The 40,413-nt window shown below is 60.5% G+C and carries 32 protein-coding genes and 1 pseudogene; 20 read left to right on the forward strand and 13 right to left on the reverse strand.

Annotated features, from left to right (window positions below; all coding sequences use genetic code 11):
- Together PMI29_RS21955 and PMI29_RS21950 are read left to right on the forward strand one after the other, a co-directional pair.
- Nucleotides 1–890: TauD/TfdA family dioxygenase (locus PMI29_RS21955; protein ID WP_007995655.1), on the forward strand; the 890-nt coding region annotated here is incomplete at its 5' end.
- A gap of 386 nt (nt 891–1,276) precedes the next feature.
- A complete protein-coding gene (locus PMI29_RS21950) occupies nt 1,277–1,543 on the forward strand; it encodes a hypothetical protein (protein WP_007995656.1) in 267 nt (88 codons plus the stop codon).
- A gap of 112 nt (nt 1,544–1,655) precedes the next feature.
- Here the strand turns inward: PMI29_RS21950 and PMI29_RS21945 are convergent, their stop codons facing one another.
- Nucleotides 1,656–2,759, reverse strand: a complete 1,104-nt coding sequence (locus PMI29_RS21945; RefSeq protein WP_007975492.1) for a GlxA family transcriptional regulator — start codon at nt 2,757–2,759, stop codon at nt 1,656–1,658.
- A gap of 469 nt (nt 2,760–3,228) precedes the next feature.
- Nucleotides 3,229–4,605: an L-serine ammonia-lyase gene (locus tag PMI29_RS21940; RefSeq protein ID WP_007995657.1), complete on the reverse strand. Its 1,377-nt coding sequence runs from the start codon at nt 4,603–4,605 to the stop codon at nt 3,229–3,231.
- A gap of 435 nt (nt 4,606–5,040) precedes the next feature.
- Here PMI29_RS21940 and PMI29_RS21935 point away from each other — a divergent pair, with 435 nt between their 5' ends.
- The 3 genes from PMI29_RS21935 to choV all read left to right on the forward strand — a co-directional run bounded on the left by PMI29_RS21935 (nt 5,041) and on the right by choV (nt 8,075).
- Nucleotides 5,041–5,988, forward strand: coding sequence for a choline ABC transporter substrate-binding protein (locus tag PMI29_RS21935; RefSeq protein WP_007995658.1), 948 nt, complete (start codon nt 5,041–5,043; stop codon nt 5,986–5,988).
- A gap of 66 nt (nt 5,989–6,054) precedes the next feature.
- Nucleotides 6,055–6,900: a choline ABC transporter permease subunit gene (gene choW / locus PMI29_RS21930; protein ID WP_007995660.1), complete on the forward strand. Its 846-nt coding sequence runs from the start codon at nt 6,055–6,057 to the stop codon at nt 6,898–6,900.
- Nucleotides 6,897–8,075, forward strand: coding sequence for a choline ABC transporter ATP-binding protein (choV, locus tag PMI29_RS21925; RefSeq protein WP_007995661.1), 1,179 nt, complete (start codon nt 6,897–6,899; stop codon nt 8,073–8,075). Before choW ends, choV begins: the two co-directional genes overlap by 4 nt.
- Before the next feature lie 216 nt (nt 8,076–8,291).
- Here choV and PMI29_RS21920 read toward each other — a convergent pair whose 3' ends face one another.
- Nucleotides 8,292–10,232 carry a BCCT family transporter gene (locus PMI29_RS21920; protein WP_238541639.1) on the reverse strand — a complete coding sequence of 647 codons (1,941 nt, stop codon included), beginning with the start codon at nt 10,230–10,232 and terminating at the stop codon, nt 8,292–8,294.
- Between the two features lie 380 nt (nt 10,233–10,612).
- On the opposite strand from PMI29_RS21920, the gene betI reads away from it, so the two are divergent.
- The 9 genes from betI to yccS all read left to right on the forward strand — a co-directional run bounded on the left by betI (nt 10,613) and on the right by yccS (nt 24,380).
- Nucleotides 10,613–11,206, forward strand: a complete 594-nt coding sequence (gene betI, locus PMI29_RS21915; protein ID WP_007995664.1) for a transcriptional regulator BetI — start codon at nt 10,613–10,615, stop codon at nt 11,204–11,206.
- A gap of 62 nt (nt 11,207–11,268) precedes the next feature.
- Entirely contained in the window at nt 11,269–12,741 is a 1,473-nt protein-coding gene (betB, locus tag PMI29_RS21910; RefSeq protein WP_007995666.1) for a betaine-aldehyde dehydrogenase, read from the forward strand.
- 91 nt (nt 12,742–12,832) lie between these two features.
- Nucleotides 12,833–14,533 (forward strand): choline dehydrogenase, encoded by a 1,701-nt coding sequence (betA, locus tag PMI29_RS21905; RefSeq protein WP_007995668.1) that lies wholly within the window; start codon nt 12,833–12,835, stop codon nt 14,531–14,533.
- A 271-nt stretch (nt 14,534–14,804) separates the two neighbouring features.
- Nucleotides 14,805–16,247, forward strand: coding sequence for a TldD/PmbA family protein (locus tag PMI29_RS21900; protein ID WP_007995669.1), 1,443 nt, complete (start codon nt 14,805–14,807; stop codon nt 16,245–16,247).
- Nucleotides 16,247–17,584 (forward strand): TldD/PmbA family protein, encoded by a 1,338-nt coding sequence (locus PMI29_RS21895; RefSeq protein ID WP_007995670.1) that lies wholly within the window; start codon nt 16,247–16,249, stop codon nt 17,582–17,584. The genes PMI29_RS21900 and PMI29_RS21895 overlap by 1 nt, the downstream gene beginning before the upstream one ends.
- Before the next feature lie 189 nt (nt 17,585–17,773).
- Nucleotides 17,774–19,201 (forward strand): multidrug transporter subunit MdtD, encoded by a 1,428-nt coding sequence (gene mdtD / locus PMI29_RS21890; RefSeq protein ID WP_007995672.1) that lies wholly within the window; start codon nt 17,774–17,776, stop codon nt 19,199–19,201.
- Nucleotides 19,202–19,306: 105 nt separating this feature from the next.
- Nucleotides 19,307–20,644: an ATP-dependent RNA helicase DbpA gene (gene dbpA, locus PMI29_RS21885; protein ID WP_230853210.1), complete on the forward strand. Its 1,338-nt coding sequence runs from the start codon at nt 19,307–19,309 to the stop codon at nt 20,642–20,644.
- A gap of 153 nt (nt 20,645–20,797) precedes the next feature.
- Nucleotides 20,798–21,976 carry an NAD(P)/FAD-dependent oxidoreductase gene (locus PMI29_RS21880; protein WP_007995674.1) on the forward strand — a complete coding sequence of 393 codons (1,179 nt, stop codon included), beginning with the start codon at nt 20,798–20,800 and terminating at the stop codon, nt 21,974–21,976.
- Nucleotides 21,977–22,196: 220 nt separating this feature from the next.
- Nucleotides 22,197–24,380 carry a YccS family putative transporter gene (gene yccS, locus PMI29_RS21875; protein WP_007995677.1) on the forward strand — a complete coding sequence of 728 codons (2,184 nt, stop codon included), beginning with the start codon at nt 22,197–22,199 and terminating at the stop codon, nt 24,378–24,380.
- 157 nt (nt 24,381–24,537) lie between these two features.
- Here the strand turns inward: yccS and PMI29_RS21870 are convergent, their stop codons facing one another.
- Nucleotides 24,538–25,275 (reverse strand): substrate-binding periplasmic protein, encoded by a 738-nt coding sequence (locus PMI29_RS21870; RefSeq protein WP_007995678.1) that lies wholly within the window; start codon nt 25,273–25,275, stop codon nt 24,538–24,540.
- Nucleotides 25,276–25,532: 257 nt separating this feature from the next.
- Here PMI29_RS21870 and PMI29_RS21865 point away from each other — a divergent pair, with 257 nt between their 5' ends.
- Complete coding sequence (locus PMI29_RS21865; protein ID WP_007995681.1) at nt 25,533–25,985, forward strand: GNAT family N-acetyltransferase; 453 nt, start codon at nt 25,533–25,535, stop codon at nt 25,983–25,985.
- A 108-nt stretch (nt 25,986–26,093) separates the two neighbouring features.
- On the opposite strand, the gene PMI29_RS21860 is transcribed toward PMI29_RS21865, so the two are convergent.
- Genes PMI29_RS21860 through PMI29_RS21850 form a run of 3 tightly spaced genes read right to left on the reverse strand, consistent with a single transcriptional unit; the run spans nt 26,094 to nt 29,085 of the window.
- Entirely contained in the window at nt 26,094–26,390 is a 297-nt protein-coding gene (locus PMI29_RS21860; protein WP_007995682.1) for a winged helix-turn-helix domain-containing protein, read from the reverse strand.
- Between the two features lie 37 nt (nt 26,391–26,427).
- Nucleotides 26,428–26,916 carry a M48 metallopeptidase family protein gene (locus PMI29_RS21855; RefSeq protein WP_007995683.1) on the reverse strand — a complete coding sequence of 163 codons (489 nt, stop codon included), beginning with the start codon at nt 26,914–26,916 and terminating at the stop codon, nt 26,428–26,430.
- Nucleotides 26,917–26,961: 45 nt separating this feature from the next.
- Nucleotides 26,962–29,085, reverse strand: coding sequence for a putative bifunctional diguanylate cyclase/phosphodiesterase (locus tag PMI29_RS21850; protein ID WP_007995684.1), 2,124 nt, complete (start codon nt 29,083–29,085; stop codon nt 26,962–26,964).
- Nucleotides 29,086–29,397: 312 nt separating this feature from the next.
- Between PMI29_RS21850 and PMI29_RS21845 the strand changes: the two genes are divergently transcribed.
- Entirely contained in the window at nt 29,398–30,066 is a 669-nt protein-coding gene (locus PMI29_RS21845) for a polysaccharide lyase family 7 protein (RefSeq protein ID WP_007995685.1), read from the forward strand.
- Nucleotides 30,067–30,177: 111 nt separating this feature from the next.
- On the opposite strand, the gene fba is transcribed toward PMI29_RS21845, so the two are convergent.
- The 6 genes from fba to tkt form a co-directional block, all read right to left on the reverse strand.
- A complete protein-coding gene (gene fba, locus PMI29_RS21840; RefSeq protein ID WP_007981624.1) occupies nt 30,178–31,242 on the reverse strand; it encodes a class II fructose-bisphosphate aldolase in 1,065 nt (354 codons plus the stop codon).
- Between the two features lie 233 nt (nt 31,243–31,475).
- Nucleotides 31,476–31,805 carry an MliC family protein gene (locus tag PMI29_RS21835; RefSeq protein ID WP_007995686.1) on the reverse strand — a complete coding sequence of 110 codons (330 nt, stop codon included), beginning with the start codon at nt 31,803–31,805 and terminating at the stop codon, nt 31,476–31,478.
- 54 nt (nt 31,806–31,859) lie between these two features.
- The gene (locus PMI29_RS21830; RefSeq protein ID WP_007975465.1) at nt 31,860–32,081 is read right to left on the reverse strand and encodes a hypothetical protein; all 222 of its coding nucleotides are present in this window, start codon (nt 32,079–32,081) and stop codon (nt 31,860–31,862) included.
- A gap of 35 nt (nt 32,082–32,116) precedes the next feature.
- The gene (locus PMI29_RS21825; protein WP_007981629.1) at nt 32,117–33,280 is read right to left on the reverse strand and encodes a phosphoglycerate kinase; all 1,164 of its coding nucleotides are present in this window, start codon (nt 33,278–33,280) and stop codon (nt 32,117–32,119) included.
- Between the two features lie 26 nt (nt 33,281–33,306).
- Nucleotides 33,307–34,365 (reverse strand): erythrose-4-phosphate dehydrogenase, encoded by a 1,059-nt coding sequence (gene epd, locus PMI29_RS21820; RefSeq protein WP_033052154.1) that lies wholly within the window; start codon nt 34,363–34,365, stop codon nt 33,307–33,309.
- Between the two features lie 186 nt (nt 34,366–34,551).
- Nucleotides 34,552–36,549, reverse strand: coding sequence for a transketolase (tkt, locus tag PMI29_RS21815; RefSeq protein ID WP_007995689.1), 1,998 nt, complete (start codon nt 36,547–36,549; stop codon nt 34,552–34,554).
- 261 nt (nt 36,550–36,810) lie between these two features.
- On the opposite strand from tkt, the gene PMI29_RS21810 reads away from it, so the two are divergent.
- From PMI29_RS21810 to PMI29_RS21795, 4 genes and pseudogenes are all read left to right on the forward strand, one after another.
- A complete protein-coding gene (locus tag PMI29_RS21810) occupies nt 36,811–37,806 on the forward strand; it encodes an ArsR/SmtB family transcription factor (RefSeq protein ID WP_007995690.1) in 996 nt (331 codons plus the stop codon).
- Nucleotides 37,807–37,824: 18 nt separating this feature from the next.
- Nucleotides 37,825–39,015 carry a methionine adenosyltransferase gene (metK, locus tag PMI29_RS21805; RefSeq protein ID WP_007995691.1) on the forward strand — a complete coding sequence of 397 codons (1,191 nt, stop codon included), beginning with the start codon at nt 37,825–37,827 and terminating at the stop codon, nt 39,013–39,015.
- A 61-nt stretch (nt 39,016–39,076) separates the two neighbouring features.
- Nucleotides 39,077–39,838, forward strand: a pseudogene (locus tag PMI29_RS21800) (NAD-dependent DNA ligase LigB); the annotation flags it as partial.
- A gap of 96 nt (nt 39,839–39,934) precedes the next feature.
- The gene (locus tag PMI29_RS21795) at nt 39,935–40,330 is read left to right on the forward strand and encodes a DUF1090 domain-containing protein (RefSeq protein ID WP_007995693.1); all 396 of its coding nucleotides are present in this window, start codon (nt 39,935–39,937) and stop codon (nt 40,328–40,330) included.
- Nucleotides 40,331–40,413: the final 83 nt, after the last annotated feature.

Raw genomic sequence — 40,413 nt, forward strand, 5'->3', positions numbered from 1 at the left:
AGGACGGCCACTGCAGCCGCTTCGACCCTGGCTGGCTGCGCGCCCATGCCTACGACGACGAGTCACGCGCCGAACGTCTGGCAGGCAAACCGAAAGCCAGGCTCTGGCACAACGATTTGCAGTTGCCGGTGTTCGAGTATCAAGCACTGATGAACGACCCTGAGGCCTTGTTGCAATGGCTGTTGGCGGTGCGCGATGTCGGATTGACCCAGGTCCGTGGCGTGCCCACCGAACCCGGTTCCCTGAAGCTGATCGTGCAAAGGATTTCCTTCATCCGCGAGAGCAATTTCGGCGTGCTGTTCAACGTGCAATCCAGGGCTGACGCCGACAGCAACGCCTATACCGCCTTCAACCTGCCGCTGCACAGCGATTTGCCGACCCGGGAGTTGCAACCTGGGCTGCAATTTTTGCATTGCCTGGTCAATGACGCCGAGGGCGGCGAGAGCATTTTTGTCGACGGTTTTGCCATTGCCGACGCCCTGCGCCGGGAAGACCCCGAATCCTTCAGAAGCCTGTGCGAAATCCCCGTGGAGTTTCGCAACAAGGACCGCCATAGCGACTACCGCTGTCTCGCACCGATCATCGCCCTGAATGCGTTGGGCCAGGTGTCGGAAATCCGCATGGCAAACTTTCTGCGCGGGCCGTTCGATGCCTCAGTTGAGCAGATGCCCAAGCTCTATCAAGCCTATCGGCGCTTTATCGCGATGACCCGCGAGCCTCGGTTCAGGTTGATGCAGCGGCTCAATCCCGGTGAGCTGTGGTGCTTCGACAACCGTCGCACCCTCCATGCCCGCAACGCCTTCGACCCCGCCACCGGGGCGCGGCATTTCCAGGGCTGCTATGTCGACCGGGATGAGTTGTTGTCGCGGATTCTCGTGTTGCAACGCTAGACCGCGTCATCGTTCATCGCGAGCAAGCTCGCTCCCACATTCGACCGCATTCCCCTGATGGGACTCGGTCAACTGTGGGAGCGGGCTTGCTCGCGAAAGCGGTCTATTTATCGACACAAAACCCATTGATTCACAAACAAAAAAAAGCCCCGATCAAGCCGTGACAGGATCGAGGCAGAGGGTACTGTTGAGGAGCTGCCGTGCGAGGGTGACCAAACCTTCGTGAAGCGAGCTGAGCCCAGTGTGCCCACTCCTCTGCACGGCAAGTTAGCCGAAAACGACCTGTTCATAGGTATTGCGGCCATTGCGACAATTCGCCCTTGCCGCCACCTTGTGGCCCTACCAGAATCGAGCCACGACACCGTTCCCTGAAGAAGGATTGCGTCATGATGCACGCTGATTTGATAGACCAGGAAGACCTGTTGGGCCAGCTCAAGTCGTTGGGATTCGAAGTGCCCACCGGCGCCACTGCCGAGCAGGCCTGCGAGTGCGCGGTACGGGGATTGAATGATGTGCGGGCGATGACGCTGCGGACCATGGTCAAGCAGATGTACACCAGCAGCGCGACCATCCTGCCGGCGGTGCGCCAGGCGATCGACAAGCAGTTGTTGCCGGCGTTGGCGGAGTATCAACAGAGCCACACAGGCCGATAAAAGGCCTTCGCGGGCAAGCCCGCTCCCACAGGGTTTTGTGTCGAGCACAAAATGAATGCTCTGACACAAAACCCTGTGGGAGCGAGCTTGCTCGCGATGAAGGCGCCTCGGCTTAGAGCCTTACGCTGGCAAACGTCGACTCATTACGCGCCTGGCTCAGTGCCGACAACGGCCCGGACAACGGCGACAGCACCAGCGCTTGCGGCAGCGGCATCATCGCCACTTGCTGGGTAGTGTTGGAGCCTACGCGCTCGTCACGCGGCGGAATGCCGAAGTACTCGCGGTAGCACTTGGAGAAGTGCGGCGTGGATACGAAGCCACACACCGATGCCACTTCGATGATCGACATCGGCGTTTGCTTGAGCAGTTGCCGGGCGCGGATCAGGCGCAGCTTCAGGTAGTAACGCGACGGCGAGCAGTGCAGGTATTTCTGGAACAACCGCTCGAGCTGACGACGGGACACCGCGACATAAACCGCCAGTTCGTCGAGGTCGATCGGCTCTTCGAGGTTGGCTTCCATCAATGCAACGATTTCCTGCAACTTCGGCTGGTTGGTGCCGAGCATGTGCTTGAGCGGCACACGCTGGTGATCCTGCTCGTTGCGGATGCGCTCGTAGACGAACATTTCCGAGATCGCGGCCGACAGTTCACGACCATGATCGCGGCTGATCAGGTGCAGCATCATGTCCAACGGCGCGGTACCGCCGGAGCTGGTGAAACGGTTACGGTCGAGGGTGAACAGACGCGTGCTCATCGCTACACGCGGGAAAGCTTCCTGCATTGCTGCCAGACATTCCCAGTGCACGCTGCAATCGAAGCCGTCGAGCAGGCCGGCGCAGGCCAGGGCCCAGCTGCCGGTGCACACCGCGCCGAGGCGGCGGGACTGGCGGGCCTGGCTTTGCAGCCAGGACACGTGTTCGCGGGTAACAGTGCGCTGGATGCCGATACCGCCGCACACGATGACGGTGTCCATTGGCGGGGCTTTGTGCATGGAGGCGTCGGGGGTGATCTGCAGGCCGTCACTGGCCCAGACCTGACCGCCATCGACGGTGAGGGTGGTCCAGCGATATAGCTCGCGACCGGACAACTGGTTGGCCATGCGCAGGGGTTCTACTGCGGAGGCCAGAGAAATCAGCGTGAAATTGTCCAGCAGCAGAAAGCCGATGGATTGAGGCGCACGGTTCTGGGGTTGGGCCCCGGAGTTGAACGTCGTCATCGCGGTATCTCCTCACACAAAGCGGGTGATGGCCTCAGGCGGAGGCTCTTTTTATTGCCATCGTTCTCGCGTGGGAGACGGGCTTTGTAATGACAGAGCAATTGCCATGCCTAAATTTGAATGCGCGTTCAATAACTCCTAAAAACGACGTCGGAATGTGTCTATATATGTCTCGCAGGGCAAAGGGATTTAAATGGCCATCAGGGCTGGCAAGCACCCCGGCCCACGAGCTGTGAGCAATTCGGTAGCACTTGTGGGAACGGCGTTGCGCCGCGTCGGAAAGGAGTGTCACCGCAGGCACAGGTGACGAGCGGTCGAGGGCTGGTTGGCCCTCGATCAGTGGCAAGACAATTTATCTGTGAGCGACGCGCTAAAAGGAGGCGCGTTTTAATCCGGGTGTTCACTTAGCGCGCAGTTTTGACTGGTCTGGCGCTATCGCGAGCAAGCTCGCGATGGGGTCGACGCGGTTTCAACACTCCACCGCACTCACCGCCAACCCACCCCGCGATGTCTCCTTATATTTGTCATGCATGTCGGCACCGGTATCGCGCATGGTGCGGATCACCCTATCCAACGAAATAAAGTGCTGGCCATCGCCCCGCAATGCCATTTGCGCAGCATTGATCGCCTTCACCGCAGCAATTGCGTTGCGCTCGATGCACGGCACCTGGACCAGCCCACCCACCGGGTCGCAGGTCAGGCCGAGGTTGTGCTCCAGACCAATCTCCGCCGCGTTGCACAGTTGCTCTGGCGTGGCGCCGAGGATTTCCGCCAGCCCGGCCGCCGCCATGGCGCAGGCCGAACCGACTTCGCCCTGACAGCCGACTTCGGCCCCGGAGATCGAGGCGTTCTTCTTGCACAGGATCCCCACCGCCGCCGCACCGAGGAAGTAGTCGACGACATTGGCGTCGGTCACGGCCTCGCTGAATTTCATGAAGTAGTGCAGCACTGCCGGAATGATCCCCGCCGCGCCGTTGGTCGGTGCCGTGACCATACGCCCGCCGGCGGCATTTTCTTCGTTGACCGCCAGGGCGAACAGGTTGACCCATTCCATGGCGCTCAAGGTCGAGCCGATCACGTTGGGTTTGTTCAGTTCCTGCAAGCTGCGATGAAGCTTGGCCGCGCGGCGACGCACATTCAGCCCGCCCGGCAGGATGCCTTCGTGTTTCAGGCCTTGTTCGACGCAATCCTGCATGGCGCGCCAGAGCTTCATCAGGCCGCTGCGGATTTCCTCTTCGCTGCGCCAGACTTTCTCGTTGGCCATCATTAATTCAGCCACGCGCAGGTTGTGCTTCTTGCACAGCTGCAATAGCTCGGCGGCGCTGGAAAAGTCATAAGGAAGTACGGTGCGATCCAGATCCACGACACCGCTGGAGGCTTGCGCCTCATCGACGACAAAACCGCCGCCGACTGAATAGTAGGTGTCGCGATGCAATTCGCCGTCATCACCTTCGACAATCAGGGTCATGGCGTTGGGGTGGAACGGCAGGTTTTCGTCGATCAGGCGCATGTCCCGAGCCCAGACGAATGGCACCGACAGACGACCGTCGAGCAACAGCGTATGGGTTTCGCGCAGGGCCTGGATACGAATGCCGATTTGCGACGGATCGATCGCATCCGGCCACTCGCCCATCAGCCCCATGATCACGGCATTGTCGCTGCCGTGGCCGATACCGGTAGCCGACAACGAGCCGAACAGCTGGACTTCGACACGCCGCACCTGCTCCAGCAACCCGCGCTCACGCAAGCCCTGCACAAACAACGCCGCTGCCCGCATGGGCCCCACGGTGTGCGAACTGGAAGGGCCGATGCCGATTTTGAACAGGTCGAAAACACTGATAGCCATGACTGCCGAACTCCTGAATGGGCCCACTGCGCACGCAAAAGCGCACGATGACGGAGCTGCTACGCTCAAGCTGCAATCCGCCGAGATGACCGCATCATCAAGCTTTTATCGTGTTGTTCGACGTCTCTAACCGACGCACTCATGCCCACCAACGCCGCGTGTCTTTTACGCCGTGTTTTCGCCGTTTTTTTGCGGTTCAGAGGGGAAAAAAGGGCTGAAAAAATCTGTAAACGACGTCACCGACACTGGATGCGACCATCCCTGTACTGGATACGACGCACCCTGTAGGCGTCAGATTTTCACTGGTACATGATCATATCGACTCGATTGCAAGGCGCAGTGGTAGAGCTGTCTCCAGAACGCCATCCAACCGCAACCTATAAGTGCGGTGGTCCAGTCGGAACACTGCCAAAAAAAACACCAAGGAGTCCATCCATGAAAGGTTCCCCGTCGTTGTTGTTGGCCGCCATGCTTAGTCTGCCGGTTCTGGCGCAAGCCGCAGAGCCGGCGCAGTGCAGTACCGTAAACTTCTCCGATGTCGGCTGGACCGACATCACCGCGACAACTGCGACCACCAGCGTCGTGCTCGATGCCCTCGGCTACAAGACCAAGACCACCATGATTTCCGTGCCCGTGACCTACAAGTCCCTGGCCGACGGCAAGAACATGGACGTGTTCCTGGGTAACTGGATGCCGACCATGGAAAACGACATCAAGGCCTATCGTGACGCGGGCACCGTGGATGTCGTGCGCACCAACCTCAAGGGCGCAAAGTACACCCTCGCCGTTCCTCAGGCGCTGTACGACAAAGGGCTGCATGACTTCGCCGACATCGCCAAATTCAAGAAAGAACTCGACGGCAAGATCTACGGCATCGAGCCTGGCAACGACGGCAACCGCCTGATCCAGTCGATGATCGACAAGAACGCCTTCGGCCTCAAGGACGCAGGCTTCAAGGTCGTAGAGTCCAGCGAAGCCGGCATGCTGTCGCAGGTCGACCGCGCGCAGAAACGCGACACCGCCGTGGTGTTCCTCGGCTGGGCGCCGCATCCGATGAACAAGCGCTTCAAGATTCAATACCTGACCGGTGGTGATGACTTTTTCGGCCCGGATTTCGGTGCCGCCACCGTGGCGACCAACACCCGCAAGGGCTACACGCAGGAATGCAGCAACGTCGGCCAGTTGCTGAAGAACCTGGAGTTCACCGTCGACATGGAAAGCTCGCTGATGGGCAACATCCTGGACGACAAGATGAAGCCTGACGCGGCCGCCAAGGCCTGGCTGAAAAACAATCCACAGGTGCTCGATACCTGGCTCGCTGGCGTGACCACCATTGACGGTAAACCAGGCCTGGAGGCCGTGAAAGCCAAACTGGCCAAGTAATCGCTTATGCCGGACGGCCTCGGCCGTCCGGGCTGTTTATTTCCTTGCATGCGGACGTTCACTACCATGCTGATTGATCAGAAAATCCCCTTAGGCCAGTACATCGCGAGCTTCGTTGAATGGTTGACGCAACACGGCGCCAGCACCTTCGACGCAATCGCCGTGACACTGGAAACGATGATCCACGGCGTGACGTTTGCGCTGACCTGGTTCAACCCGCTGGTATTGATCGGCGTAATCGCACTACTGGCACACTTCATTCAACGCAAATGGGGCCTGACCGCGTTTGTCGTTGCCTCCTTTCTGCTGATCCTCAATCTGGGGTACTGGCAGGAAACCATGGAAACCCTCGCCCAGGTGATGTTCGCCACCCTGGTCTGCGTGGTCATTGGCGTGCCGCTGGGCATCGTCGCCGCGCACAAGCCGATGTTCTATACTTTAATGCGTCCGGTACTCGATCTGATGCAGACCGTACCGACGTTCGTGTACCTCATTCCTACCCTGACCCTCTTCGGGCTGGGTGTGGTCCCGGGCCTGATCTCCACGGTGGTGTTCGCGATTGCCGCGCCCATCCGCCTGACCTACCTGGGTATCCGCGATGTCCCGGAAGAATTGATGGACGCCGGCAAGGCCTTTGGCTGCTCGCGCCGTCAACTGCTCTCGCGAATTGAACTGCCTCATGCCATGCCAAGCATCGCGGCCGGTATCACCCAGTGCATCATGCTGTCGTTGTCGATGGTGGTGATCGCCGCACTGGTGGGCGCCGACGGCCTGGGTAAACCCGTGGTCAACGCACTGAATACCGCTGATATCGCCCTGGGCTTCGAAGCAGGCCTGGCGATCGTACTGCTGGCGATCATGCTCGACCGTATCTGCAAACAACCCGACGCCAAAGTAGGGGGTGACGCATGAGCATTATTCGCTTCGATAACGTCGACGTTATCTTCTCCAAGGATCCACGCGAGGCACTCAAGCTGCTGGATCAAGGCATGACCCGTAACGAGATCCTGAAAAAGACCGGGCAGATTGTCGGCGTTGAAAAAGCCAGCCTGGACATCGAAAAAGGTGAGATCTGCGTACTGATGGGCCTGTCCGGTTCAGGTAAATCCAGCCTGCTGCGTTGCATCAACGGCCTCAACACCGTCAGCCGCGGCAAGCTGTTCGTCGAGCACGAAGGCAAGCAGATCGACATTGCGTCCTGCACCCCGGCAGAACTGAAAATGATGCGCACCAAGCGCATCGCGATGGTGTTCCAGAAGTTCGCCCTGATGCCCTGGCTGACCGTTCGCGAGAACATCAGCTTCGGCCTGGAGATGCAAGGTCGTCCCGAGAAGGAACGGCGCAAGCTGGTGGACGACAAGCTTGAGCTGGTGGGCCTGACCCAGTGGCGCAACAAGAAACCCAACGAGCTGTCCGGTGGTATGCAACAACGCGTGGGCCTGGCCCGTGCGCTGGCAATGGACGCCGACATCCTGCTGATGGACGAACCGTTCTCGGCCCTCGACCCGCTGATCCGCCAGGGTCTGCAAGACGAACTGCTGGAACTGCAACGCAAGCTGCACAAGACCATCGTTTTCGTGAGCCACGACCTCGATGAAGCGCTGAAACTGGGCAGCCGTATCGCGATCATGAAAGACGGCCGGATCATCCAGTACAGCAAGCCGGAAGAAATCGTCCTCAACCCTGCGGACGACTATGTGCGGACCTTCGTGGCCCACACCAACCCGCTGAACGTACTGTGCGGTCGCAGCCTGATGCGTACCCTGGATAACTGCAAACGCATCAACGGCTCGGTGTGCCTGGATCCGGGCGGCGATTCGTGGCTGGACCTGGCTGAAGGCAACACCATCAAGGGCGCGCGCAAGAACGGTTCGTCAATGGACCTGCAGAACTGGATTCCGGGGCAAGCCGTCGAAGGCCTGGAACGCAAGCCGACGCTGGTGGACTCCAGTATCGGCATGCGCGATGCGCTGCAGATTCGGTATCAGACCGGCAACAAACTGGTGCTGCACGACAACAACCACGTAGTGGGGATTCTGGGCGACAGCGAGCTGTATCACGCACTGCTCGGCAAGAACCTGGGGTAAGACAGCAGAAACAAAAACGCCGCGATAAGATCGCGGCGTTTTTGTTTATGGGGTATCGGGTCAAACAGCTTTGCGGCTGATGGCCCCTTCGCGGGCAAGCCCGCTCCCACAGGTGACCGAGTTCTAACAGAGGAATGCGGTCGAATGTGGGAGCGGGCTTGCTCGCGAAGGACGCAACGCGGTGCTTCAGACAGAAACACCGCGCCCTATTGCTACTTAGCTGTAAACCCGGCCAAGGAGCTGCCGATGGCTTTCAAACTGATCGAGCACGTCACGGGTGATCTGATCCTGGGTGAAGCCCATCAAATCGTAGTCCTGGCTGCCGTTGTGCAGGTACACCTCGGCACGGTAGTAACGCTGACGCGCCTCATCGGACTGAGCCGATTCGGTCGGCGTGGCCAGGTAACCGTCCAGGCTCACTTCGTAGACAAACGGGTTGCCCTCTTCCATCTCGGTACGCAGGCCCATGCAGCGCTTGGACTTGCCCAGCAGCGTTTGCACATCCAGGCCTTGGGCGCGCATTTGCACGGCGGCATCTTCCAGCGCCGGGCTGACATGCTTGTCCATGAAGCGCTGAACGATCGACTGGCTCGGTTGCAGATCCAGTTGGGTCAAACGCTCGCTGAAACCACGGCGACCGCGTGCCGCCAGTTCCGCTTGCTCCTGTTCGATCTGCACGTCCTGGCGCATGGCCTTGTGCAAGCCGAACATGAAGAACACCAGCACCACCGAGAACGGCAGACCGGCCAGCACCACCATGGTTTGCATGGCTTCGAAGTTACCGGCGAACAGCAAGCCGATGGTCACCAGGGTGATCACCACCGACCAGAAGATCCGCAGCCAGTGCGGCGCGTCTTCATCGACGGTACCGCCCTTGCAAGACAGGTTGGCCATCATCACCGCGCCGGAATCCGCCGGGGTCAGGAACAGCACGAAACCGACAAAGATCGACACGCCGATGACAACTTTCGACGCCGGGTAATGCTCAAGCAACTGGTAGATCGCCATGGACGGCTGTTCCAGCGCGGTCTTCCCGAGCTCCACCGCCCCGTGATTCATCACCAGGTCCAAGGCCGAGTTACCGAAGATCGACAGCCAGGCCAGGGTGAAGCCCAGCGGAATCAGCAGCACGCCGGCCACCAGTTCGCGCACGGTGCGACCACGGGAAATACGTGCGATGAACATTCCCACGAATGGTGCCCAGGAAATCCACCAGGCCCAGTAGAACAGAGTCCACAGGCCCAGCCAGCGGTCGGACTTCTCACTGTCGCCTTCGTACACATAGAGGTCGAAAGTCTTCAGCACGACACCGTTCAGGTAGTCACCGACGTTCTGCACGAAGCCGTTGAGCAGGTGCAGGGTCGGCCCGAACAACAGGACGAAAATCAGCAGGCCGCTGAACAGCACGATGTTCAGGTTGGACAGACGACGGATGCCGTTTTCCACACCCGACACGGCAGCAATGGTCGCCACGGTGCTCATCACGATGATCACGATCAGCAGGTTGGTGTTGCTGTGCTCCATGCCGAACAGGTTTTCCAGCCCCGACGACACTTGCAGCGAACCAATCCCCAGGTTGGTCACCAGCCCCAGCAGGGTCACGAACATGCCGAAGCCGTCCACCGCGTGCCCGGCCGCGCCCTTGACCCAACGCTCGCCCACCAGCGGATACAACGCCGAACGCAACGCCAGCGGCTGGTTGTGCCGGTAGGCAAAGTACGCCACGGCCAACCCCACCAACGCGTAGATCGCCCAGCCATGCAGGCCCCAGTGCAGGAATGTCAGCTGCACGGCCTGGCGTGCCGCCAGGTTGCTGCCGGCCACGCCTTCCGGCGGGTTGAAGTAGTGATCCAGCGGCTCGGACGCACCGAAGTACAGCAACGAGATGCCGATACCCGAGGAGAACAGCATCCCCGCCCAGGCGCCGTAGCTGAAGTCCGGGGTGTCATCCTTGCTGCCCAGTTTCAGTTTGCCGTAGGACGAAAACGCCAGGCCGACAACGAAAATCAGGTAGGCGGCAATCACCACCATGTAATACCAGCCGAAGCTGCGGGACAACCAGGCTTGCGCCATACCCAGCATTCTGCCGGCCTCTTGCGGGGCGATGATCAGAATGGCGGTCAACAACAGAATCAACGCGGTAGAGGTGTAGAACACCCAACCGTTGACCGTCACCTTCTCGGGTGGGGTCTTTATTAGCGAGGCAGAACTCATGGCACAGATGCTCCGGGCAGTGCGAGAGAAGAACGCAAGACAAACGAGTTACCCGACCAATCGGTTAGTGGGCAGCCGACCAGCGGGTGATATAAAGACAGCCCGAAAAAAGCCCGAAGCCCTTGAGACGCCGTGGCGCACAGGCTTCGAGCCGTTTCGGATGTCGGTTTGCCGCCAATTACACGTAGGAAAATCTGTAAACAGCGACGATTTGTCGCAGATCTTATTCTTTGTTGATTGAACGTTCAATCAAAACAAAATAGACTGGCCCTCAACCCGGTAGCCGTTTGACGTCTGCCGGAAGGCCTAAGGAGATGTGCAAGATGCCCAAGGTCGGTATGCAACCCATCCGCCGCCAGCAATTGATCGAAGCCACTTTGCAGGCCGTCGATCAGGTCGGAATGGGGGACGCCAGCATTGCGCTGATCGCCCGTTTGGCCGGTGTCTCGAATGGCATCATCAGTCACTACTTTCAGGACAAGAACGGCCTGATTGCCGCCACCATGGGGTACCTGATGACCGTCCTGAGCGAGAACGTCACCCTGCGCCGACAGGCGCTGAAAGATGACAGCCCGAGGGCGCATCTGCAGGTGATCATCGAAGGCAACTTCGACGCCAGCCAGGTCAATGGCCCGGCAATGAAAACCTGGCTGGCCTTCTGGGCCACCAGCATGCACCAGCCGTCTTTGCACAGGTTGCAGCGGATCAACGATCACCGTCTGTATTCCAACCTGTGCTGCCAGTTCCGCCGCGTACTGCCGCTCAATGATGCGCGCAGCGCCGCCCGGGGCCTGGCAGCGTTAATCGACGGGTTGTGGTTGCGCGGCGCGCTGTCGGGAGATGCTTTCGACACCGAGCAGGCGCAACAGATCGCTTACGAATACATGGATACCCAACTGGCCAAGCGGGTGAGTTAGAGCACACATAAACGCTCAACCACCGAACCGCGCCAGCCACTTAATGCTCTTGCGAGGACTTTATGGCCCGTTTCGAACTGCAAAAACTCTACATCGATGGCGCGTACAGCGACGCCAGCAGCGACGCCACTTTCGAAGCCATCAACCCGGCTAACGGTGAAGTCCTCGCAAAAGTACAACGTGCGACCAAGGAAGACGTGGAGCGCGCCGTGGTCAGCGCCGAAAAGGGCCAGAAAATCTGGGCTGCGATGACCGCCATGGAGCGTTCGCGCATCCTGCGTCGTGCCGTGGAAATCCTGCGTGAGCGCAACGACGAACTGGCTGCCCTGGAAACCCTGGATACCGGCAAGGCCTACTCCGAAACCCGCTACGTCGACATCGTCACCGGCGCTGACGTGCTGGAGTACTACGCAGGCCTGGTACCGGCCATCGAAGGCGAGCAGATTCCGCTGCGCACCACTTCGTTCGTCTACACCCGTCGCGAGCCGCTGGGCGTCGTCGCCGGTATCGGCGCGTGGAACTACCCGATCCAGATCGCCCTGTGGAAATCCGCGCCTGCCCTGGCAGCCGGTAATGCGATGATCTTCAAGCCAAGTGAAGTCACCTCGCTGACCACCCTGAAACTGGCCGAGATCTACACCGAAGCCGGCGTGCCAAACGGCGTGTTCAACGTCCTGACCGGCAGCGGCCGTGAAGTCGGCACCTGGCTGACCGAGCACCCGCGCATCGAAAAAGTTTCCTTCACCGGCGGCACCGACACCGGCAAGAAAGTCATGGCCAGCGCTTCGAGCTCTTCGCTCAAGGACGTAACCATGGAACTGGGCGGCAAGTCCCCGCTGATCATCTGCGACGACGCCGACCTCGATCGCGCCGCCGACACCGCGATGATGGCCAACTTCTACAGCTCCGGCCAGGTTTGCACCAACGGTACCCGCGTGTTCGTACCGGCCCATCTGAAAGCCGCTTTCGAAGCCAAGATCGCCGAGCGCGTTGCACGCATCCGCGTCGGCAACCCGGAAGATGAAAACACCAACTTCGGCCCGCTGGTCAGCTTCGCCCACATGGAAAGCGTGCTGGGCTACATCGCCAAGGGCAAGGAAGAAGGTGCACGCCTGCTGTGCGGCGGCGAACGTCTGACCGACGGCGAATTCGCCAAAGGTGCGTTCGTGGCTCCGACCGTGTTCACCGACTGCACCGACGACATGACCATCGTCCGTGAAGAAATCTTTGGCCCGGTGATGGCGATCCTCGCCTACGAAACCGAAGAAGAAGTGATCCGTCGCGCCAACGACACCGACTTCGGCCTGGCCGCCGGTATCGTCACCCGCGACCTGAACCGCGCCCACCGCGTGATTCACCAACTGGAAGCCGGTATCTGCTGGATCAACGCCTGGGGCGAGTCCGACGCGAAGATGCCGGTTGGCGGCTACAAGCAGTCGGGTGTCGGCCGTGAGAACGGTATCAGCTCGCTGAACAACTTCACCCGCATCAAATCGGTACAGGTCGAGCTGGGCGATTACGTCTCGGTGTTCTAAAGCTCCGAGCCTTGTATTGCCCGCGAATCGAGTGCGAAGCACTCGCCCCGAGACACCCCGATCTGGACCACCATCAAAGAGGGTGCATTCAATGTCCCAAGAATTCGACTACATCATCATCGGTGCCGGCTCCGCCGGTAACACCCTGGCGACCCGTCTGACTGAAGACGCAGGCGTCACCGTTCTGCTGCTCGAGGCAGGCGGCCCGGACTACCGCCTCGACTTCCGCACACAGATGCCGGCCGCCCTGGCGTTCCCGCTGCAAGGCCGCCGCTACAACTGGGCCTACGAAACCGATCCAGAGCCACACATGGACGGTCGTCGCATGGAATGCGGTCGCGGCAAGGGCCTGGGCGGCTCTTCGCTGATCAACGGCATGTGCTACATCCGTGGTAACGCCATGGACTACGACGGCTGGGCAAAACTGCCAGGCCTGGAAGACTGGACCTACCTCGACTGCCTGCCGTATTTCCGCAAGGCCGAAACCCGCGACATCGGCCCGAACGACTACCACGGTGGCGACGGTCCGGTCAGCGTGACCACGCCGAAAGCCGGCAACAACCCGTTGTTCCACGCCATGGTTGAAGCCGGCGTGCAGGCTGGTTACCCGCGTACCGAAGACCTCAATGGTTACCAGCAGGAAGGCTTCGGTCCGATGGACCGCACCGTAACGCCGAAAGGCCGTCGTGCTTCCACCGCCCGCGGTTACCTGGACGTGGCCAAGAAGCGTTCGACCCTGACCATCGTCACCCACGCCCTGACCGACAAGATCCTGTTCGAAGGCAAGCGTGCGGTCGGCGTGCGTTACCTGGTCGGCGCTGCCGAAGAGCGCGTCGAAGTCAAAGCGCGCAAGGAAGTGCTGCTGTGCTCCGGCGCCATCGCTTCGCCGCAGATTCTGCAACGCTCCGGCGTCGGTCCGGCCGAGTTGCTGAACAAGCTCGACATTCCGGTGGTCCACGACCTGCCGGGCGTTGGTGAAAACCTGCAGGATCACCTTGAGCTGTACCTGCAATACGCTTGCACCCAACCGGTCTCGCTGTACCCGTCGCTGCTCTTGCACAACCAGCCGGCCATCGGTGCCGAGTGGCTGTTCAACGGCACCGGCATCGGCGCCAGCAACCAGTTCGAAGCCGGCGGTTTCATCCGCACCCGTCCGGAATTCGAATGGCCGAACATCCAGTACCACTTCCTGCCGGTAGCGATTAACTACAACGGCAGCAACGGTGTGAAAGAGCACGGCTTCCAGGCGCACATGGGCTCCATGCGCTCGCCAAGCCGTGGTCGCATCCAGGCCAAGTCCAAGGACCCGCGCCAGCACCCGAGCATCCTGTTCAACTACATGGCCACCGAACAGGACTGGCAGGAATTCCGCGACGGCATCCGCCTGACCCGTGAAATCATGCAACAGCCAGCGCTGGACGCCTTCCGCGGTCGCGAGATCAGCCCGGGCATCGAGGTGCAAACCGACGAGCAACTGGACAAGTTCATCCGCGAACACGCCGAAACCGCGTTCCACCCGTCCTGCTCGTGCAAGATGGGCACCGACGAAATGGCTGTAGTCGATGGCGAAGGTCGCGTGCATGGCATGCAAGGCCTGCGTGTCGTCGATGCCTCGATCATGCCGATCATCACCACCGGCAACCTCAACGCACCAACGATCATGATGGCCGAGAAAATCGCCGACAAGATCCGTGGTCGCAAGCCATTGCCGCGCAGCACAGCCACTTACTATGTGGCGGGTGAAGCGCCGGTGAAGGGCAAGCCGGTGCGGGAAGTGAGCCAGACGGCGTAAGGCGCTACACCGCGTCGAACCTATCGCGAGCAAGCTCGCTCCCACAGGTTTCGGGCTGGATTGCAGATTTGTGATTCAACCGGGACCACTGTGGGAGCGAGCTCGCTCGCGATGGCGCCCGAACAAACAACACACAGCTCCCAGTAATCCCCCTCCACAGATCCAAACTTGATCCTCCCCCCTCGCAAGCCTAATCTAGCGCCACGCAATCGTTTCACCCCTCCCCTCGCAGTACCGCTCTACCGCCACTCCACTCCAAGGAGGTTCACGAATGTTCGATTTCCATCCCCAGCTCAAGCAGCGCTTCGCTGCCTTGCGCACGGGGGCCGAATTCTTTTCCCTGCGTTACGTGCGCGAATCCGGGCAGTACCTGTCGGTGCGCAAGAACGTTGCCGAACCGCCAAGCCTGAGCCGTGACGAAGGGGCGATGCTGACCGTGCGGGTCAATGGCGTCGAGGCCTATGCGGCGACCAACGATTTGTCGCAACAGGGCCTGCAAGCCGCCCTCGAACGCGCCGAACTCCAGGCCCGTCGACTCAAACCGCACGCCTTGCTGGACCTGCGTAAACAGGCTGTTTCCAGCGACCGCGCCGATTACTTTTCACCCAGCCTCGACCAGGCCTTCCCATCCCTGAGCGACTGCTACCAACTACTCGGCGCCGAGTCGGCCGCCGTGCCCAGGGACGAGCGCCTGGTGAACTGGCAGGTCAGCCTCGGCATCACCAGCGTCGAACAGATCTACCTCAACAGCGCCGGTGCCGAACTGCGCCAGGCCCAACGCTTTGTCTACCCCGGCCTGGATGTCACGGCCTACGACGGCAACGACAGCCAGACCCGCAGCCTCGGTCGCGAGAACTTCGGCCAGCAAGGCGCGGCGGACGTCATCAGCCGCTGCGGCCTGATCGGTGCCGGCGCCCAGGTGGCCGATCAGGCCCTGCAATTGCTCCTGGCGCCGAACACCCCGCAAGGCAAGCGTGACCTGCTGCTTATGCCCGACCAGATGATGCTGCAAATCCACGAGTCCATCGGCCACCCGCTGGAGCTGGACCGCATCCTCGGTGACGAGCGCAACTACGCCGGCACCAGCTTCGTCAAAGCCAGTGATTTCGGCAGCCTGCAATATGGCTCCAGCCTGCTCAACGTGACCTTCGACCCGGACATCCCCGAGGAGCTTGCCAGTTACGGCCATGACGACGACGGCACGCCCGCCAGCAAACAGTTCCTGATCCGTGAAGGCCTGTTGCTGCGTCCGCTGGGCGGTGCGTTGTCGCAATTCCGTGCCGGTATGGACGGCGTCGCCAATAGTCGCGCCTGCGGCTGGAACCGCCCGCCCATCGACCGCATGGCCAACCTCAACATCGAACCGGGCGACCGGTCCATTGAACAACTGATCGGCGGTATCGAACACGGCGTGCTGATGTCGACCAACCGCTCATGGTCGATCGACGACGCACGCAACAAATTCCAGTTCGGCTGCGAGTGGGGCCAACTGATCGAAAACGGCGAACTCAAGGGCGTGGTGAAGAATCCCAATTACAGGGGCATCTCCGCGCAGTTCTGGAAAAGCCTCAGCGCCGTCGGCGATGCCAGTACCTTCAAGGTCCTCGGCACACCGAACTGCGGCAAGGGCGAACCGAACCAGGTGATCCGCGTCGGCCACGCGTCGCCGGCCTGCGTGTTCAGCAACGTTGATGTATTCGGAGGAGACGCCTGATGAATCCTTCAAAAAGCCAGGCCGAGTCGTTCAAGGCGCTGGTCAACAGCCTGCGTGCAGCGCTTCACGAGCCCGAGCAGTTCACCCTCAGCTACGCCGCCGAGTCGTCGGCCTTCGTGCGTTTCAACCACGCCAAGGTGCGTCAGGCCGGTCAGGTACAGCAGGCGAGTATCGGCCTGAAACTGATCAACGAAGGCCGGCATGCCGACCTGAACATCACCCTGGCCGGCGACCCCCAGGTTGATCTGCAACGTTTGACCGAAGGCCTGCAACAGCTGCGGGAAACCCTGCCGCTGCTGCCTCAGGATCCTTATTTGCTGCTCAACCACAATGGCTGGCAGAGCAACAATGTGCAGGTGCACCCGCTGCCGGACACCGAACAAGTGGTCGCTGAAATCACCCAGGCTGCCGAAGGCCTGGATCTGGTCGGTTTTTATGCTGCCGGGCCTATCAGTCGCGGCTTCGCCAGTTCTTCGGGCGCTTTCGGCTGGCATCAGGCCAACAGTTTCAACTTCGATTTCAGTCTGTTTCACGAGAACGGCCAAGCGGTGAAAGCCAGCTACGCCGGGCACGACTGGAGCAGCGAAGGCTTTGCCAAACGCTTCCAGCAAGCCCGCGAGCAGCTGGAGTTTCTGGGTCGGCCTTTGCGGACGCTGGCCCCCGGTCAATACCGCGCCTACCTGGCGCCAGCCGCACTGGAGGAAATCATGGGCATGTTGTGCTGGGGTGGTTTCTCGGCACAGTCGATTGCCAGCAAAAGCAGCCCGCTGCAAAAACTCTACGCAGGTGACAGCGCGTTCAGCCCGCTGGTCTCGCTGGATGAAAAAGTCAGCGGCTCACTGAGCCCGGCGTTTTCCGATGAGGGGTATCCGCGCAGCGACCTGGGGTTGATCGTCGACGGCAAGGCCGGGGCACAACTGGTCAGCTCGCGCAGCGCCGCGGAATACGGTTTGACCGCCAATGGCGCCAGCGGTGGCGAATCACCGAGCGCTCTGAACATGAAAGCCGGGGTATTGCCTGACGCCGACATCCTCAAGCAACTGGGCACGGGGTTGTACATCAGCAACCTGTGGTACCTGAACTTCTCGGATCAACCGGCCGCACGCCTGACCGGCATGACGCGGTTTGCCACGTTCTGGGTCGAGAACGGCGAGATTCAGGCACCGGTCAGCACCATGCGCTTTGATGACAGCGCCTTCAGCCTGCTCGGTTCGCAGCTGGAAGCACTGACCGAGGAGCGGGAGTTGTTGTTGTCGGCGAGCACCTACAGCCAGCGGGCGACGGCTTCGGCGTTGTTGCCGGGGGCACTGGTCAGCCGACTTACATTGACTCTGTAAACACAACACTCCAACACACCGAGAGTCCTGTGGCGAGGGGGCTTGCCCCCGTTCGGCGGCGAAGCCGTCGTAAATCCAGCGAATGCGTGTTTTCTGACGATACGCATTTGCTGAGCTGGGACTGCTTCGCAGTCCAACGGGGGCAAGCCCCCTCGCCACAATGGTCCTTTCTAGTCCAATAGAGGTCCCATGCCCAACCGCCCGCCGCTCGACGCTGTCACCGCCCGCTGGGTGCCATGGGTTGTCGCCATCGCGTTTTTCATGCAGTCCCTCGACGGGACGATTCTCAACACCGCCCTGCCGGCCATGGCCCGCGACCTGGCCGAGGACCCATTGCGCATGCAGGGGGTGATCATCGCGTACATGCTCACGGTCGCCTTGCTGATCCCGGCTTCGGGCTGGATCGCCGACCGTTTTGGCACCAAGAAGATCTTCTTCAGCGCAATCCTGCTGTTCAGTCTCGGCTCATTGCTCTGCGCATTATCGAGCAGCCTGAGCCTGCTGATCGGCGCCCGGGTGATCCAGGGCCTGGGCGGTGCGTTGATGTTGCCGGTCGGACGGCTGGTGGTGTTGCGCGCCTACCCGCGCTCGGAGCTGGTGCGAATCATGGGCTTCATCACCATTCCCGGGCTGCTCGGCCCCTTGATCGGCCCGACCATGGGCGGCTGGATGGTGCAATACCTGACCTGGCACTGGATCTTCCTGATCAATCTGCCGGTGGGCCTGGTCGGTTGCTACGCCGTGTGGAAATTCATCCCGGACCTGCGCGGCTCCGAACGCACCCGATTCGATAGTCTGGGCTTCGTGCTGTTCGGCGCGGCGATGATTCTGATCACCATCGCCATGGAAGGCCTGGGCGAATTGCACCTGCCGCACCTGCGGGTGATGTTGCTGCTGTTCGGCGGCATGGCTTGCCTGGCGGCGTACTGGCTGCGCGCCGGGCATGTCGAAAACCCGTTGTTCGCACCGTCACTGTTCAAGACCCGGACCTTTGCCGTCGGCATTCTCGGCAACCTGTTCGCCCGTCTTGGCAGCGGTGCCCTGCCCTTTCTGGTGCCGTTGCTGCTGCAAGTGGCGCTGGGCTATTCGCCATCCCAGGCCGGGATGAGCATGCTGCCGCTGGCCGCTGCGGCGATGATCGCCAAGTGGGTCGCGCGGCCGCTGATCGAGCGTTTGGGTTATCGCATCGTGCTGACCGGCAACACACTGGCACTGGGCATCATGCTGGCGAGCATGGGCCTGGTCAGCGAACAGACGCCGTACTGGCTGCTGCTGTGCCTGCTGGCGATCCTTGGCGCGATCAACTCTCTGCAGTTCACCGCGATGAATACCGTGACCCTGATCGACCTCGACGACGCCAGCGCCAGCAGCGGCAATAGCCTGCTGTCGGTGGTCGCGCAGTTGTCCCTGAGCCTGGGCGTTGCCTGTGCCGGTGCGTTGCTCGGCGGCTTTACGGCGGAAATTGGAAATGACGGCGTGGAGACGGTGCTGGGTGCATTCCAGCTGACCTTTGTGACCGTGGGAATCATGGCGATGCTGGCCGCGACCATCTTTTCCCAGCTCTCGAAGCAAGACGGACGGCGTGTCAAGCGTCCGGAAGAACACATAGAGCCTTAGGGCGAATGGCTATCGGGCTGGTACACTGCGCGACATTTTGTTTTGCAGGCCAGTCCCGTGACCACCATCGCCACCGAATTTAATACTTTGCCGCTGTCCGCCGCCATGCTGGCTAACCTCGACTCCCTCGGTTATGCCCAGATGACGCCGATCCAGGCGCAAAGCTTGCCGGTGATCCTCAAGGGGATGGACCTGATCGCCCAGGCCAAGACCGGCAGCGGCAAGACCGCGGCCTTCGGCATCGGCCTGCTGAACCCGATCAATCCGCGTTACTTCGGTTGCCAGGCACTGATCCTGTGCCCGACCCGCGAGCTGGCTGACCAGGTCGCCAAGGAAATCCGTCGCCTGGCCCGTGCCGAAGACAACATCAAGGTCCTGACCCTGTGCGGCGGCGTGTCCCTCGGCCCGCAGATCGCCTCGCTGGAACACGGCGCGCACATCATCGTCGGCACTCCGGGGCGCATCCAGCAGCACCTGCGCAAGGGTTCGCTGGTACTCCACGGCCTGAACACCCTGATCCTCGACGAAGCAGACCGCATGCTCGACATGGGTTTCTACGACTCCATCGAAGAAATCATCATGCAGGCCCCGGAGCGTCGCCAGACCCTGCTGTTCTCCGCCACCTACCCGGTAGGCATCAAGCAGTTGGCCTCGAAGTTCATGCGCAACCCGCAGCAGGTGAAGGCCGAGGCGTTCCACGACGACACCCAGATCGAGCAGCGCTTCTACGAGATTTCCCCGGATGACCGCATGAGTGCGGTGACCAAGGTGCTTGGCCACTTCCGCCCGGCCTCCTGCGTGGCCTTCTGCTTTACCAAGCAGCAGGTTCAGGAAACCGTCGACCACCTGACCGCCAAAGGCATCTCCGCCGTCGGCCTGCACGGCGATCTGGAACAGCGTGACCGCGACCAGGTGCTGGCGATGTTCGCCAACCGCAGTACTTCGGTGCTGGTGGCGACCGACGTCGCTGCGCGCGGCCTCGATATCGACTCGCTGGACATGGTGATCAACGTCGAATTGGCCCGTGATTCGGAAATCCACATTCACCGCGTCGGCCGTACCGGTCGCGCCGGTGAGAAAGGCCTCGCCATCAGCCTGGTGGCGCCGTCCGAAGCGCAGCGCGCCCAGGCCATCGAGCAACTGCAGAAGACACCATTGACTTGGGATCAGGTGGACAACCTCACCTCCAAGGGCGGCGGCCCGCTGCTGCCACAGATGAGCACCCTGTGCATCGCTGCCGGCCGCAAGGACAAGGTTCGCCCCGGCGACATTCTTGGCGCACTGACCGGTGACGCCGGCATCCCCGGTGCCCAGGTCGGCAAGATCGCGATTTTCGACTTCCAGGCCTATGTGGCCGTGGAACGCGGCGTCGCCAAACAGGCCTTGCAGCGTTTGAACGACGGCAAGATCAAGGGTCGTTCGTTGCGCGTTCGCATCCTGTAAAAACGCATCGCCCCCCTGTAGGAGCGAGCCTGCTCGCGATGGACGACAGAACACCGCTGGGTATCAGACACCCCGCGTAATCGTTGACGTCCATCGCGAGCAGGCTCGCTCCTACAGGTTTGTTTTGTGGTGAGTCATCAAGAGGACACCGTTTTGCGCTCTACCGAAGTCGTGATCATTGGCGCTGGCGCCGCAGGGTTGATGTGTGCGCTGACCGCCGCCGGGCGCGGGCGCAAGGTGTTGCTGCTCGACCATGCCAACAAGGCCGGCAAGAAAATCCTGATGTCGGGCGGTGGCCGCTGCAATTTCACCAACATGTACACAGAACCGGGCAATTTCCTCTCGCAGAACGCGCACTTCTGCAAATCCGCCCTGGCCCGTTACACCCAATGGGATTTCATCGGCATGGTGGCCAAGCACGGTGTGCCGTACCACGAGAAAAAACTCGGCCAGCTGTTTTGCGATAACAAATCCAGCGACATCCTCGAAATGCTGCTGAACGAGTGCGATCAGGTCGGCGTCAGCCTGCACCTGGACACGTCGATCCAGGCGATCGAGAAGCTTGAGCAGGGCTATTTGCTGGACACGACACTCGGCCAGTTGACGTGCGAATCCCTGGTGATCGCCACCGGCGGCCTGTCGATCCCGACCCTGGGCGCCACCGGTTTCGGTTACCAGGTGGCCAGGCAATTCGGTCACGAGCTGCTGCCGACCCGCGCCGGTCTGGTGCCGTTCACCATCACCGACCAGCTCAAGGCCTTGTGCACTGAATTGTCCGGCACCTCGGTGGATTGCCTGGTGAGCTGCAACGATCAGAGCTTCCGCGAGAACATTCTGTTCACCCACCGCGGACTCAGCGGCCCGGCGATTTTGCAGATCTCGTCGTTCTGGGAGTCCGGCGATACCGTCGAGATCAACCTGCTGCCCGATCACGACGTGCCGGGCTGGCTGCAACAGCAACAGGCCGAACGTCCCAACAGTGAGTTGAAAACCCTGCTCGGGGAAATTTTCACCAAGAAGATGGCCAACCTGCTGGCGGACAACTGGTTCGTCTCCAAACCGATGAAGCAGTACACCCACGCGGAGCTGGCCGATATCGCGGAAAAACTGGCGAGCTGGAAAGTCGTGCCGGCGGGCACCGAAGGCTATCGCACCGCCGAGGTGACCCTGGGCGGCGTCAACACCAATGAAGTGTCGTCCAAGACCATGGAGTCGTTGAAAAGCCCGGGCCTGTACTTCATCGGCGAAGTACTCGACGTGACCGGGCATCTGGGCGGCTTCAACTTCCAGTGGGCGTGGGCTTCGGGCTACGCGGCTGCGCAGTACGTCTGATTCAACACAATACCTGTAGGAGCGAGCCTGCTCGCGATAGCGGTCTGACGGTCGACATCAATGTTGAATGTACCGGCCTCATCGCGAGCAAGCTCGCTCCTACATTGAATACGTGCGGCATCAAGGAACAGATTTTGCTGTCTGATGTGATCGGCGCCATTGCGTCGGCGTCATTAGTGGCTCAATTTAGCGTCATTGCCTCGGAAGGCCTTCGCATTTCATGTCATCGACTTCATTCCGCCAGTCTCTGCGTCGCCTCTGGGCGCTGGATAAATTCAGCTACAGCGTGCGGGTATTCATTGCCCTGACCGGCACCATGGCGCTGTGTTGGTATCAGGACGAAATGGGCCTGTTGATCCCGTTGTTCCTGGGGATTATCGCCAGTGCCCTGGCCGAGACCGACGACAGCTGGCAAGGCCGTCTCAACGCGCTGGCCGTGACGTTGGTGTGCTTCGCCGTCGCCGCCCTGTCCGTCGAACTGCTTTTCCCCTACCCCTCGCTGTTTATCATCGCCTTCGCCCTGGCCGCGTTCTGCCTGACCATGCTCGGCGCCCTCGGCGAGCGCTATGGCGCGATTGCCTCGGCGACACTGATTCTGTCGGTCTACACCATGATTGGCGTGGACCAGCGTGGCGGTGCGGTCATCGATGTCTGGCACGAACCGGTGCTGCTGGTGGCCGGTGCCGCCTGGTACGGCCTGCTCTCGGTGTTGTGGCAGGCGCTGTTTTCCAATCAGCCGGTGCAACAGAGCCTGGCGCGATTGTTCCGCGAGCTGGGCTTTTACCTGAAGCTGAAATCCTCGCTGTTCGAACCGATCCGGCAGATGGACGTGGAGGCGCGGCGCCTGGAACTGGCCCAGCAGAACGGCCGGGTGGTGGCGGCACTGAATGCCGCCAAGGAGATCATCCTGCACCGGGTCGGCAACGGTCGCCCGGGGTCGAAAGTCAGCCGCTACCTCAAGCTGTACTTCCTCGCCCAGGACATCCACGAACGCGCCAGCTCTTCTCACTACCCTTACAACGCCCTGGCCGATGCGTTTTTCCACAGCGACGTGCTGTTCCGTTGCCAGCGCCTGTTGCGCCAGCAAGGCAAAGCCTGCCGAGCCCTGGCCGAATCGATCCAGATGCGCCAGCCGTTCACCTATGACGCCAGTTTCGCCGAGGCCCTGAGCGACCTGGATGCCTCTCTCGAACACCTGCGCATCCAGAGCAACCCGGCCTGGCGCGGCTTGCTGCGTTCACTGCGGGCACTGGCGGCCAACCTCGGCACCCTCGACCGCTTGCTCAGCGATGCCAGTAACCCCGACGCCCTGGCCGACGCCACCGACAGCAGCTTGCTTGATCGCTCGCCGCGCAATCTCAAGGACGTGTGGCTGCGCTTGCGCACGCAGCTGACGCCGACATCTCTGCTGTTCCGCCATGCCCTGCGATTGCCCCTGGCGTTGAGTATCGGCTATGCCATGGTGCATTTGATCCACCCGTCCCAAGGTTACTGGATCATCCTCACCACACTGTTTGTCTGCCAGCCGAACTACGGTGCCACCCGCCGCAAACTCGGTCAGCGAATCATTGGCACCGCCATCGGCCTGACCCTGGCCTGGGCGCTGTTCGACCTGTTCCCGAACCCGCTGATCCAGTCGTGTTTCGCCATTGCGGCCGGGGTGGTGTTCTTTACCAACCGCACCACCCGCTACACCCTGGCGACGGCGGCAATCACCTTGATGGTGCTGTTCTGCTTCAACCAGGTGGGTGACGGTTACGGGCTGTTCCTGCCACGGTTGTTCGATACCTTGCTCGGCAGCCTGATCGCCGGGCTGGCGGTGTTCCTGTTCCTGCCGGACTGGCAGGGACGGCGCCTGAACAAAGTGCTGGCCAATACCCTGGCCTGCAACAGCATTTACCTGCGCCAGATCATGCAGCAATACGCTGTGGGCAAAACTGACGACCTGGCTTATCGCCTGGCCCGCCGCAACGCGCACAACGCCGACGCGGCGCTGTCGACCACACTGGCCAACATGCTGATGGAGCCGGGACACTTTCGTAAGGAAGCGGATGTGGGCTTTCGCTTCCTGGTGCTGTCGCACACGCTGCTCAGTTACCTGTCGGGCCTTGGCGCACACCGGGAAACCCAACTGCCGGCGGACGTGCATGAACATTTGATCGACGGGGCCGGGGTGAAACTGGCCGCCAGCATCGACGAGATCGCCCAAGGGCTGGCGAGCAAGTCTTCGGTTGCGATTCAGAGTGATGAAGAAGAAGCACTGGCCAATGAACTGGAACAGATGCCCGATGAAATCGATGAAGGCCAGCGGCTGGTGCAGACGCAACTGGCGCTGATTTGTCGGCAGCTCGGGCCGTTGCGGACGTTGGCGGCGCATCTCATCAAGGATACGAGTGAGGATTGAGAACTCTGCTGTCTGATCGGGCCTCTTCGCGGGCAAGCCCGCTCCCACAGTAGATCTTCAGTCGACACAAGTTTTGTGAACACCAGTGAACCCCTGTGGGAGCGGGCTTGCCCGCGAAGAGGCCGGCAAAAACAACATGGATTCTGGATCAGCCTACTCACATCCCATGCTGCTTCATCAACTTGTCATAACTCCCGTCCGCCTTCATCGCCGCGATCTCGCGGTCGAAACCGGCGACGATCTGCCCATGCTGCGGATTCTTCAGGCTGACCAGAATATGCAGGCTGTTCTCGCTCAAGGGCTTGGGCAAGAATTCCACGGCATTACGTACCTTGGGTGACTCACGGGCCAGGTAGTAGCGAGCGACGTATTCATCCTCCAGTGTCAGTTTGACCCGGTCAACCGCGAGCATGCGCACCGCCATGGCGAAACTGTGCACGGGGATTTTCTGCAACGACTCGTCGTTGTCGAACGAGGGCGAATAAGCGTAACCACGCACGATGGCAATCGGATAAGTGTGCAATTGCTGCAGGCTATTGAATTCGATGGGCGCGTCTTTGCGCTTGAGAAAACGCACGCGATTGAGCAGGTACTCGCCAGAAAACTGGCCGAATCTTGTACGCTCGTCGTTGTACCAGGCGTTGACCAGCACGTCGTATCGGCCCTCGCCCACGCCCATCAAGGCCCGTGCCCAGGGCACCTGCTCAAACTCACTGGCATAGCCGGCCCTGGCGAGCGCGGTACTGACAATGTCCGTGGCCAGACCACCGTTGACAAGCGTGGCATCGGTAAAGGGGGGCCAGGCATCAGCGACCAACCGCAGTTTTTCTGCCGCCGCTCCCTGAACCAGCAACAGCAATCCAATCAAAGCAAAAGCTCGATGCAATCGCGGCATGCTAGAGAATCCTTAGCGGGCGGGTTGCCCGACGTGTTTTCAGCCAAAACCCCAAGGCCCCGTACCGGCATGACCCGGGTACTAAACATTAGCTCATCGAAGCCACAGCACAGCGCTTCGATCCAGATTACACAAAGAAGACATCCACGCGAGAAATGAATGATGGCATTTTGGCCTATGTCACAGATTCTTCCGCCATAAAGACTTCTGGCGTGAGTGCGCTTAGTATCGGAACGACGTTTTCAGGGAATAAAAACATGACCGTCGATTGGATCTGCAAACACCACAGCGACCTGGGCAAGGAGCAGCTGTACGCCATTTTGCAATTGCGCGCAGAAGTGTTCGTCGTCGAGCAGCAATGCGCTTATCAAGACGTGGATGGCCAAGACCTGGAAGGTGACACTTGCCACTTGATGGCCTGGGACAGCAATCAACTGGTGGCCTATCTGCGGCTGCTCGACCCGGAACTGCAAGGCGGGGACGTAGTGATCGGTCGGGTGATCATTGCCCCAAACGCACGAGGCGCCGGGCTTGGACATGCATTGATGGACCAGGCGTTGAAGCAGATTGAAGAACGCTGGCCGGAAACGCCGATCTACCTCTCAGCCCAGACACATTTGCAGGGGTATTACGGGCGGTACGGGTTTGTCGTGACGGGTGAGGAGTTTGTCGAGGATGGTATTCCGCACATTGGTATGCGTCGTTCTTGAAGTCCTTATCGCGAGCAAGCTCGCTCCCACACTGGATTGTGTTCACAACTCAAATCAACTGTGGGAGCGGGCTTGCCCGCGAAGGCATCGGCTCAGACGCTACAGATTTCAGGGGTACTCCAGCACCGCCTTGATCTGCCGCAGATTACGCTCGATCCACCCCCGATCAATCGCCCCCCACTCGCGAATCCGATAGCGCCCCGCATGGTTGCGCGCGCCCTTTTCCTGCTCGAACTCACAAACGATATCCAGATCCGCCAACGCCGCGATGGTGTCCTGCGCCGTGCGCCGGGGCATACCGGTCACTTCGGTGAGCGCCGGGACGCTGCTGGCCAGCCCGCTGTCGATCAGGTACGCCACGTACAACCGGCGATAGAAGCTGCTCTTGGTCTTGCTCACGTCCATCCAATGCTCCTTAAAAGATCGCAGCCTGCGGCAGCTCCTACAGATCCCGCCACGTCAGGTACACCCGCACATCGAACTCCACCTGGTGATACCCCGGCAGCATGTGCTCGCACAGTTTGTAGAAAGCCTTGTTGTGGTCCGATTCCTTGAAGTGCGCCAGCTCATGCACCACGATCATTTTCAGGAACTCGCCAGGCGCTTCCTTGAACAGCGAAGCGATGCGGATTTCCTTCTTGGCCTTGAGCTTGCCACCCTGCACCCGGGAAATCGTGGTGTGCAGGCCAAGGGCACGGTGAGTGAGGTCCAGGCGGTTGTCGAACAGCACCTTGTCGATGGCCGGAGCATTACGCAGGTATTCCTGCTTGAGGTCCAGGGCGTAGGTGTACAGCGCCTTGTCGCTCTGCACCCCGTGTTTTTCCGGGTAACGCTGGCTCAGGTAGTCGCCCAGCCGACCGTCGGCGATCAGCTGGCGCACCTGATCCTGCAAGGTAGCGGGATAGGCCTGAAGATATTTCAACACAGTCATCGGGGCGGCAATACACGTCACTGAAAGGTCGCCAGTGTAGCGAATTCAGCGGGGCAGCGCGCTCCAGTCAAACGGCTGGACAAAGACCCCGGTGTCTTCGGCCATCATCGGCCGGGCCACCAGAAAACCTTGCACATACTCACAGCCATTGGCTTGCAGCCATTCAAACTGCGCGACTGTTTCCACCCCTTCGGCAATCACCAGCATCCCGAACTGTTTGCATAGGTCGATCACACTGCGCACCAGCGCCGCATCCCGTACCGACTCCGGCAACCGGGCGATCAAATGCCGGTCGAGCTTGAGGGTGTCCAGCTCCAGGTCGCGTAAGTGCGACAGGGAGCAGGGTCCGGCCCCAAAGTCATCCAATGCCACTCGTACGCCCAGATTGTGCAGAAGGCGCAATTGCTTGCGGGTTTCTTCGGGGTTGTGCATCAAGGCCTCTTCCGTGACCTCGACCTCAAGTTGACGCGGTTGCAAGCCATGGCGCTCCAGCACCTGGCGCAACTCTGTTGCCAGGTTGGGCATGCCGAACTGTGTACTGCTCAAACTGACGCCCAGCACCAGATCCTCGGTAAACAGGGACTCCCAGGCTTTGCGTTGCCCGGCGCTGCGATGGTAGATCCAGCTGCCCAGATGGCTGATCAGCCGCGCCTCCTCCATCAATGGCAAAAACAGCCCCGGGGGGACATCGCCAACGCTCGGATGCTGCCAGCGCAACAAGGCCTCGAAGCCACGAATCCGCCCGTCGGCTATCGCCACCTGAGGCTGATACACCAGATTGAAATCGCGGTTCTCGATGGCCGTGCGCACACTTTCTTCCAGCATCAGCCGCGAGCGCGCCCGGCCGTTCATTTCGTGATCGTAGAAGCGATATTGCTGGCGACCGGCGCGCTTGGCTTCGTACATGGCGATGTCGGCCGCCCGCAGCATCCCGTCGAGATTGGCGCCACAATCAGGGAACGTGGCGATGCCGATGCTGGCACCCAGGGCGATATCGAGGCCGTCGATCTGCTGACAGATCGACACCCGCTCGATGAGCTTCTCGGCAATCTTCGCCGCTTGCTCGGGGAGTTCCAGATCCAGCAGCGCGGTGAATTCGTCGCCACCCATCCGCGCCAGAATGTCGAAGGGCCGCAGGCAAGCCTTCAACTGCTCGGAGACCCAGCGCAACACCCGATCGCCGGCATCGTGCCCGAGCGAATCATTGACGCGCTTGAAGCCGTCGAGGTCCAGGTACATCAGGACCCAGGAACAGTCGGAACGCTCACTACGCAACAGCAGGTTCTCTACGGTCTGGTAGAAACCCCGGCGGTTGAGCAGTCCGGTCAGCGGATCGGTGACCGCCTGAAATTCCAGTTGCTTATGCAGATGACGCACCACCGACATGTCCAGCACGGTCACGACCATCGCATGTTGCTCGGCAGGCAATGGCGCGCAGGACAAGGCCACCGGCACCTGCTGTCCGGGCGCCGTTCGTAGCAGGGCATCGTGCAGGCGCAGGGTTTCGCCGCGTTTATATCCGGCCAGCAACTCGGAATCGGCCCAGATCGGAATATGCGGTTTTTGCAGGTAGTCCAGAAACTCCTTGCCTTGCAGTTCCTGCACCGTGGCATTGAGCAACCGTGACATCGCCGGATTGGCAAAACGAATCAGACCGTCCTCACCCAATACCAGAATGCCTTCGGCAGTGTTATCCAGCACCGACGCATTAAAGGCACGAGCTGCTTCCAGATCATGACTCAGGCGCTGCAAGGCCCGGCGGTTACGCTGGTGTTCGAGCAACGCCTGGACCTTGGGCGTGAATACCTGTGGGTCGAACGGTTTGAACAGGTAATCCACCGCACCACTGGCATAGCCCTTGATCACGGCGTCCTGGGACTGTTCGTTGGCGGTCAGGAAAATGATCGGCGTGAGACGGGTTCGCTGGCTACCGCGCATCAGGCGTGCCACTTCATAACCGTCCATGCCCGGCATCTGCACGTCCAGCAGCACCAGGTCGAAATCGTGTTCAAGTAACAAACCGAGGGCCTCGAAACCCGAGGCGGCAGTCATGACCCGCCAGTCCTGGCGCTGTAACAACGCGCGCATGCTGATCAGGTTTTCAGGGTAATCGTCGACGACTAAAAGGGTTGAGCCGCCTTCTACTGGCGTGGGTTGCGCGCATTCCATGCTGCTTCTCTAATTGCGGGGGTGTCAGGCCGGTTTCTCGTGAAAACCGGACAAATACTGTGCCTCCACTCTAGACCCGGTTCTGCAAAAGCAGAAGGTGTCAGTGGGCCATCATTTAATCGCAGTGTCTTTTTACCGACTAACGGTCGAAGAAGCCCGGGAAAGATGGCATCTTCGACAGGATGTTGACGTCAACCACCCGTCAGACGAGAGTTAACAAAATATCCCGCTACGCTTATAAAGGCCGCCCCAAAGGTGCGGCCTAGAGCTTCTGGCACGTCCGTGCAGCATGAATCAAGTGGAAGAACCGACATGATCGATCTCGCAACCTGGAACCTCAGCGTCCCCGTCGGCAGCCCGCCGTACACCGTTGAAACCTCAAAACTGGTGGATGGCTTCAAAGATCAATACTTCCATTCCGACACCGGCACCTTGTTTTTCTGGACGCCCGTTACGGGCTCCCGTACCGAAAACGCGATTTATCCGCGCACTGAATTGCGTGAAACCTACAGCAACGGCACGTTGCACAACTGGTATTACCCTGATGCCGACAATTTGTTGCATGCCACTCTGGCAGTGAACCAGGTGCCGAGCTCCGGGAAAATCGTCATCGGCCAGATCCATGCCTATCAAAGCCAAAAACCTCTGGTGAAGGTCGAGTACCAATACAAAACCAGTACAGCCACCGGCAATATCGTGGCCAAGGTCCGGATGCATCCCGATGACGATGTGGGCCGGGTGATCATCGTTGCGACGGGAGTGAAACTGGACCAGGAGTTCAACTATCTCATTCACCTCAGCCCCGGTGGCGCCTTGGGCATCAGCGCGGCAGGTTATCAATGGGATACGCAAATCAGCACAACCTGGCGCGACAAACCGTTGTACTTCAAGGCCGGGGTGTATGTGCAGGACAACACCGGATACACCACTGAAGGCGGGAAAGTGACCTTCAGCAAGCTGGATATCGATCACAATCAATGATGTCGAGGCACCGTTGCCTGCTCCCACACTGACCGCGTCGACCATGGATCATCGCCCACAAAAAACCCGCCTTTCGGCGGGTTCTTTATTGATGAAGCTTAACGCCCGGGCTTAGTTGACCTTGGCGTTCAACTCACCCTTCAGATAACGCTGGTACATCCCTTCCAGCGAGATCGCCTTGATCTTCGATGCATTACCGGCAGTACCGAAAGCTTCGTAGCGAGCGATGCATACGTCGCGCATGGCGGTGACGGTGGCGCCGAAGAATTTACGTGGGTCGAACTCGCTCGGGTTGGTGGCCATCAGGCGACGCATTGCGCCGGTGGACGCCAGACGCAGGTCGGTGTCGATGTTGACCTTGCGCACGCCGTGCTTGATGCCTTCGACGATTTCTTCAACCGGTACGCCGTAGGTTTCCTTGATGTCGCCGCCGTACTGGTTGATGATCGCCAGCCACTCTTGCGGAACCGAAGACGAACCGTGCATCACCAGGTGAGTGTTCGGAATGCGCTTGTGGATTTCCTTGATGCGGTCGATGGCCAGCACGTCGCCGGTAGGCGGCTTGGTGAACTTGTAGGCGCCGTGGCTGGTACCGATGGCGATGGCCAGGGCATCCACCTGAGTGCGTTTTACGAAGTCAGCGGCTTCTTCCGGGTCGGTCAGCATCTGGCTGTGGTCCAGAACGCCTTCGGCGCCGATGCCGTCTTCTTCACCGGCCATACCGGTTTCCAGCGAACCCAGGCAGCCCAGCTCGCCTTCTACCGAAACACCACAGGCGTGGGCCATGGCCACGGTCTGTTGGGTCACACGGACGTTGTAGTCGTAGTCGGTCGGGGTCTTGCCGTCTTCGCCCAGGGAACCGTCCATCATCACCGAGCTGAAGCCCAGCTGGATGGAGCGCTGGCAGACGTCAGGGCTGGTGCCGTGGTCCTGGTGCATGCACACCGGGATGTGCGGGAATTCTTCGATGGCGGCCAGGATCAGGTGACGCAGGAACGGTGCGCCGGCGTATTTGCGAGCACCGGCCGAAGCCTGGACGATCACCGGGGAGTCAGTCTTGTCAGCGGCTTCCATGATGGCGCGCATCTGCTCAAGGTTGTTGACGTTGAAGGCTGGAACGCCGTAGCCGAACTCGGCTGCGTGGTCCAACATCTGGCGCATGCTGATAAGTGCCATTGTGTGTATCTCTCCCGGTTGAGGGTCGTTAATCGTGCCAGCCTGCCGGAGCGGCGGCGGCTATTCAAGTTATTGCAGATCGGGGGTTGGCCCGGGCTGCGAATTCGGTGTTGCATCAATTCCAGAACATCGGCCCCCTGTAGGAGCGAGCTTGCTCGCGATGCTGGCCCAGACAACGCGGACATTCAGGTGCCCCGCGTTATCGTTAAAGACCATCGCGAGCAAGCTCGCTCCTACAAGTGACAGCCACGGCCAATCAAATCATTGGTGGCGACCCAGTAAACCAGGCCTTCCTCACCTTTTATGTGAAACGCCAGCATGTCATTGCTGTACAGCGAACCCGATGCACCCGGTTCCTGCTTCAGGCGGTAGACCTGATCGGCACCGCCCAGGCGCACGTCGACTTCCCTATGGCTGTCGTCGGTGTAGCGCCACAGCACCTTGGCCTGGCTGTCGCAGGTCCAGGTGGTCCAGTTATCCACAGGTGCGGACGACTGGAACAGGTTCAACTGAGCACAACCGGCCAGCAGCGCCAGCGCCGTGACGGCGATAAAACCTTTCATCCGTGTCCCTCGACTGGCGGCGCACGCTGCCAGCTGAATAATGAGTCAGACCCGTCAAGGGCAGCCATGTTCCTTGGCGGGCGTCCGGGTCTCGTATTTGTCCAGGCCTTCCGGCCCGGAACGCTTGTTGAGCACCGGGTTGGTTTCCGCCTGCCAGTCAGCCTGGTAGCAGCCTTTGTCCGACTCGGACGGCGCTGGCTCCGCAGTGGCCTTCGGATTACTCCCGCAAGCCACCAGCGAACCGGCGACGATCAACAGCGCTAACGTCTTGACCATTTCAACACTCCCTTGCCTGGTCAAACGGGCGACCCTCAGGCCTTGGCCCGGCTTTCCAGGACTTCAACAGCGGGCAGAACCTTGCCTTCGACGAATTCGAGGAACGCGCCTCCACCGGTAGAAATGTAGGAGATCTGCTCGGCCACGCCATATTTGTCGATGGCGGCCAGGGTGTCGCCACCGCCGGCAATGGAGAACGCCGCGCTGTCTGCGATGGCCTGGGCCAGCACTTTGGTGCCATTGCCGAACTGGTCGAATTCGAACACGCCGACCGGACCGTTCCACAGGATAGTCCTGGACGACTTCAGCAGCTCGGCGAAATTCGCCGCGGTTTGCGGGCCGATGTCCAGGATCATGTCGTCGGCAGCGACGTCAGCGATCAGCTTGACGGTCGCAGCGGCGCTTTCAGCGAATTCCTTGGCAACTACCACGTCCACTGGCAGCGGCACGCTGACTTTGGCGGCGATGGCGCGGGCGGTGTCGAGCAGGTCTGGCTCGTACAGCGACTTGCCGACCGGGTGACCGGCAGCGGCCAGGAAGGTGTTGGCAATGCCGCCGCCGACGATCAACTGGTCGCAGATCTGGCTCAGGCTGTTCAGTACGTCGAGTTTGGTCGACACCTTGGAACCGGCAACAATGGCAGCCATTGGCTGGGCTGGAGCGCCCAGGGCCTTGCCCAGTGCATCCAGCTCGGCCGCCAGCAGCGGGCCGGCAGCAGCGACTTTGGCGAACTTGGCCACGCCGTGGGTCGAACCCTCGGCACGGTGAGCGGTGCCGAAGGCGTCCATCACGAACACGTCGCACAGGGCGGCATATTGCCGGGCCAGTTCGTCGGCGTTCTTTTTCTCGCCTTTGTTGAAGCGCACGTTTTCGAACAGCACGATGTCGCCGGCCTTGACGTCGACGCCGCCCAGGTAATCGGCCACCAGCGGCACTTCACGGCCCAAGGCACGGCTCAGGTAGTCGGCGACTGGCTTGAGGCTGTTCTCAGCCGAGAACTCGCCTTCGGTCGGACGGCCAAGGTGCGAGCAGACCATCACGGCCGCGCCTTTTTCCAGGGCCAGCTTGATGGTCGGCAGCGAGGCCAGGATACGCGCATCGCTGGTGACAACACCGTCCTTGACTGGGACGTTGAGGTCTTCGCGGATCAATACGCGCTTACCTTGCAGATCGAGGTCGGACATCTTCAACACGGTCATGGGTCGCATTTCCTGAGTAGCTGATCTTAGAGAGCAGGTTTTTTTGAAGTCGCTGTTTGCAGATAGTGTTCTGCAACGTCCAGCATTCGGTTGGCAAAACCCCATTCGTTGTCGAACCAGGCCAGGATGTTCACCAGCCGTGGGCCGGAAACTCGGGTCTGACTGGCATCGACGATCGCCGAATGTGGGTCATGGTTGAAATCACAGCTTGCGTGAGGTAACTCGGTGTAAGCCAGCAGGCCTTTGAGCGGGCCGCTGGTGGCGGCTTCGCGCAGGATCCGGTTGACCTCGGTGGCGTCGGTCGCGGTGGCGGTCTGCATCGTGATATCGAGGCAGGACACGTTGACCGTCGGCACCCGCACGGCTTTGGCCTGAATTCGGCCGGCAAGTTCCGGCAACAGGCGTTCGATACCACGCGCCAGACCGGTGGACACCGGAATCACCGACTGGAACGCCGAACGGGTGCGGCGCAGGTCTTCATGGTGATAGGCATCGATGACCGGCTGATCGTTCATCGCCGAGTGAATGGTGGTGATCGACACGTAATCCAGGCCAATGGCCTGATTCAGCAGGCGCAGCAGCGGCACGCCGCAGTTGGTGGTGCAGGACGCGTTGGACACCAGCAGCTCGTCGCCGGTCAGGCAATCCTGGTTCACGCCGTAGACGATGGTAGCGTCGACGTCCGTCTCGCTGGCCATCGGCTGGGAAAACAGCACGCGCGGGGCGCCAGCGTCGAGGAAACGCTGGCCGTCTTCGCGAGTGTGATAAGCGCCGGAGCACTCCAGCACCAGATCGACGCCCAGGGACGCCCAATCGATGCCTTCGGGGGTGGCACTGCGCAGGACCTTCACGCAGTCGCCATTAATATGCAGACAATCGCCCTCGACCTTCACTTCGCCGGGAAAACGCCCGTGGGTGGAGTCGAAGCGTGTCAGGTATTCGATGCTGGCCATGTCTGCCAGATCATTGATCGCGACAATTTCAAACCCGGCCTTTTCGCCTCGTTCGAACAACGCACGCAAGACGCAACGACCAATCCGGCCGTAGCCGTTGAGTGCAACTTTGTAGGGACGCGGTTGAGGCATGGGGTTCTCGATAGACGCAGTCAGACGAAATTCTTGTGTGCAACGCCCCCTTGTAGGAGCGAGCTTGCTCGCGATGGACTTCAGGACAACGCGCTCATCCAGACAGCCAGCGTTATCGTTAACGACCATCGCGAGCAAGCTCGCTCCTACGGGGGATCGCGGTGGCCAGGGCCACCGCGTCGTGTTTTAGTCTTCCAGCAACTCTTCAGCCTGACCCAGGATGTTTTCCAGGGTGAAGCCGAACTCTTCGAACAAGGCCGACGCAGGCGCCGACTCGCCGTAGGTGGTCATGCCGATCACGCGACCTTCCAGACCCACGTACTTGTACCAGTAGTCGGCGTGGGAAGCCTCGATGGCGATACGGGCGCTGACCTGCAACGGCAGGACCGATTGCTTGTAGCCGGCGTCCTGGGCGTCGAACACGCTGGTGCACGGCATGGAAACCACGCGCACCTTGCGGCCCTGCTCGGTCAGCTTGTCGTAAGCCTGAACCGCCAGACCCACTTCGGAACCCGTGGCAATCAGGATCAGCTCAGGCTCGCCTGCGCAGTCCTTCAACACGTAACCGCCACGGGCGATCTCTTCGATCTGAATCGCATTGCGGGTTTGGTGCTGCAGGTTCTGACGCGAGAAGATCAGGGCCGAAGGACCGTCCTTGCGCTCCAGCGCGTACTTCCAGCACACCGCCGATTCAACGGCGTCGGCTGGACGCCAGGTATCGAGGTTCGGCGTGCAGCGCAGGCTGGCCAGTTGCTCGATTGGCTGGTGAGTCGGGCCGTCTTCGCCCAGACCGATGGAGTCGTGGGTATAGACGTGGATCACACGCTGCTTCATCAGGGCCGACATGCGCACCGCGTTGCGCGCGTATTCCATGAACATCAGGAAGGTCGCGCCGTAAGGCACCAGGCCGCCGTGCAGGGCAACACCGTTCATGATCGCGGTCATGCCGAACTCACGCACGCCGTAGTACATGTAGTTGCCGCTGGCGTCTTCGGCGGTGACGCCTTTGCAGCCTTTCCACAGAGTCAGGTTGGAACCGGCCAGGTCAGCCGAGCCGCCGAGGAACTCAGGCAGCAGCGGGCCAAATGCGTTCAGGGCATTCTGGCTGGCTTTACGACTGGCGATGGTTTCGCCCTTGGCGGCCACTTCGGCGATGTACGCCGAGGCTTTTTCCGAGAAGTCGGCTGGCAGATCGCCGCTCAGACGACGCACCAGTTCGTTGGCTTCGGCAGGGAACGCGGCGGAGTAGGCAGCGAAACGCTGGTCCCACTCGGCTTCCACAGCGCGACCGGCTTCCTTGGCATCCCACTCGGCGTAGATATCGGCCGGGATTTCGAACGGGCCATGATTCCATTTCAGCGCCGCACGGGTCAGGGCGATTTCCGCGTCACCCAGCGGGGCGCCGTGGCAGTCTTCCTTACCTTGCTTGTTCGGCGAACCGAAACCGATGGTGGTCTTGCAGCAGATCAGGGTTGGCTGCTCGCTTTTGCGCGCAGTGTCGATCGCAGTCTTGATCTCTTCCGGGTCGTGACCGTCGACATTGCGGATCACTTGCCAGTTGTAGGACTCAAAACGCTTCGGCGTGTCGTCGGTGAACCAGCCTTCGACTTCGCCATCGATGGAGATGCCGTTGTCATCGTAGAAGGCGATCAGCTTGCCCAGGCCCAAGGTACCGGCCAGGGAAGCGACTTCGTGGGAAATGCCTTCCATCATGCAGCCATCACCCAGGAACACATAGGTGTGGTGGTCGACGATGTTGTGGCCAGGACGGTTGAACTGCGCCGCCATGACTTTTTCAGCCAGGGCAAAACCCACGGCGTTGGCCAGGCCCTGGCCCAGTGGGCCGGTGGTGGTTTCCACGCCAGGGGTGTAGCCGAGCTCCGGGTGACCCGGGGTACGGCTGTGCAGTTGACGGAATTGTTTCAAGTCGTCAATCGACAGGTCGTAGCCGGTCAGGTGCAGCAGCGAGTAGATCAACATCGAGCCGTGGCCGTTGGACAGCACGAAGCGGTCACGGTCGGCGAACGATGGATTGCTCGGGTTGTGCTTGAGGTAGTCGCGCCAAAGTACTTCGGCGATATCTGCCATACCCATAGGGGCACCGGGATGGCCGCTGTTGGCTTTTTGCACGGCATCCATGCTGAGGGCACGAATGGCGTTGGCACGCTCACGACGGCTAGGCATCGCTGATCTCCTGGGGGTTTGAATAAAACGAAACGGAAAAAAGGCGAGCATTTTCCCTCACCGGGCCGCCTCGGGGCAATGACAGATAGTCATCTGGAGGCGTTTTTCCAACGGATAACGGCGGTTTCGCCTGATGAATCCTTTCCGCCGTTCGTTTGTTGACTGAAGCTAACGTCGAGAAGTGCCATCCATCGAGCAATATCAAAACTTTTTGATATTGCTCTTGCGATGCATTCGACCCGTGACTAGACTGCCGCCCCTATGAACTTACGCGTGCCTTCCATTCAACATGACGATTGCGATGAGCTGGCGGCCTTGTGCAAGGCTGGCGGCGATCCCTTGCGGCTGAATGTTTTGCGCGCACTGGCCAACGATTCGTTCGGTGTGCTGGAACTGGCGCAGATCTTCGGCATCGGCCAGTCAGGCATGAGCCACCACCTCAAGGTACTGGCCCAGGCCGACCTGGTGGCGACGCGCCGCGAAGGCAATGCGATTTTCTACCGTCGCGCCCTGCCCCACACCGAACTGCCGGGCGGCAAATTGCACGCAGCCCTGCTCGAAGAAGTGGACAACCTGACGCTGCCGGCCGATGTGCAGGCGCGCATCACCCAGGTCCATGGGCAACGTGCGGCGGCCAGCCAGGATTTTTTCTCACGGGTAGCGGAGAAGTTTCGCGCCCAGCAAGACTTGATCGCCGGCCTGCCGCAATACCGCGAAAGCGTGGTGGCCCTGCTCGACAAGCTGAGCTTCGACAAAGACGCCACGGCCATTGAAGTCGGCCCTGGCGATGGCGCATTCCTGCCGGAACTGGCGCGCCGCTTCTCGCAAGTCACGGCACTGGACAACAGCAGCGCGATGCTCGAACTGGCGCGCCAGGTCTGCGAACGCGACAAGCTGACTAACGTTAACCTGCAATTGGCCGATGCATTGAACGGCGTCAGCCTCAAGGCCGATTGCGTGGTACTGAACATGGTGCTGCATCATTTTGCCGCGCCGGCCGATGCGCTCAAGCACATGGCCCACTTGCTGCAACCAGGCGGTAGCCTGTTAGTGACAGAGTTATGTAGCCACAACCAGAGTTGGGCCAAGGAGGCCTGCGGTGATCTCTGGCTGGGGTTTGAACAGGACGATTTGGCCCGCTGGGCCACCGCTGCGGGACTCGCTCCCGGGGAAAGCCTCTATGTAGGCTTACGCAATGGTTTCCAGATCCAGGTCCGCCATTTTCAGCGACCGGCTGGCGACACTCACCATCGGTAATTTCAGGAAAACATCGAGATGAGCGAATACTCCCTTTTCACCTCCGAGTCCGTGTCTGAAGGGCATCCGGACAAAATCGCCGACCAGATTTCTGATGCGGTGCTGGACGCCATCATTGCTGAAGACAAGTTCGCCCGTGTGGCGTGCGAGACTCTGGTGAAAACGGGCGTGGCGATCATCGCCGGCGAAGTCACCACTACCGCCTGGGTTGACCTGGAGCAGATCGTTCGTGACGTGATCACCGACATCGGCTACACCAGCTCCAACGTCGGCTTCGACGGTGCGACCTGCGGCGTGATGAACATCATCGGCAAGCAGTCCCCTGACATCAACCAGGGTGTCGACCGTGCCAAGCCTGAAGATCAGGGCGCCGGCGACCAGGGCCTGATGTTCGGCTATGCCAGCAACGAAACCGACGTGCTGATGCCAGCGCCGATCACTTTCTCGCACCAACTTGTGCAAAGGCAAGCCGAGGCCCGTAAATCCGGTCTGCTGCCTTGGCTGCGCCCGGATGCCAAGTCGCAAGTCACCTGCCGCTACGAAAACGGCAAGGTGGTCGGTATCGACGCCGTCGTTCTGTCGACCCAGCACAACCCTGAAGTGTCGTACAACGACCTGCGCGAAGGCGTGATGGAGCTGATCGTCAAGCACGTGCTGCCTGCCGAACTGCTGAGCAAAGACACCCAGTTCCACATCAACCCGACCGGCCAGTTCATCATTGGCGGCCCGGTGGGTGACTGCGGTCTGACCGGTCGCAAGATCATCGTCGACAGCTACGGCGGCATGGCCCGTCACGGCGGTGGCGCGTTCTCCGGCAAGGATCCATCGAAGGTTGACCGTTCGGCGGCCTACGCCGGTCGTTATGTGGCCAAGAACATCGTTGCCGCCGGCCTGGCCGAGCGCTGCGAGATCCAGGTGTCCTACGCCATCGGTGTTGCTCAACCGACGTCGATCTCGCTGAACACCTTCGGCACCGGCAAGATCAGCGATGACAAGATCGTCAAACTGGTCCGCGAAGTGTTCGACCTGCGCCCATACGCGATCACCACCATGCTCGACCTGCTGCACCCGATGTACCGCGAAACCGCTGCGTACGGCCACTTCGGTCGCACCCCGGCGACCAAGACCGTGGGTGACGACACCTTCACCACGTTCACCTGGGAAAAAACCGACCGCGCCGACGCTCTGCGTTCTGCTGCCGGCCTGTAAGATTTCCCCGCAATACCCGAAGCCCCGCACGGTTCGCGCCCTGCGGGGCTTTTTATTGGCTAAATACCCCTTCGCCCGGGCACTGGCCGAAGTCCGCCAGGTTCGCTTCAGGATCGGCCGGACCGGGCGGATCACTCCGGTACTTGAACTGACCCCGGTGAAGCTCGATGACCGGCAGATCAAACATGTCAGCGCCAGTTCGTTGCAATGCTGGCAGACGCTGGACATCCGTCCGGGTGATCAGGTCGCCATCAGCCTGGCCGGGCTGACCATCCCCAGGCTCGATAGTGTCGTATTGCGCAGCAGCGAACGCGCAGAATTGAACGCGCCGCAGGCAGAGGACTTTCATTCGTTGAGTTGCTGGCAACCGACCCCGGGCTGCGAAAGCCAGTTTCTCGCACGCCTGACCTGGCTCAGCAGCAAACAGGGGCTGGCGCTGCCCAACGTCGGTCCGGGCACTTGGGAAAAACTTCTTGCAACAGGTCGCCTGAACGGTCTTCTGGATTGGTTGACCCTCGATGCCCAAGAGCTTGCTACCATTGACGGTTTCGGCGAGCGCAGTGCGGCTCGCCTAGCAGACAGTTTCAACCGGGCCCGGCAACGCCCGTTCGCGCACTGGCTGAAAGCCCTGGGATTGCCGCCGACAGGTCAGGCACCTCTCGGCGATGAATGGCAGGCACTGGCACAGCGAGATACCCAACAATGGCAGGCCCAGGCCGATATCGGGCCGGGACGCGCGGCGCAATTGAACGTTTTTTTCCGCCATCCGCAGGTCCTGGCCTTGAGTGAAACGTTACGTGATGCGGGGATTGACGGCTTTTAGCTGTCAGCCCCGCGTCCACCGGGAACCCCTGTGGGCCGCCAGGCTCCAACAAGCCATCGCCACACCGGTCTGCTTGCCTTCTTACATGGAGCTTTTATGAAATTTCTTTCACCGCTCGCCCTGTTGACCCTTTGCAGCGTGTTGGCCACCCCGTTGATGGCGGACGAGGAAGCGCCGGGTCTGACCGGTTGTGCGGCCAAGAAGCAAGGCATCGTCAACCAGATCGAATTGGCCAAGGTCCACGGTAACGCCGACCAGCAGGCAGGCCTGGAAAAAGCCCTGAGCGAAGTCGAAGCGAACTGCACCGACGCCTCACTGAAGAAAGAACGGGAAAACAAGGTGCTCGACGCCAGGCACGAAGTCAGCACGCGTCAGGCGGACCTCGACAAGGCCATGAAAAAAGGCGACCCCGACAAGATCAACAAGCGCAAAGACAAACTCGCCGATGCCCGCAAGGAATTGCAGGACGCCCTGGATGAGCTGGATAAATAAGCACTGGCAACGAACATGGATCTTTGGTGCTACTAAAGCAGCCTTCGTCGGTACGCCGCCCGGAGCAAGCCCGCTCCCACATT

It is taken from the genome of Pseudomonas sp. GM49 (assembly GCF_000282355.1).
Lineage (GTDB): Bacteria > Pseudomonadota > Gammaproteobacteria > Pseudomonadales > Pseudomonadaceae > Aquipseudomonas.

Excerpts from the sequence above, each read along its gene's own strand:
- PMI29_RS21950 (WP_007995656.1), top strand. The coding sequence starts at position 1,277 with ATGATGCACGCTGATTTGATAGACCAGGAAGACCTGTTGGGCCAGCTC.
- PMI29_RS21945 (WP_007975492.1), bottom strand. The coding sequence starts at position 2,759 with ATGACGACGTTCAACTCCGGGGCCCAACCCCAGAACCGTGCGCCTCAA.
- PMI29_RS21940 (WP_007995657.1), bottom strand. The coding sequence starts at position 4,605 with ATGGCTATCAGTGTTTTCGACCTGTTCAAAATCGGCATCGGCCCTTCC.
- PMI29_RS21935 (WP_007995658.1), top strand. The coding sequence starts at position 5,041 with ATGAAAGGTTCCCCGTCGTTGTTGTTGGCCGCCATGCTTAGTCTGCCG.
- choW (WP_007995660.1), top strand. The coding sequence starts at position 6,055 with ATGCTGATTGATCAGAAAATCCCCTTAGGCCAGTACATCGCGAGCTTC.
- choV (WP_007995661.1), top strand. The coding sequence starts at position 6,897 with ATGAGCATTATTCGCTTCGATAACGTCGACGTTATCTTCTCCAAGGAT.
- betI (WP_007995664.1), top strand. The coding sequence starts at position 10,613 with ATGCCCAAGGTCGGTATGCAACCCATCCGCCGCCAGCAATTGATCGAA.
- betB (WP_007995666.1), top strand. The coding sequence starts at position 11,269 with ATGGCCCGTTTCGAACTGCAAAAACTCTACATCGATGGCGCGTACAGC.
- betA (WP_007995668.1), top strand. The coding sequence starts at position 12,833 with ATGTCCCAAGAATTCGACTACATCATCATCGGTGCCGGCTCCGCCGGT.
- PMI29_RS21900 (WP_007995669.1), top strand. The coding sequence starts at position 14,805 with ATGTTCGATTTCCATCCCCAGCTCAAGCAGCGCTTCGCTGCCTTGCGC.
- PMI29_RS21895 (WP_007995670.1), top strand. The coding sequence starts at position 16,247 with ATGAATCCTTCAAAAAGCCAGGCCGAGTCGTTCAAGGCGCTGGTCAAC.
- mdtD (WP_007995672.1), top strand. The coding sequence starts at position 17,774 with ATGCCCAACCGCCCGCCGCTCGACGCTGTCACCGCCCGCTGGGTGCCA.
- dbpA (WP_230853210.1), top strand. The coding sequence starts at position 19,307 with ATGCTGGCTAACCTCGACTCCCTCGGTTATGCCCAGATGACGCCGATC.
- yccS (WP_007995677.1), top strand. The coding sequence starts at position 22,197 with ATGTCATCGACTTCATTCCGCCAGTCTCTGCGTCGCCTCTGGGCGCTG.
- PMI29_RS21870 (WP_007995678.1), bottom strand. The coding sequence starts at position 25,275 with ATGCCGCGATTGCATCGAGCTTTTGCTTTGATTGGATTGCTGTTGCTG.
- PMI29_RS21865 (WP_007995681.1), top strand. The coding sequence starts at position 25,533 with ATGACCGTCGATTGGATCTGCAAACACCACAGCGACCTGGGCAAGGAG.
- PMI29_RS21860 (WP_007995682.1), bottom strand. The coding sequence starts at position 26,390 with ATGGACGTGAGCAAGACCAAGAGCAGCTTCTATCGCCGGTTGTACGTG.
- PMI29_RS21855 (WP_007995683.1), bottom strand. The coding sequence starts at position 26,916 with ATGACTGTGTTGAAATATCTTCAGGCCTATCCCGCTACCTTGCAGGAT.
- PMI29_RS21850 (WP_007995684.1), bottom strand. The coding sequence starts at position 29,085 with ATGGAATGCGCGCAACCCACGCCAGTAGAAGGCGGCTCAACCCTTTTA.
- PMI29_RS21845 (WP_007995685.1), top strand. The coding sequence starts at position 29,398 with ATGATCGATCTCGCAACCTGGAACCTCAGCGTCCCCGTCGGCAGCCCG.
- fba (WP_007981624.1), bottom strand. The coding sequence starts at position 31,242 with ATGGCACTTATCAGCATGCGCCAGATGTTGGACCACGCAGCCGAGTTC.
- PMI29_RS21835 (WP_007995686.1), bottom strand. The coding sequence starts at position 31,805 with ATGAAAGGTTTTATCGCCGTCACGGCGCTGGCGCTGCTGGCCGGTTGT.
- PMI29_RS21830 (WP_007975465.1), bottom strand. The coding sequence starts at position 32,081 with ATGGTCAAGACGTTAGCGCTGTTGATCGTCGCCGGTTCGCTGGTGGCT.
- PMI29_RS21825 (WP_007981629.1), bottom strand. The coding sequence starts at position 33,280 with ATGACCGTGTTGAAGATGTCCGACCTCGATCTGCAAGGTAAGCGCGTA.
- epd (WP_033052154.1), bottom strand. The coding sequence starts at position 34,365 with ATGCCTCAACCGCGTCCCTACAAAGTTGCACTCAACGGCTACGGCCGG.
- tkt (WP_007995689.1), bottom strand. The coding sequence starts at position 36,549 with ATGCCTAGCCGTCGTGAGCGTGCCAACGCCATTCGTGCCCTCAGCATG.
- PMI29_RS21810 (WP_007995690.1), top strand. The coding sequence starts at position 36,811 with ATGAACTTACGCGTGCCTTCCATTCAACATGACGATTGCGATGAGCTG.
- metK (WP_007995691.1), top strand. The coding sequence starts at position 37,825 with ATGAGCGAATACTCCCTTTTCACCTCCGAGTCCGTGTCTGAAGGGCAT.
- PMI29_RS21795 (WP_007995693.1), top strand. The coding sequence starts at position 39,935 with ATGAAATTTCTTTCACCGCTCGCCCTGTTGACCCTTTGCAGCGTGTTG.